Annotated in this window: 54 protein-coding genes (1 of these 54 cut by a window edge); 30 read left to right on the forward strand and 24 right to left on the reverse strand. The window is 60.7% G+C overall.

Features of this window, described 5'->3' with window-relative positions:
• Positions 1–616: 616 nt before the first annotated feature.
• The gene (locus HMPREF3149_RS09730) at positions 617–1,792 is read right to left on the reverse strand and encodes an acyl-CoA dehydrogenase family protein (protein WP_070537791.1); all 1,176 of its coding nucleotides are present in this window, start codon (positions 1,790–1,792) and stop codon (positions 617–619) included.
• Between the two features lie 120 nt (positions 1,793–1,912).
• Here HMPREF3149_RS09730 and HMPREF3149_RS09735 point away from each other — a divergent pair, with 120 nt between their 5' ends.
• Positions 1,913–2,470, forward strand: coding sequence for a TetR/AcrR family transcriptional regulator (locus tag HMPREF3149_RS09735; RefSeq protein WP_042529608.1), 558 nt, complete (start codon positions 1,913–1,915; stop codon positions 2,468–2,470).
• On the opposite strand, the gene HMPREF3149_RS09740 is transcribed toward HMPREF3149_RS09735, so the two are convergent.
• Together HMPREF3149_RS09740 and HMPREF3149_RS09745 are read right to left on the reverse strand one after the other, a co-directional pair.
• On the reverse strand, positions 2,467–3,516 hold the full coding sequence (locus HMPREF3149_RS09740) for a hypothetical protein (protein ID WP_070537792.1): 1,050 nt from the start codon (positions 3,514–3,516) through the stop codon (positions 2,467–2,469). The genes HMPREF3149_RS09735 and HMPREF3149_RS09740 overlap by 4 nt on opposite strands.
• Positions 3,509–4,003, reverse strand: a complete 495-nt coding sequence (locus tag HMPREF3149_RS09745) for an RNA polymerase sigma factor (protein WP_070537793.1) — start codon at positions 4,001–4,003, stop codon at positions 3,509–3,511. Before HMPREF3149_RS09745 ends, HMPREF3149_RS09740 begins: the two co-directional genes overlap by 8 nt.
• A gap of 83 nt (positions 4,004–4,086) precedes the next feature.
• Here HMPREF3149_RS09745 and HMPREF3149_RS09750 point away from each other — a divergent pair, with 83 nt between their 5' ends.
• The 3 genes from HMPREF3149_RS09750 to HMPREF3149_RS09760 are packed head-to-tail and all read left to right on the forward strand — an operon-like array spanning position 4,087 to position 6,188.
• On the forward strand, positions 4,087–4,668 hold the full coding sequence (locus tag HMPREF3149_RS09750; protein WP_070537795.1) for a hypothetical protein: 582 nt from the start codon (positions 4,087–4,089) through the stop codon (positions 4,666–4,668).
• An 18-nt stretch (positions 4,669–4,686) separates the two neighbouring features.
• A complete protein-coding gene (locus HMPREF3149_RS09755) occupies positions 4,687–5,727 on the forward strand; it encodes a ribonuclease HI (RefSeq protein WP_070537797.1) in 1,041 nt (346 codons plus the stop codon).
• A 38-nt stretch (positions 5,728–5,765) separates the two neighbouring features.
• Positions 5,766–6,188: a hypothetical protein gene (locus HMPREF3149_RS09760; protein ID WP_070537799.1), complete on the forward strand. Its 423-nt coding sequence runs from the start codon at positions 5,766–5,768 to the stop codon at positions 6,186–6,188.
• On the opposite strand, the gene HMPREF3149_RS09765 is transcribed toward HMPREF3149_RS09760, so the two are convergent.
• Entirely contained in the window at positions 6,175–6,648 is a 474-nt protein-coding gene (locus tag HMPREF3149_RS09765) for a YdcF family protein (RefSeq protein WP_070537878.1), read from the reverse strand. The two genes, HMPREF3149_RS09760 and HMPREF3149_RS09765, sit on opposite strands and share 14 nt — an antisense overlap.
• Positions 6,649–6,679: 31 nt before the next feature.
• On the opposite strand from HMPREF3149_RS09765, the gene HMPREF3149_RS09770 reads away from it, so the two are divergent.
• Positions 6,680–7,570 (forward strand): ribokinase, encoded by an 891-nt coding sequence (locus tag HMPREF3149_RS09770; protein ID WP_070537801.1) that lies wholly within the window; start codon positions 6,680–6,682, stop codon positions 7,568–7,570.
• Here HMPREF3149_RS09770 and purE read toward each other — a convergent pair whose 3' ends face one another.
• Both purE and HMPREF3149_RS09780 read right to left on the reverse strand, forming a co-directional pair.
• Entirely contained in the window at positions 7,571–8,071 is a 501-nt protein-coding gene (gene purE, locus HMPREF3149_RS09775) for a 5-(carboxyamino)imidazole ribonucleotide mutase (protein ID WP_070537803.1), read from the reverse strand.
• Between the two features lie 12 nt (positions 8,072–8,083).
• On the reverse strand, positions 8,084–9,361 hold the full coding sequence (locus HMPREF3149_RS09780) for a 5-(carboxyamino)imidazole ribonucleotide synthase (protein ID WP_070537805.1): 1,278 nt from the start codon (positions 9,359–9,361) through the stop codon (positions 8,084–8,086).
• Between HMPREF3149_RS09780 and budA the strand changes: the two genes are divergently transcribed.
• Positions 9,347–10,066 carry an acetolactate decarboxylase gene (gene budA, locus HMPREF3149_RS09785; RefSeq protein ID WP_070537808.1) on the forward strand — a complete coding sequence of 240 codons (720 nt, stop codon included), beginning with the start codon at positions 9,347–9,349 and terminating at the stop codon, positions 10,064–10,066. The two genes, HMPREF3149_RS09780 and budA, sit on opposite strands and share 15 nt — an antisense overlap.
• Here budA and HMPREF3149_RS09790 read toward each other — a convergent pair.
• Complete coding sequence (locus HMPREF3149_RS09790; RefSeq protein WP_042533062.1) at positions 10,063–10,506, reverse strand: hypothetical protein; 444 nt, start codon at positions 10,504–10,506, stop codon at positions 10,063–10,065. The two genes, budA and HMPREF3149_RS09790, sit on opposite strands and share 4 nt — an antisense overlap.
• Before the next feature lie 284 nt (positions 10,507–10,790).
• A complete protein-coding gene (locus HMPREF3149_RS09795) occupies positions 10,791–11,681 on the reverse strand; it encodes a biotin--[acetyl-CoA-carboxylase] ligase (protein WP_070537810.1) in 891 nt (296 codons plus the stop codon).
• A 75-nt stretch (positions 11,682–11,756) separates the two neighbouring features.
• On the opposite strand from HMPREF3149_RS09795, the gene HMPREF3149_RS09800 reads away from it, so the two are divergent.
• The 14 genes from HMPREF3149_RS09800 (at position 11,757) to HMPREF3149_RS09865 (ending at position 24,715) form a co-directional block, all read left to right on the forward strand.
• Positions 11,757–12,746 carry an ABC transporter ATP-binding protein gene (locus HMPREF3149_RS09800; protein ID WP_042529586.1) on the forward strand — a complete coding sequence of 330 codons (990 nt, stop codon included), beginning with the start codon at positions 11,757–11,759 and terminating at the stop codon, positions 12,744–12,746.
• A gap of 114 nt (positions 12,747–12,860) precedes the next feature.
• Entirely contained in the window at positions 12,861–14,153 is a 1,293-nt protein-coding gene (locus tag HMPREF3149_RS09805; RefSeq protein WP_042529584.1) for an ABC transporter substrate-binding protein, read from the forward strand.
• A gap of 173 nt (positions 14,154–14,326) precedes the next feature.
• On the forward strand, positions 14,327–15,301 hold the full coding sequence (locus tag HMPREF3149_RS09810) for a carbohydrate ABC transporter permease (protein ID WP_042529582.1): 975 nt from the start codon (positions 14,327–14,329) through the stop codon (positions 15,299–15,301).
• A gap of 4 nt (positions 15,302–15,305) precedes the next feature.
• Positions 15,306–16,127, forward strand: coding sequence for a carbohydrate ABC transporter permease (locus tag HMPREF3149_RS09815; protein ID WP_042529580.1), 822 nt, complete (start codon positions 15,306–15,308; stop codon positions 16,125–16,127).
• On the forward strand, positions 16,127–16,312 hold the full coding sequence (locus HMPREF3149_RS09820; protein ID WP_042529578.1) for a hypothetical protein: 186 nt from the start codon (positions 16,127–16,129) through the stop codon (positions 16,310–16,312). Before HMPREF3149_RS09815 ends, HMPREF3149_RS09820 begins: the two co-directional genes overlap by 1 nt.
• Positions 16,309–17,811, forward strand: coding sequence for a maltose alpha-D-glucosyltransferase (gene treS / locus HMPREF3149_RS09825; protein WP_070537812.1), 1,503 nt, complete (start codon positions 16,309–16,311; stop codon positions 17,809–17,811). The genes HMPREF3149_RS09820 and treS overlap by 4 nt, the downstream gene beginning before the upstream one ends.
• Positions 17,812–18,085: 274 nt before the next feature.
• On the forward strand, positions 18,086–19,375 hold the full coding sequence (locus HMPREF3149_RS09830) for an inorganic phosphate transporter (RefSeq protein ID WP_070537814.1): 1,290 nt from the start codon (positions 18,086–18,088) through the stop codon (positions 19,373–19,375).
• A gap of 11 nt (positions 19,376–19,386) precedes the next feature.
• On the forward strand, positions 19,387–19,689 hold the full coding sequence (locus HMPREF3149_RS09835; protein WP_042529573.1) for a hypothetical protein: 303 nt from the start codon (positions 19,387–19,389) through the stop codon (positions 19,687–19,689).
• 225 nt (positions 19,690–19,914) lie between these two features.
• Positions 19,915–20,166 carry a hypothetical protein gene (locus HMPREF3149_RS09840; RefSeq protein ID WP_070537816.1) on the forward strand — a complete coding sequence of 84 codons (252 nt, stop codon included), beginning with the start codon at positions 19,915–19,917 and terminating at the stop codon, positions 20,164–20,166.
• Positions 20,167–20,412: 246 nt separating this feature from the next.
• Positions 20,413–22,026, forward strand: coding sequence for an acyl-CoA carboxylase subunit beta (locus HMPREF3149_RS09845; protein WP_070537818.1), 1,614 nt, complete (start codon positions 20,413–20,415; stop codon positions 22,024–22,026).
• Between the two features lie 48 nt (positions 22,027–22,074).
• Entirely contained in the window at positions 22,075–23,406 is a 1,332-nt protein-coding gene (locus tag HMPREF3149_RS09850) for a carboxyl transferase domain-containing protein (RefSeq protein WP_070537820.1), read from the forward strand.
• Between the two features lie 8 nt (positions 23,407–23,414).
• Positions 23,415–23,609: an acyl-CoA carboxylase subunit epsilon gene (locus tag HMPREF3149_RS09855; protein ID WP_042529565.1), complete on the forward strand. Its 195-nt coding sequence runs from the start codon at positions 23,415–23,417 to the stop codon at positions 23,607–23,609.
• 5 nt (positions 23,610–23,614) lie between these two features.
• Entirely contained in the window at positions 23,615–24,211 is a 597-nt protein-coding gene (locus HMPREF3149_RS09860; RefSeq protein WP_070537822.1) for a Maf family protein, read from the forward strand.
• A gap of 87 nt (positions 24,212–24,298) precedes the next feature.
• Positions 24,299–24,715: a DUF3151 domain-containing protein gene (locus HMPREF3149_RS09865; protein ID WP_070537824.1), complete on the forward strand. Its 417-nt coding sequence runs from the start codon at positions 24,299–24,301 to the stop codon at positions 24,713–24,715.
• Positions 24,716–24,795: 80 nt separating this feature from the next.
• On the opposite strand, the gene HMPREF3149_RS09870 is transcribed toward HMPREF3149_RS09865, so the two are convergent.
• Together HMPREF3149_RS09870 and HMPREF3149_RS09875 are read right to left on the reverse strand one after the other, a co-directional pair.
• Positions 24,796–25,989 (reverse strand): DUF4282 domain-containing protein, encoded by a 1,194-nt coding sequence (locus HMPREF3149_RS09870; protein WP_083280843.1) that lies wholly within the window; start codon positions 25,987–25,989, stop codon positions 24,796–24,798.
• A gap of 189 nt (positions 25,990–26,178) precedes the next feature.
• Positions 26,179–27,237 (reverse strand): Cj0069 family protein, encoded by a 1,059-nt coding sequence (locus tag HMPREF3149_RS09875; RefSeq protein WP_042529559.1) that lies wholly within the window; start codon positions 27,235–27,237, stop codon positions 26,179–26,181.
• Between the two features lie 279 nt (positions 27,238–27,516).
• On the opposite strand from HMPREF3149_RS09875, the gene HMPREF3149_RS09880 reads away from it, so the two are divergent.
• The 4 genes from HMPREF3149_RS09880 (at position 27,517) to HMPREF3149_RS09895 (ending at position 32,617) form a co-directional block, all read left to right on the forward strand.
• On the forward strand, positions 27,517–28,377 hold the full coding sequence (locus tag HMPREF3149_RS09880; protein WP_042529557.1) for a sulfurtransferase: 861 nt from the start codon (positions 27,517–27,519) through the stop codon (positions 28,375–28,377).
• Positions 28,378–28,518: 141 nt separating this feature from the next.
• Positions 28,519–30,291, forward strand: a complete 1,773-nt coding sequence (locus HMPREF3149_RS09885; RefSeq protein ID WP_070537826.1) for an ATP-binding protein — start codon at positions 28,519–28,521, stop codon at positions 30,289–30,291.
• Between the two features lie 464 nt (positions 30,292–30,755).
• Positions 30,756–31,313: a GNAT family N-acetyltransferase gene (locus HMPREF3149_RS09890; RefSeq protein WP_070537828.1), complete on the forward strand. Its 558-nt coding sequence runs from the start codon at positions 30,756–30,758 to the stop codon at positions 31,311–31,313.
• An 80-nt stretch (positions 31,314–31,393) separates the two neighbouring features.
• Positions 31,394–32,617, forward strand: a complete 1,224-nt coding sequence (locus HMPREF3149_RS09895; protein WP_070537830.1) for an ATP-binding protein — start codon at positions 31,394–31,396, stop codon at positions 32,615–32,617.
• Between the two features lie 62 nt (positions 32,618–32,679).
• Here HMPREF3149_RS09895 and HMPREF3149_RS09900 read toward each other — a convergent pair whose 3' ends face one another.
• From HMPREF3149_RS09900 to HMPREF3149_RS09915, 4 genes are all read right to left on the reverse strand, one after another.
• The gene (locus HMPREF3149_RS09900; protein WP_070537832.1) at positions 32,680–36,111 is read right to left on the reverse strand and encodes a pyruvate carboxylase; all 3,432 of its coding nucleotides are present in this window, start codon (positions 36,109–36,111) and stop codon (positions 32,680–32,682) included.
• Between the two features lie 177 nt (positions 36,112–36,288).
• Complete coding sequence (locus tag HMPREF3149_RS09905; protein ID WP_042529550.1) at positions 36,289–37,437, reverse strand: bifunctional 2-methylcitrate synthase/citrate synthase; 1,149 nt, start codon at positions 37,435–37,437, stop codon at positions 36,289–36,291.
• Positions 37,438–37,486: 49 nt separating this feature from the next.
• Positions 37,487–38,419 (reverse strand): methylisocitrate lyase, encoded by a 933-nt coding sequence (gene prpB, locus HMPREF3149_RS09910; protein WP_070537834.1) that lies wholly within the window; start codon positions 38,417–38,419, stop codon positions 37,487–37,489.
• Positions 38,420–39,931: an MmgE/PrpD family protein gene (locus tag HMPREF3149_RS09915; RefSeq protein ID WP_070537880.1), complete on the reverse strand. Its 1,512-nt coding sequence runs from the start codon at positions 39,929–39,931 to the stop codon at positions 38,420–38,422.
• 169 nt (positions 39,932–40,100) lie between these two features.
• On the opposite strand from HMPREF3149_RS09915, the gene HMPREF3149_RS09920 reads away from it, so the two are divergent.
• Entirely contained in the window at positions 40,101–41,408 is a 1,308-nt protein-coding gene (locus HMPREF3149_RS09920) for a short-chain fatty acyl-CoA regulator family protein (RefSeq protein ID WP_070537836.1), read from the forward strand.
• Positions 41,409–41,455: 47 nt separating this feature from the next.
• Here HMPREF3149_RS09920 and HMPREF3149_RS09925 read toward each other — a convergent pair whose 3' ends face one another.
• The 3 genes from HMPREF3149_RS09925 to upp form a co-directional block, all read right to left on the reverse strand.
• Complete coding sequence (locus HMPREF3149_RS09925; protein ID WP_070537838.1) at positions 41,456–42,880, reverse strand: NAD(P)H-quinone dehydrogenase; 1,425 nt, start codon at positions 42,878–42,880, stop codon at positions 41,456–41,458.
• A 58-nt stretch (positions 42,881–42,938) separates the two neighbouring features.
• Positions 42,939–44,120, reverse strand: coding sequence for an amidohydrolase (locus HMPREF3149_RS09930; RefSeq protein WP_070537882.1), 1,182 nt, complete (start codon positions 44,118–44,120; stop codon positions 42,939–42,941).
• 118 nt (positions 44,121–44,238) lie between these two features.
• Positions 44,239–44,874 (reverse strand): uracil phosphoribosyltransferase, encoded by a 636-nt coding sequence (gene upp, locus HMPREF3149_RS09935; RefSeq protein WP_042529542.1) that lies wholly within the window; start codon positions 44,872–44,874, stop codon positions 44,239–44,241.
• Between the two features lie 61 nt (positions 44,875–44,935).
• Between upp and HMPREF3149_RS09940 the strand changes: the two genes are divergently transcribed.
• Genes HMPREF3149_RS09940 through HMPREF3149_RS09950 form a run of 3 tightly spaced genes read left to right on the forward strand, consistent with a single transcriptional unit; the run spans position 44,936 to position 47,345 of the window.
• Complete coding sequence (locus tag HMPREF3149_RS09940) at positions 44,936–45,220, forward strand: hypothetical protein (RefSeq protein WP_070537840.1); 285 nt, start codon at positions 44,936–44,938, stop codon at positions 45,218–45,220.
• Complete coding sequence (locus tag HMPREF3149_RS09945) at positions 45,220–46,095, forward strand: C40 family peptidase (RefSeq protein ID WP_070537842.1); 876 nt, start codon at positions 45,220–45,222, stop codon at positions 46,093–46,095. The genes HMPREF3149_RS09940 and HMPREF3149_RS09945 overlap by 1 nt, the downstream gene beginning before the upstream one ends.
• 11 nt (positions 46,096–46,106) lie before the next feature.
• The gene (locus HMPREF3149_RS09950) at positions 46,107–47,345 is read left to right on the forward strand and encodes a hypothetical protein (RefSeq protein WP_070537844.1); all 1,239 of its coding nucleotides are present in this window, start codon (positions 46,107–46,109) and stop codon (positions 47,343–47,345) included.
• On the opposite strand, the gene HMPREF3149_RS09955 is transcribed toward HMPREF3149_RS09950, so the two are convergent.
• The gene (locus tag HMPREF3149_RS09955) at positions 47,342–48,184 is read right to left on the reverse strand and encodes an amidohydrolase family protein (RefSeq protein ID WP_210385441.1); all 843 of its coding nucleotides are present in this window, start codon (positions 48,182–48,184) and stop codon (positions 47,342–47,344) included. The genes HMPREF3149_RS09950 and HMPREF3149_RS09955 overlap by 4 nt on opposite strands.
• A 39-nt stretch (positions 48,185–48,223) precedes the next feature.
• Here HMPREF3149_RS09955 and HMPREF3149_RS09960 point away from each other — a divergent pair, with 39 nt between their 5' ends.
• On the forward strand, positions 48,224–49,450 hold the full coding sequence (locus HMPREF3149_RS09960) for a D-alanyl-D-alanine carboxypeptidase family protein (protein WP_070537848.1): 1,227 nt from the start codon (positions 48,224–48,226) through the stop codon (positions 49,448–49,450).
• Here HMPREF3149_RS09960 and HMPREF3149_RS09965 read toward each other — a convergent pair.
• The 6 genes from HMPREF3149_RS09965 to HMPREF3149_RS09990 are packed head-to-tail and all read right to left on the reverse strand — an operon-like array spanning position 49,419 to position 54,793.
• The gene (locus HMPREF3149_RS09965; protein ID WP_070537850.1) at positions 49,419–50,177 is read right to left on the reverse strand and encodes an RDD family protein; all 759 of its coding nucleotides are present in this window, start codon (positions 50,175–50,177) and stop codon (positions 49,419–49,421) included. The two genes, HMPREF3149_RS09960 and HMPREF3149_RS09965, sit on opposite strands and share 32 nt — an antisense overlap.
• 4 nt (positions 50,178–50,181) lie before the next feature.
• Complete coding sequence (locus HMPREF3149_RS09970; RefSeq protein ID WP_070537852.1) at positions 50,182–51,264, reverse strand: YhjD/YihY/BrkB family envelope integrity protein; 1,083 nt, start codon at positions 51,262–51,264, stop codon at positions 50,182–50,184.
• Between the two features lie 53 nt (positions 51,265–51,317).
• Positions 51,318–52,352: a tryptophan--tRNA ligase gene (trpS, locus tag HMPREF3149_RS09975; protein ID WP_042529528.1), complete on the reverse strand. Its 1,035-nt coding sequence runs from the start codon at positions 52,350–52,352 to the stop codon at positions 51,318–51,320.
• A gap of 46 nt (positions 52,353–52,398) precedes the next feature.
• Positions 52,399–52,590: a hypothetical protein gene (locus HMPREF3149_RS09980; protein WP_042529526.1), complete on the reverse strand. Its 192-nt coding sequence runs from the start codon at positions 52,588–52,590 to the stop codon at positions 52,399–52,401.
• Between the two features lie 51 nt (positions 52,591–52,641).
• Complete coding sequence (locus HMPREF3149_RS09985; protein WP_070537854.1) at positions 52,642–53,541, reverse strand: exodeoxyribonuclease III; 900 nt, start codon at positions 53,539–53,541, stop codon at positions 52,642–52,644.
• A gap of 10 nt (positions 53,542–53,551) precedes the next feature.
• Positions 53,552–54,793, reverse strand: coding sequence for an MFS transporter (locus HMPREF3149_RS09990; protein WP_070537856.1), 1,242 nt, complete (start codon positions 54,791–54,793; stop codon positions 53,552–53,554).
• A 182-nt stretch (positions 54,794–54,975) separates the two neighbouring features.
• On the opposite strand from HMPREF3149_RS09990, the gene HMPREF3149_RS09995 reads away from it, so the two are divergent.
• A protein-coding gene (locus HMPREF3149_RS09995; RefSeq protein ID WP_070537858.1) for an NADP-dependent isocitrate dehydrogenase crosses the window boundary here: on the forward strand, positions 54,976–57,034 show its 5' portion. It continues 125 nt past the right edge of the window; only the first 2,059 of its 2,184 coding nucleotides appear in the window; it begins with the start codon at positions 54,976–54,978; the stop codon falls past the right edge of the window.

Here is a 57,034-nt window from a genome sequence, read left to right on the forward strand (position 1 = left end):
GAACGGTTCCCGGACTGCGACGACCGGAGAGCACAGACTTGAAAGGGCGACGTGTCCTCCGGTTTTCGTCGTATGGGTAGTTGATGGGAGCTGTCCTCTGGTTGGGGACTTGTAGACGGTAATCTTTCGATCACTACCTGGCCTTGTACTGACAGAGCCCCACTTGGGGTTGGAGTGATCTAGGAATTCGGTCCAGCTCATTTTAGAGTGTCTGATGGTTTGTGTGTGTGGGTACCTAACCCGCCACATAAGGAGATGGACCAGAATGGCTACTGTGGCAATCTTCTGCCACGTCAGCTCATGCTGGGGAAGAGTTCGAAGGTAAATGAGTTGAGCTAAATCTGCCATATCTCAACTGTTAGACGAGCAGCCTCCGTCCATCCAGAACCTCCTCCAAAACCTGTGGATAACTGGTTGTTCGTATCAACATAACGAATCGCTGTTGGCCTAGCAGGCTATAAGGTCCCTCTTCGGTGGTCTCTTTAGTTTGGTCCCTTAACTCCGAAAAGGGACCATCTACGACCATAGATACTCAGCCAAATGGTCCCTTTACCAAGCAAAGGGACCAAACTAGAGGGGCCACCAAGCGAGCCTTTCCACATCCCCGGCCGGCTGGCTACTTATAGGCCGAGAAGCCCGTAATCTTCTTGCCCATGATGAGGGATTGCACGGTATCGGTGCCTTCGTAGGTATGCATGGCTTCGATGTCCGCGAAGTGGCGGGCGATATCGTTCTCCAGCAGGATGCCGACTCCTCCGAGCATGTCGCGGGCGTCGGCGGCGATGCGTCGCGCGGCACGCGTGTTGTGAAGCTTCGCCGCCGAGGCCTGCTCAGGGGCCAAGGTGCCAGCATCTTCGCGCTGGGAAACCTCGCGGCAGGTGAGCATCATCTGGCTGAGGTCAAGGACCATGTTGGCAAGGCGCTGCTGGATAATCTGGGCCTTGGCCAGCTCGCGGCCGAATTGGACGCGTTCGAGTACGTAGGAGCGGGCAATCTCGTAGCAGGCGACGGCGGAGCCGAGCGCCATCCAGGACACACCGATGCGGGTAGCGGTGAGCACGCGAGAAACATCCTTGAAGCTGCGACAACCTGGAAGCTGGTTGGCGGCGGGGATGCGGCAATCCTTTAGCGTGATGTGTGCCTGGTGGATGGCGCGAAGGGAAAGCTTGCCCTCAATCACGGTGGCGGAGTAGCCGGGAGTCTCCTGTGGAACGATGAAGCCGCTGACGTTGCCGTCTTCCATGCGGGCGTAAATGATGGTGATGCCGCCGGATGCACCGTTGCCAATCCACTTCTTCTCGCCGTTGAGGACCCACTCGTCGCCATCACGAACCGCGGTGGTTTCGAGCGCGATGGAGTCCGAGCCGTGGTCCGGTTCGGTGAGGCCAAAAGCACCGAGCAGCGAGCACGAGGCCATCTGCGGCAAATACTCAGATTTCTGCTCCTCCGAGCCCAGCATCGCAATCGAGCGCATGGCCAACCCTGCCTGAACTGCGATGACCGTTCCCATCGAGGCATCCGCGCGGGTAATTTCCATGAGCGTCAATCCTGCCTCGAGGGTGGACATCTTCTTGTGGCCCGGCACGGCAAGCCCATCCGTCATCACGTCCAGAGAACCCAAGCGTGAGACCAGGTCCAGCGGGTACTCGGAAGCTTGCCAGTGCTTGTTAATCACCGGGTCGGAGTACTCGCGGAACTGAGCAGCCCTCTTCCAGCCTTCAGCGTCGGACGAGGATAGGTTGTCGAAGACGCCGAGGAAGTCAGTGGTGCGCTCGAAGAGGTTGTGGGACATGGTTACTTCTCCAGGTAATACGAATGACTATTAGCCTCAATTGTGACCTGACTCTCGCCACCTGTCAAGCAGCCGCCCTGTACACTAATCACCATTAGCTTTGACAAGGAGGACGCCACCGTGGCCAACCAGAAACGCCGCGACCAGATCGCCGCCGCCGCGCTCGACCTCTTCGACCAACGCGGCTACCACGCCACCGGCATGGAGGACATCGCCAAGGCCGTCGGCATGCGCGCCTCCAGCCTTTATAACCACTTTTCCTCAAAGCAGGAGCTTCTCGCCGAGGTCACCATCACCGCCATGGAGGATCTCCTCCGCGCCAACGCTGCCGGGCTGGCAGGACTGAAAGAACCGCGCGAGAAGCTCGTCGCCACGATGAAAGCGCACGTTGTCTACCACGCCACCCATGCCCGGCGCGTCCGCGTGGTCAACAACGAGCTCACTAACCTCGAAGAGCCCCATAAGTCGGTGGTTCTCCAGCTACGCCGCGACTATGTGGCACGCTGGATGGCCGTGGTCAACGAGGGCGATTTCCATGCCGAAAGCCTCAAAATCGCCTGCTGGGCACTCATCGATATGGGCATCGGCGTAGCCCAATGGTTCTCCCCCGACGGTGATCTCACCGCCGAGGAATTGGGCGAGATGTATGGCCAGTTCGCCCTGCGCCAGCTCACCTAAGGCGCGCAGCCGATGGCCTGCTCCTCTTCGCGCCCATCCTCGTACTGCACTCGGACACGGGAGTAGACCTCAGCGTGGTAGCCGCACGCCTCGCGCTTATCGACGACCACCTTCACCCTCTCCTCCTTAAACGTTCCCTCCGCGCAGTTCGGGTCACAGTCATTCTCGATGGCCACACCATCCGCCTCCGCGGTTTCTGCACCCCAGTTTGACCACTTCAGCTGGTTGACCAAGTAGTTGTTGTCGGCGCACGCTAGCGAGATGCGCTCTGGGCCTTCGAGGCCGGTGACGGAGACGCAATCCAGAATGGCGGTGGCGTCAACGGTGGTTTCCACGTCTGGGCCCACAAGGCCAACAACGCGCACGAGCTGGCCGGTGGCTGGGAGGACAGAGAAGCTGACATGGTCGGAATCACGAATCACGGTGACCAGCTCGTCCTCCCCCTCACCCTCGACGCTGCCGACGTCGTTGCCGTCAGTATCCGCCAGGATCTCGTAGGTGATCTTCTGCTGATCGCTGGTCAGACCGGGTTGGAGCAGGAGCTCCAGCGCACCGAGCGCACGGTTGGGGAAGGTATCAGCCAGCTTTTCCAGCCCCGCGCGGTCAGTCGCGATGACAAGGTCGTCCGGGTTGACCGAGGGCTGCGGGTCAAAGCCGGGGACCTCTCCCTGCCAGGAAACTTCCACGGCCCCTCCGGCATCCACCGAGTATTCGGTCACGGCGGTGGCATCACCGAGCGTATCCACGCGCTTCATGTAGTCCTTCGCCGTGACGCCTTTGTCCAGGGCATCAGGCTGAGCGCCAGCCGCCTCACCGGCCTGGGTCAGGATCTCCGCGGCGGAGGCCACCGGTTGCGAGTTATTAAGCAGCGGAATCGCACCGCCCACCAGCGCTAGGACCGCGACACCGGCCGCAGCATAGGTCCACGTCGGGCGCCCCTTGGTGATGCGGGCGAGAGTGGCTTCGGAGTGCTTGAGGGAATCGTCGGAAAACGTGGCGTCCGGTACGGGGTTCGCCGCACGGAGCCGGTCGAGAGAGTTAGACATCGGATTCTCCTGTGAGTTCGGATAGATGAGTACGAGCGCGGTGTAGACGCACGCGGACGTTGGTGCGGGAAATGCCCAAGATTTCAGCGATTTCCGGGTGGTCGAGCCCCTCCCAGGCGTGGAGGGTCAGTATTTCCTGCTCGGCATAGGACAAGCGCACGAAGGCCTCACTGATATCGAGGCTTAAGTCGACGGCGTCGTAGCCGGCATAGGACTCCAGCTCATGGTCGTCGAGGTTCTCCGTCTCGCGGCGCGTGCGGTAAAACTCCCGCATGACGTTGCGAGCGATGCCGTACAGCCACGGCAACGGCGTGCCCCGGACCGAATCGAAGCCGGACCAGGCACGCTCAAAGACGTCAGCAGCCAGCTCCTCGGCATGGCTTGGTGGAACGCGGCGGCGAAGGTAGGCCAGCACCGCCGGGTAATGCTCGCGGAAGAGCCGAGAAAATTCCCGTTTCCGCGAGCCGGGCAAAGAAAGGACAGACACTAAAACTCCAGATTACTGATGGGCTCACTGGGTATGTGACAGCACAGAGCCTAGCGTTACAGCCGCACAGTAAACTCGCGGACATGTTCTCTCTTCTCAAGGCCTATGGCCTCCTGCCCTGGTGGAGCCAGACGTTTTCTGATCAGCAGCGCAATCGCATCCTTGCCGCGATACCCGAGGGCACGGGAGCACGCTCGGCCTCAGAGTTGCTCGCCGCGCTTCTTACGGGTGCCCTCGATGCGATGGCGTGGAAGGAAGCACTGCTCATCGCCGATAAGTTGGAGTCCAACGCACCGCTTTCCCCTATTTTGCAGCGTGCCCGCGCTGAGGCGGAGCGCCACCTCACCACTGCCCCGCGCGGCGATAATCCTTTTGAGCAGACCCCACACCGCTCCGAAACGGTACCGGCACGGTTCCTGGCGTCCCGCATTGCCGAGCTTAACGACGGTGAGCGGTGCCACATTGCGCTTGACGACGTCCTCGTCGATCCCTCCGACCACGCCTTCCTCCGTGCCCGCGCGGTCGCGGTCTCAGAGGAGACAGGGCTTGAAGTGTCCTATGGCCCAGAGGGCTATACGCTAACGATTACCCGGCCGGTTCTGCTGAAGCGGGTGGCTTCTGTGGGTGAGGAACTGCCCGTGGCTTGGGTCGTGGACCGCTCCTAATGGTTTACTGATAGGGATATGGAACCACTCGAGCTCTCTGCCCTCACGGGCAACCAGTCGCGGACGTACGGCACCCGCAAGATCACCAAAGACATGGTCTCGGCGCCGGTGCACGTGGCGATCGCCCTGTGGGATGAACGCTGGGATTCCGCGGAGGGCGGGACTATCGACGGCTGGGTCATCGCCGTCAACACCAAAGACACCCGTTTCGTGCGCAAGGGGAACATTCGCCAGGGCGACATCGTTGAAGTAGCCGTTCGCGAGTTTGAGAAGGCCACGAAGAACATCAAGGGCCGCACGTGGATCGTCACGGGACGCCGTCAAACCGCTCTGCGTTCCGCGCTCGAGGAGCGCGGCTATAGCGTGACGGGAAGCTTTGCGGAGGAGAATAGGGCGTCGAGAAGCGCGAGCTCCGTGCGACGCAAAGAGGCAGGCATTACCGCGCGCCGAGCCAAGAAGGAAGGCGAGGCTCCCCGCAAGAAGCAAGTCATAAAGGTGGAGACCCCCAAGGCACACTGGTGGCCGAATTTTTCCACGGCCTCCTCGTGGCCGGACGGCGCCACGGTGCGCATCGCGACGGACGCATCCTCCGACACCGTGTTCAAAGGCTCGATGTGCTTCGTGGCAGGCAACGGCGATTACCGCCTGCGCACCCGCGAAACCTCTGCGAGCACCGATGAGCTGGAGCTCGAATCCCTCACCCTAGCGCTGAAATACCTGCTCAAGGTCGGCGCCACCAAGGCCATCATCGAGTCTGACTCCGTTGCCGCCCTCGACGCGGTGAAGCAAATTCGGACAAAGGGCTCAAAAGCAGTGCGTTCGCGGGGCGTGTGGCGAGGGCTATCCTCAGGTTCGCGCTCGCGCTTCCAGCAGGCCTGGAAAGATGTTGAGGGCGTCTGCGATGTCACGATTCGCCGCGTACTAGGCCATGCGGGCGACCCGCTCAACCGGGCCGCCGACCAGATTGCGTACATGGGACTGCGCGCCATCGCGCATCCCCGGAAACAATCGCAGCCCACGCTCAAAGAGGGCATTACGAAAGCACTGGCGAAACTCTAATTCGGGGTTTGCCTCCTCCGTGTCCTAGGGTAAATCCCATGTCGAATCCCTTTGACTCAAACCCCTTCGAGGAGTCGGCCGAGGTATCTCGTGGCCGCGGGGTTAATCCTTTCGCCGAGTCCTATGCGGAGCCTTTCGAAGAGCCGCAGCGCGCCGACACACCTGCTCCTGTATCGGACCACACCCCAGCCACAGCCCCAGCAGCAGACCCAGCCCCGGCCTCAGCGGGCTCAATTCACCAATTTTCTTTCGTCAAAGCCGCCCTGAGTGCTTTCTCGGTTCTCATTGGTCTCAACGCAATTGGTGAAACCGAAGTGCTCTGGGGCATCGGATTTGGCCTACCCGGTGCCTGGTACTTCATCAAGTCCATTCAGCAAAAGACCAACCCCACCCAGCCGCAAAAGCGCCACTGGTTTGTCATCTGGCTCATCGCGATTCTGCTGATCATTATCGGCGCGTAGTCTTTAGGCCCACCACGCGCCGCCAGACAATCCGCAGCAGCGAGTGCGGAGTCGCCACCACTTCACGCAGATAGTTCCACACTCGCGCTTCCTTGGGAGTGCGAACTCCGTGCACACGAACGCGAATCCCCAGGTGCCAGGCCCAGATACGCGTGCGCAGAACGTGGAAGTCATTCGTCACGACGCGAAAATACGCATACTCTGAGCACAGCGCATGAGCGCGTTCGAGATTTTCATTCGTGCTGGTCGCCATCGGTTCCACAAGGATTCGCCCAGCAGCAACTCCGCGCGCGATGAGGTAGTTCCGCATCACGTCTGCTTCCCCGAAGCCGGATACGATGACAGGCTCATCCGGCATCACGCGGGCCGCCACCACCGCGCGGTTGAGGCGGCTGCGTAGCAGCAAGCCTGGCTCGTCACCCACTACACGCGCGCCCAACACCAGAACCGGAAACTGCATGGCTGCTAGCTTAGCGTGCATACTGGTCAGCATGAACATGTGCGTAGTCGGGTCCATCAACGCTGACCTCGTGGTCCACACCTCGCGGCATCCCAAGCCGGGCGAAACACTCCTAGGCCACGGCGGCGAGATTACTGCAGGTGGCAAAGGCGCGAATCAGGCGGTGGCGGCCGCGCTATTGGGCGCTCGTGTGAGCTTTGTGGGCGCGGTGGGCAGCGATGCCTACGCAGCACCTGCCATGCATTACCTTGAGGCCAGCGGCGTGAACCTCGAGCATGTTGCGCGCACAGACGAGGTGACCGGCCTGGCCGTCATTACTGTGGACGAGCAGGGTGAGAACACCATCATTGTGGTGCCGGGAGCCAATGCGCTTGTCGACGCCCCCTTCATCGCCACCCACTCCTCCCCCATCGCCGCAGCGGAGCTGGTTCTCCTGCAGGGCGAAATTCCCGCTGATGGTTTTGCCCAGGCCATCGCGCTGGCCACGGGCAGGGTTGTGGTAAACCTCGCGCCGGTTGTGGAAGTGGACAACGAGGCGCTTCTGCGTGCCGATCCCCTGCTGGCCAATGAACATGAGGCAGGGCTCATCTTGGAGCAGCTCGGTTTCAGTGCTGAGGGCTCGCCCGTGGATCTGGCGCAGCGTTTGCGCGATGCCGGGTTCACGTCAGTCGTGTTAACGCTCGGCGCGCGCGGCGCGCTGGTGGCAGACGATGACCTCACAGAGATTGCTTCCCCGCAGGTCACACCCGTGGATACGACGGGCGCGGGCGATGCCTTCGCCGGCGCGCTGTGCGCCCGGCTGTTGGAGGGTGATTCGCTGGTGGAGGCAGCGCGCTATGCCACCCGGGTCGGGGCCTTCGCCGTGACGGGCTCGGGCGCGCAGGCCTCCTACCCTCATCGTGAATCCGAGCTGCCCAGCTAATTACTCTCCGAGAAGCTGAGAACGCAGGTTCGCGTCCTTCTTCTCCACCTCGGCGGCCATGTTCTCCTGGTAGGCAAGCATCTTGTCCACCAATGCTGGGTCACCAGCAGACAAGATACGCACGGCAAGCAGGCCGGCATTCTTGGCACCGCCAATCGACACGGTAGCTACCGGCACGCCGCCCGGCATCTGCACGATAGAGAGCAGGGAGTCGAGGCCATCAAGGTCCTTGAGCGCACGCGGGATGCCGATGACCGGCAGCGGCGTGGCCGCAGCGACCATGCCCGGCAGGTGCGCGGCACCGCCTGCGCAGGCGATGATGGCCTTCAGCCCGCGCTCGTGCGCGGACTTGGCGTAGGCCAGCATCTTTTCCGGGGTGCGGTGAGCGCTCACCACGCCCACTTCGAAGGGCACGCCGAATTCAGCGAGCACCTCAGCTGCGGGCTTAACTGTGGGCCAGTCGGAATCAGAGCCCATGATCAGGCCAACGAGCGGTTCCATGACTTCTCTCCTTTAAACGTTGGAATCCTCCGCCCACTGCGCGTGGACGAGGAAATGGGCAGCATCAGCGGCAATGCGGCGGGTATCAGCAATATCCTCGCCGACGACGTTGACGTGACCAATCTTGCGGCCAGCCTTGTGGTCCTTGCCGTACAGGTGGACCTTGGCCTCCGGGTAGCGCTCCATGACTGCGCGGACACGCTCGGGCATCGACATGGCTGGGTCTTCGTCGGCTCCCAGCACGTTGGACATGACGGTAATCGGAGCCAGCGGCTCGGTAGAGCCCAGCGGCAAGTCCAAAACCGCGCGCAGGTGCTGCTCAAACTGCGAGGTTACGCAGCCATCCTGGGTCCAGTGGCCAGTATTGTGCGGGCGCATGGCCAGCTCGTTAACGGCGATATCCTCCTCCACCACCATGCCGGGGGCACCGGAGGCAGACGCGATAATGGCGCCCGCATCCTGCTTAGCACCAAAAGCAAAGAGCTCAACGGCCAAAACACCTGTGACACCAAGCTCGGTAGCCACCTGGATACCGACCTGCAGAGCTCGCTCGGTCAGCTCCGGCGAGAGGTTCGGGGCTGGGGCAAAAGCCTCGGCACAAATACCCTCGCGCTGCACAGACTCCGTCACCGGCCACGCCTTCACCTCACCGGAGGGGCGGCGAGCCACAAGTACGGACAGCTCGCGGGTCAGATCAACTTTCTCTTCCGCCATGAGCGGGGTATCCGCAGCAAGAAGCTCTTCTACCAGCGGTTCCAGCTCCTCGGCAGAGGGGAACCACACGCCGTGGCCGTCATAGCCACCGCGGCGGGCCTTGAGGCACACGCGGCCTTCAACCAGCTCGGCGAAAGCGTGCGCATCCTCCACCGACTCGATGGCGGCAAAGCGCGGCACTGGGGCGCCCAATTCGGAGAGCTTCTGGCGCATGAGCAGCTTGTCTTGCGCGTAGAGGAGTGCGGAAGGTTGAGGGTGGACGTTGTAGGAGGCGTCGATAAGCGCGCGCACATGCTCCGTCGGCACGTGCTCGTGTTCAAAGGTCACAGCATCGGCGCCTTCGGCCGCCTTCGTCAACACCTCATAGTCGTGGTAATCACCGAGGACGACGTCCGGGATGACCTGCGCGGCGGACTTATCCGGCGCGGACGCCAAGAGGCGCAAGTGGATGTCGAGCTCAGCGGCAGCCGGCTGCATCATGCGCGCAAGCTGGCCGTCTCCAAAAACAGTAACGGTTGGCTTATGTTGTTCACTCACCCCTTCAATACTAGCCTTGGGGCCATGATTGTCCGGCATACCATCTTCCAGAACTCCCTCATGACCGCCCTGTTGGACGGCATTTACGATGGCGAGATGACCATCGGCGAGCTCTTGGGTAAGGGTAATTTCGGCATCGGTACCTTCGATGCGCTGGATGGTGAGATGATTATCCTCGACGGTGTCTGCTACCAACTGCGCGGGGACGGCACCGCGACGGTCGCTGACCTGGACCAAGGAACCCCCTTCGCCGTTGCGACGAACTTCGTCCCCCGCATTAAGGTGGACGCCCCCAAGGGACTGAAGCGCGAAGAGCTTTCCGCCTTCATCGATGAGCTCGAGCCCTCAGCTAACTACATGTACGCGGTGCGTATCACCGGCCGCTTCAGCAACGTGGTTACCCGCACGGTGGTCAAGCAGTCCAAGCCCTATCCGCCGATGGCGCAGGCAGTGGGCGGCGATAAGGAGCTGCGCTTTAGCGACGTTGAAGGCACCATCGGTGGTTTCCGCACCCCGGTCTTTGAAAAAGGAATTTCAGTACCCGGATGTCACGTGCATTTTATCGACGCTGCACGCACCTCCGGTGGACACGTGCTGGACTACACGGTGGATGAGGCCACCATTGAGCTATGCCCCGGCACGGACCTCGATCTGCGCTTGCCACTGACTCACGAGTTCCGCTCCGCCAACCTGGCCCCTGATGACCTGGACCAGCAGCTGCACACGACGGAGATTAAGGACTAACCCCACACCGGTTGTTCATTGAGGATGTCCTCGACGCGCTTGGCTTTGGGGATGGACGGGAAATACATCGGTTTCTCGTATCCGTGGAGTGCCAGCGAAATCCCACCGCGGCGACGGCGGGCACCACGGATATCCGTGAGAGGGATGGAATCTACGCGCTTGCCGTCGCGGGCGATGACGCGCAGGTTGGTCACGATGAAGCGCTTACGGCGGGCTTTCACCAAGGGGAGGACAAAGCGCCAGGCAGCAAGCAGGGCCCAGATAGCTACTAAACCATTGCGAAGCGCCAAGTCAATGCCGTTATAGTCGCACCAGCCGATGGCAATCCATGCAACGCCGGTGACCACGATGAGCTCGAGAAACGGGAAAAGCAGCGTGCGGAACGGCGCTGTCATATCCGCGCGGACCACCTCGCCGCGTCCCATCTCCATGAGGTTCATGGGGCTCATGATACCCACCTGCTCACGCAAGCCGACTGTGCGGCACTCAGTTCATGGTGGTGCAGAGGGCACCTGCTTAGCGTCTCCCGCGGGGCATCTTCCGCAGGGCATCTTCTACAGGGTATCTTCTAAACGGCATCAGTCAAAGGGCATTTTACCTCTAAAAACGCCTTGTGGGGTCTCCAAAGGGCGTTTTCAGGGATGAAAACGCCCTTTGAGAGATGCCTTTGAGCGAATGCCTCATGGAGAGGACGCGTGCTTGACGACGCCCCGCCCGACCAAAGCTACTGCGCAGCGGGCCGCAGGTGGATGACATCGCCGGCGGAGTAGTAGTCGCCGCCCACGTTGATGCGGCCATCATCGGCCACGCCTTCAACGGTGCCGGTGACGTTACCGGCTGGAGCCTCGAGCCGGACCTCCTGGCCGATGGACGAGCACACCGTGCGATAGTCCGCCATGAGCTGCGGGTCCTGCTTCTCCCACTGGCTGATGCGGCGATGTAGGTTCTTCAGCACGGTGATGGCGAGCTCCGTGCGGTCGGTGTCGCGTCCCTCGAGCGCTAGGGAGGTCGCAGCCTCGATGGGCAGCTCCTCGCGACTCAGGGTGACGTTAATGCCCATGCCCACGACAACGCGCGCGGACGGCGGGGTAGCCGCTTGGGTCTTGGGTGCCACCTCGGCCTTGTTGAGCTCTGCCTTGTTGATTTCAGCCTTGTTGAGCTCCGCCTTGTTCACTTCGGCCCTGGAGACTTCAGCCTTGGAGACCTCAGTCTTCGGGGCAGACTTGAAGGCCTCGCCAACTGGGCCGGCTTCAGCGAGGATGCCGCACAGCTTCTTGCCGTCGATGTGCACGTCATTCGGCCATTTGAGGACGGCACCGTCGACGGAGTCGGTCACAGCGAGGCCCGCTGCCAGCGGCAGGGTGCCCAAGTGGTCGAGCGAATCCGGAAGAATAAGTACAGAGAAAATGAGCTGCGATCCGGCTGGGCTGACCCAGTGACGGCCCAAGCGGCCTTTGCCGGCAAGCTGCTCATTAGCTAGCAGCACCGTGCCATCAGCCACCTTGTCTGCCTGCATGAGGTCGGTATTGGTAGAGCCAGTGGACTCGGTGTACTCGATGACGGCGAAGTCTTCCGCCAAGGCTTCGCGGATACGGTCCATATCTAAAGCTGTCATGCTGCCTGATCCTACTCGCTGCCTCACAGCTCGAACCTGCGTCGTGGTGTCTGTGCCGAGTGTTAGGGTTACTGCATGGCAAAGGTCACTTTTGAGAACGTCGGCATCACCTATCCGCGTGCCGAGAACCCCACGGTGAAGGATCTCAACCTGGAGATCGCCGATGGCGAGTTCCTGGTCCTCGTCGGCCCGTCGGGCTGCGGTAAATCCACCACGCTGCGCGCGTTGGCCGGTTTGGAACCGGTCTCCAGCGGCCGCATCCTCATCGATGACAAGGATGTCACCGGTCTCGAGCCGGGCGAGCGTGACATCGCGATGGTCTTCCAAAACTACGCGCTCTACCCGCACCTCACCGTGGCGGAAAACATGGGCTTCGCCCTCAAGCTGGCCAAGCGCCCTAAGGCAGAGATCAAAGCCAAAGTGGAGGAAGCCGCAAAGACCCTCGGTCTGACCGAATACCTCAAGCGCAAGCCTAAGGATCTCTCTGGCGGCCAGCGTCAGCGAGTGGCCATGGGCCGAGCCATCGTGCGCAACCCCAAAGTCTTCCTCATGGACGAGCCGCTCTCCAACCTGGATGCCAAGCTGCGCGTCCAAACCCGTGCGGAACTGGCCAGCCTCCAGCAGCGTCTCGGCACCACGACTGTCTACGTAACGCACGATCAGGTCGAGGCCATGACCATGGGGGATCGCGTCGCTGTGCTCAAGGACGGCGTGCTCCAGCAGGTAGCCCCGCCGCGTGAACTGTACGATGCTCCCGCTAACGAGTTCGTCGCCGGTTTTATCGGCTCGCCAGCCATGAACATCTTTGACTACAACGGCGGCCGGATCGGCGTGCGCCCGGAGAAGATGTTCATCAACAAGGGCCCACTGGGCTTCCCTGGTGTCGTGGATTTCGTCGAAGAGCTTGGAGCGGAGTCCTTCGTGTATGTCACCGTGGGCGAACAGCGCTTCGTCGCTCGTGCCCGCGGGGAGGTTCCGACACGCGGCGAAGAAGTCGTGCTCAGCTTCAACCCGCGCGAGGCACACCGCTTTGACCCCGAGACTGGGGATCGCATTAACAACTAACAGGGGGTAGCTTTCACCCCCGCGGAAAGTCAAATAAATGTCAAAACCGCTTGCGGAGTGGATCTGATCCCCTATTTTGAAGTCACCAGAAGTTTTCCGAAAGGTGAATACTCTATGAAGAAGCCGTTTCTCCACAGCTCCCTGCGCACTGTCCGTCGCGGTGTCGTCGTCACCACAGCAGCACTTGCACTGACCTTGACGGGCTGCTCGTCGAGCGATGAGGGATCGTCGTCAAGCACTGGCTCCGAGGCCGCCTCCACGGACGGCGGTGACGGCCGCGGCCCGATCACCTTTGCCATGGGCAAGAACGATACTGACAAGATCACGCCCATCATTGAGGCATGGAACGCCGAGCACCCGGATGAGAAGGTTGAACTCAAGGAGCTCGCTGGCGAGGCAGACGCGCAGCGCGAAACCCTCGTGCAGTCCCTGCAGGCAGGAAACTCTGACTACGATGTCATGGCGCTCGACGTCGTGTGGACCGCTGATTTTGCCGCCAACCAGTGGCTCGCCCCGCTGACCGGTGACCTTGAGGTTGACACCTCTGACCTTCTGCAGCCCACCGTGGATTCCGCCACCTACAACGGCACCCTCTACGCTCTGCCGCAGAACACCAACGGCCAGCTGCTTTTCCGCAACACCGACTTGGCTGACAAGGCTCCGGAGAAGTTCGCCGACATCACCTCCGCGTGTGAGGCCTTCAAGGAGAACACCTCCTGCCTGACCACGCAGCTTAAGCAGTATGAGGGCCTGACTGTGAATACCGCTGGCTTCATCGAGGGCTGGGGCGGCTCCATTCTGGATGAGCAGGGCAATGTCACCGTCGATTCGGATGAGGCCAAGGAGGGCCTGCAGGCGCTTGTTGACGCCTACGAGGACGGCACCATCTCCAAGGACTCCACCGCCGCAACGGAAGAGGAGACCAACCTGGCCTTCACCGAGGGCAAGACGGCCTTCGCCATCAACTGGCCGTACATGTACACCAATGCTGAGGAAAAGGGCATCAAGTTCGAGGTCCAGCCGCTGGTGGGCAAAGATGGTGTTGGTGTCTCCACCCTGGGTGGCTACAACAACGGCATCAACATCAACTCCGAGCACAAGGCCACGGCCCTGGACTTCATGAAGTTCATCATCAACGAGGAGAACCAGAAGTCCTTCGCCGAGGCTTCCTTCCCGCCGGTGCTGGCGTCCATCTACGATGACGACTCCTTGGTCGAGGAATTCCCGTACCTCCCAGCCCTGAAGGAGTCCCTGGAGAATGCAGCGCCGCGCCCAGTCTCCCCGTTCTACACCGCTATTTCCAAGGCCGTGCAGGATAACGCCTACGCCGCACTGACCGCCGGCAAATCCGTCGATGACGCTACGAAGGACATGAAGGCCGCCATCGAGGCAGCGTCGCAGGGTTAATCCTCCCCGCGAGTGTGGGGCGCGAGTGAGTCCGCTGAGACTTGCCCGCGCCCCTTTCTGCGATCTGGGTGCACAGCGGCCTTGAACATCATGTCCGAGTCACCCGCTATGATTTTCACAACTGTCCCCTTATGTTCCCGATTAGCTTCACAACGTAGAAAGGCAGGCATCGCATGGCTGGTACACCGCGTACTGCGCAATCACGCAAGCAGTATCTGCAAGCAGCCGGGCTCATTGCACCAGCGCTCATTGCGTTGGCTGTGGTGATCGGCTACCCCATCGTGCGCGCTGTCATGTTGTCCTTCCAGGGCAATAAGCGTCTCAACCCCACCACGGGCGTGTTTGAGGAAGGCTCCTTCGCGGGCCTCGAGAACTACCTTTATTGGATCTCAAACAAATGCATGTCCGCCACCGGCCAGGCTACGACGTGCCCGGATGGTGTTATTGCCACAGACTTCTGGCCGGCACTGAAAATTACGCTTTTCTTCACCGTGGTCACCGTGGCCTTGGAGACCGTCCTCGGCATGTTCATGGCGCTCGTCATGAACGGCGAGTACCGCGGTCGCGGCCTCGTTCGCGCGGCCGTGCTCATCCCATGGGCCATTCCAACCGCTGTGACGGCAAAGCTGTGGCAGTTCATGTTTGCCCCGGATGGCATCGTCAACTCGCTCATTGGTGAGCGCATTGCGTGGACAACGGACCCTTTCTACGCACGCCTCGCAGTCATCATCGCGGATGTGTGGAAGACTGCGCCGTTTATGGCCCTCCTCATCCTGGCGGGCCTGCAAATGATTCCGCGGGATGTCTATGATGCCGCCCGTGTCGACGGCGCTTCCCGTATCCAGACCTTCTTTACCATCACCCTTCCACTGGTGAAGCCGGCACTGATGGTGGCGGTTCTCTTCCGTACCCTCGACGCCCTGCGTATGTACGACCTACCTGTCATCATGATTTCGGCGTCCTCCAATTCCCCCACCGCCACGATTTCTCAGCTCGTTGTGGAGGATATGCGCCAGGGCCACTTCAACTCGGCTTCTGCACTGTCCACGCTCATCTTCCTCTTGATTTTCGCCGTGGCATTCATTCTCGTGCGCTTCCTGGGCGCTGATATCTCAGGAGCTACCCGCGAGAAGAAGGATAAGGAGTAACCCCATGAAAAAGTTTGGCCACTACCTTGGCATCCTCTTCATCATGTTTTGGGGCCTCGCACCGTTTTACTGGATGGTCGTCACCGCCCTGCGCGATAAGGCCCACACCTTCGACACCACGCCGTGGCCCACACATGTCACCCTAGATAACTTCCGTGACGCGCTAGCAACGGATAAAGGCAATGACTTCCTCAACGCGCTGGGCAACTCCCTGCTCATCTCCCTAGCTACCACCGCGGTGGCCGTACTCATTGGCGTGTTTACCGCTTATGCCTTGGCGCGGTATGACTTTCCTGGAAAAGGTGTGGTCACAGGCATTATCCTGGCCGCTTCCATGTTCCCCGCCATTGCTCTGGTTACCCCGCTCTTCCAGTTGTTCGGTGACCTCAACTGGATTGGCACCTACCGCGCGATGATCATCCCGAATATCTCGTTCGCGCTGCCGCTGACGGTCTATACGCTCCTTAGTTTCTTCCGCCAGCTGCCATGGGAATTGGAGGAAGCCGCGCGGGTGGATGGGGCTTCACGAAGCCAGGCCTTCCGCCTCGTGCTCTTACCCCTCGCCGCGCCGGCGCTGTTCACCACCGCCATCATCGCATTCATCACGACGTGGAACGAGTTCATGTTGGCCAAGCAGCTGTCAACGACCGGCACAGAGCCCGTCACCGTGGCCATCGCACGTTTCTCTGGCCCCTCGGCCTTCGAGTACCCCTATGCCGCCACGATGGCGGCCGGCGCGTTGGTGACGATTCCGCTCATCATCATGGTGCTCATTTTCCAGCACCGCATCGTCGCTGGCCTGACCGCCGGAGGTGTCAAGGCCTAATGCGCCGTGCACTGCTCTGGGACACCGCGCTAGGATTCATCGGTTTCTTCGCCTTCCTCGCGCTTGTGCAGGCAGTTCTCAATCTTTTCCAGCCCTCCCCCGCCCTCTGGCCGGGGTTCCTTGCCGGCGCACTCGTGCTGGCGGAGTACCTCCTATGGCGGGCTAAACAAAAGGATCTCCGATGAGCTGGCACCATAACGCCATCTTCTACCAAGCCCTTGTGGGCTCCTACAAAGATACCCGCGGCGAAGGCGTCGGCACCCTGCGCGGCGTCATTGAGAAGCTTGATTACCTCAAGTGGTTGGGCGTCGATTGCCTGTGGCTCTCGCCGTTCTACGCCTCGCCGCTGCGGGACGACGGCTATGACATTGCTGATTACTACTCCATCCACCCGGATTATGGAACGATGGATGACTTCGACGAGCTCGTCGACCAGCTCCACGCGCGTGGCATGCGTCTCATGACGGACTTGGCCTTCAACCACACATCGAGCGATCACCCGTGGTTCCAGGCCTCCCGCACAGATCCGGATGGCCCCTACGGCGACTATTACGTGTGGGGCGATGATCCGCTGCGGTACCCGGAAATTCGCATCATTTTCACTGATACGGAGACCTCCAACTGGGCGTGGGATCCGGAGCGCAAGCAGTATTATTTCCACCGCTTCTACTCGCACCAGCCGGATCTCAACTATGACAACCCGAAGGTGCACGAGGAAATCTTCAAAATCCTCTCCTTCTGGTTGGACAAGGGGGTGGATGGCTTCCGCCTCGATGCCATCGCCTACCTCTATGAACGCGATGGGTTGGGCGGCGAGTCCCTCCCTGAAACAGTCGAGTTTGTCGAAAAGGTCCGCGCCTTCCTCGATGAGAACTATCCCGAGGCCATCATGATCGCGGAAGCCAACCAGCCGCCGGAAGAAACCATGGAGTTTTATGGGTCGGGCAATCGCTTCCACATGGTGTTCAACTTCCCGGTGATGCCGCGGTTGTACCAGGCGCTAGCGCTTGGCGACGCCACCCCGGTGTACGACATCATGGATGAACTCCCCGAGCTGCCACAGGGCTGTCAATGGGGCACCTTCCTGCGCAACCATGACGAGCTGACACTGGAGATGGTCAGTGAAGATCAGCGCGCCATCATGTATGAGCACTACCTGCCGGATGATCAGATGCGCGCCCACGTGGGCATCGCTCGGCGCCTAGCTCCTTTGCTAGGCAACGATTACCACAAGATTGAGCTGTTCTACTCACTGCTCATGACGCTGCCGGGCGCACCGTTCCTCTACTACGGCGATGAGATCGGCATGAACGATGCCCCCGAACTGCCCGACCGAGATGCAGTACGCACACCCATGCAGTGGGAGCCGGGCGAGGGCGCTGGTTTCAGTACAGCCGCGCACACTCGCCGTCCCATCGTCGGTGGCGTGGGGATTTCGGCGGAAGAGCAGCTTGCCGACGACGCCTCTCTCCTCCACCGCCTGCGCGGTCTCATTCAGCAGCGCAAGGCACATCCAGAACTCGGCACCGCGCCTTTCGAGGCGGTGGAAACGGGCCATGCTGGTGTGTTGGGTTTCCAGCGCGGCGAGTTACTGTGTCTGCATAACTTCACCGAGCACACTGTGGATCTGGGACCCGTGGATCTGGGACCTTTTGGTTATGCGTGGCTTCCTGTGGAGGTCTAACCCGCTCACCCACGTTCGGTAAATGAACAGTAAACTCTACATGTACGGATGCGTAAACTTTCAAAATTTTATATAGCTTTATGACCAATTAATCAAACATAATTTGTGTTTTCGCAGGTAGGGGCCTATAACCATCATAGTTGGCCCACCACCTCGTTAGGACTAGTGTTTTCCCCGGTTAGCATGCATTTCGAGGCACCACCTTCTGCAACGAGTGCACCACACGCTGGCCTTTTTGTAGATTGGTCCCCTAGTCCTGAAAGGGCTCCCGCACGTGTCAGCGACACTCATCATTCTCGCCATCGTGGTGATTACCGCCTTGGCCTTTGACTTCACCAATGGTTTTCATGACACCGCCAACGCCATGGCCACATCCATCGCCACCGGTGCCCTTAAGCCATTTACAGCAGTAGCCATTTCCGCAGTCCTTAACCTCGTCGGCGCGTTCCTGTCCGTGAACGTTGCTGCGACGGTGGCCAAGGGAATTGTGAATCTCGATTCCTACGATATGTCTGTCCCTGCCGATGGCGACGCCCTCCTCATGGTTGTCTTCACCGGCCTCATTGGCGGCATTTCCTGGAACCTCTTCACCTGGCTGCTGGGAATGCCTTCTTCGTCCTCCCACGCTCTGTTCGGCGGACTCATCGGCGCCGCCTTCGCAGCCCTCGGCACGGGCGGTGTGGCATGGTCTTCCATTGTCGGCAAGATCATTATCCCAGCTGTTGCCTCCCCCTTCATTGCCGCCATGGTTTCGGCCTGCGGCACCGCACTGGTCTACTGGGTAACGAATACCATCCCCGAAAAAGTTAAGAACGAACACTTCCGCCACGGCCAGATCGTCACCGCCTGCTTGGTTTCCCTGGCGCACGGTACCGGCGATGCCCAGAAAACCATGGGCGTTATCTTCCTCGCCCTCGTCGCTGCCGGTGAGGCCAACTCTGATGCACGCATTCCGACGTGGGTTATCATCGCCTGTGCCGTAGCCATTGCAGCCGGCACGATGTCTGGCGGTTGGCGCGTCATCCGCACCCTGGGCAAGGGCCTCGTTGAGATCGAATCCCCGCAGGGCATGGCCGCCGAGGCAACGTCTGCTGCCATCATTTTGACCTCCGCCACCGGCGGCATGGCACTGTCGACAACCCACGTGTCCACAGGCTCTATTCTGGGTACCGGCTTGGGACGCAAGGGCGCACAGGTTCGCTGGGGTGTGGCCATGCGCATGGCTGCCGCATGGCTCATCACTCTGCCGTGTGCAGCGTTCGTTGGATTCGCCACCTGGTGGATTGCTGAAGGCGTCTCCACCGTTTCCACCACAATGGTCGGTGCCATTGTTGACCTCGTCCTCCTCCTCGGCATGGTCGCCCTTATCCTCATGCGCGCACGCCGCAACCCGGTCGACGCCAAGAACGTCAACGATGATTGGGATGCCGAGGCCGAGTCCGTCGATTCCTCGATGTCCCCGCGCGAAAAGGTCGCCGCTGGCGCCGCGGTTGGAAACTCTCCTGGCGACGCCAACGCCGTCAACGATGTCGTCGATGACAGTTCCACCCTCAAGGACAGCTAAGGATCCCGATCATGACCGCACTAGAAATTCTCACCGCCATCATTCGCGTTGCCGCTCTGGCTCTGGCATTTGGCGCAGGTATCCCGCTCCTGTTTGCGTTGGGCATGCGCTGCATGACCGGCGATCCGATTCGTAACACCGAAGGTGTCGTCATCGATGACACCGAAGCATCTCCTCAGATGAAGCTTCTAGGCTGGACCGTCTACGCGGTCCTTGCCCTCTTCATCCTCGTGGCCATTACATGGATTGCCAAGGACTCCATCCACCACTACTTTGGCCTTGAACTCTTCCCGGGCCTCAAGGGTGGACACTAACCCCCCCTACCGACGCTCACCGCCAAGGGCGGCCGCTCCTCCCCACTCTGCAGGAGGCGCGGTCGCCCTTTCGTTATGCATGTCACACCCAAGTAAGATGAACTAAAAGTTAACTACACGTGAACCAAATGTAGCATTCTAGCCCCTTCAGCGATATAGTGGGTGCATCCCCATGATGTGGAGAGGCGCATCATTACAACGCAAATAAGAGAGAGGTGAGTACACATGAATGCCTTAACTGGATTTATTTCAGCCATCACCAACACATTCAAGGGTGCCACCGGCACCGGCCTTGACACCATTGCCGCCACCCCCCTCCCGGCAATGATTGCCGAGGATCTACTCAAGCACGACCTAATCCCTGCAACCCGCACCGATATCGAAGAAACCTACGCAGCGCTCGCGGGAGACTTCCCCCGCGAGGGTGACCTCGCCGAGGCAGAACTCTTCCTTCATAGCTTCGGCTGGCTTGCGTAGCCCCACGAGAAATACACAACCAGAAGCCTCGGCCTACCTCCTAGGTCGAGGCTTTCCCCTTTCCACCAACACCCGTCACCCTCCCCCAAACCACACTCATTACACTGACACAATGAACGCAACACGCCATTCGCGAGGAAAACCTCATCTTTCGCACCGCCATAACCTGCATAAACGAGAATTGTGAGGCAAATCACCCGCGCGCCACTATACGTTCCTACCCAAAACTTTTCTACACTGCCGAACATGACTATTTCCTCACATTTGTCAGAGCTGGATTCCCTCAGCGCCGACACCACCGCAGGCAAGATCGCTGAATTCAAGAGGCGTCGTGAAGCAGCGGCCCAACCCATGGGCGAAAAAGCTCACGAGAAGGTCCACGCACAAGGCCGCCTCACTGCCCGGGAGCGCTTGGACTACCTCCTCGATGAAGGTTCTTTCGTGGAGACCGACATGCTCGCCGTTCACCGCACTATGGACTTCGGCATGGGAAAGAAGCGCCCGCTGACCGATGGCATCGTCACCGGCTGGGGAACTATCGACGGCCGCGAAGTCTGCATCTTCTCCCAGGATGGAACCGTCTTCGGCGGTGCTCTCGGCGAAGTCTACGGCGAGAAAATGATCAAAATCATGGAGCTCTCCATCACCACCGGCCGCCCCCTCATCGGCCTGTACGAGGGGGCTGGTGCTCGCATTCAAGATGGCGCCGTGTCCCTGGACTGGATTGCCAAGACCTTTTACCAGAACGTCAAGGCCTCCGGCGTCGTCCCCCAAATCTCCGTCATCATGGGCGCCTGTGCCGGTGGCAATGCCTACTCCCCTGCTCTTACTGACTTCGTAGTGATGGTGGACAAAAAGTCTAAGATGTTCGTCACTGGCCCGGACGTCATTAAGACCGTCACCGGCGAAGAAGTCAGCCAGGAAGAACTCGGCGGCGCCGGCGTCCACATGCACAAATCCGGCACCTCGCACTACACCGCGGCCACCGATGAAGAAGCCTTGGACTGGGTCCATGATCTGCTGACCTATCTGCCCTCCAACAACCGGCAGCTAACCCCAGCGGAGCCCTATGATGAGCTCGGCGAAGAAACCGTCGATGACCTCAGGCTGGATGACATCATCCCAGATTCCCCGAACCAGCCCTATGACGTCAAGGAGGTCATCGAGGCGCTCACGGATGACGGCGACTACTTGGAAATTCAAGCCGAGCGTGCCGATAACGTGGTCACTGCTTTTGGCCGCATCGAGGGCCACACTGTAGGTTTCGTGGCCAATCAGCCGCAGGTCTTCGCCGGTTGTCTGGATATCGATTCTTCAGAGAAGGCTGCCCGTTTCGTGCGCACTTGTGATGCTTTTAATATCCCCATCGTCATGTTGGTTGACGTCCCTGGTTTCCTTCCCGGTGCTGATCAGGAACACGATGGCATCCTGCGTCGCGGCGCTAAGCTGCTCTACGCCTATGCCGAGGCCACTGTCCCTAAAATCACCGTCACCCTGCGCAAAGCTTATGGCGGCGCCTACTGCGTGATGGGTTCCAAGGGATTGGGAGCAGACGTCAACCTGGCCTGGCCCACCGCCCAGATCGCGGTCATGGGCGCGGCAGGTGCCGTCGGCTTTATCTACCGCAAGGAGATCAAGGCCGCCCACGAGAAAGGCCTCGACGTGGCTGAGCTCACCAAGTCCTTCGAGCGCGAGTACGAGGATCACATGCTCAACCCCTATAAGGCTGCAGAGCGTGGGCTTCTCGACGCCGTCATTCTCCCCTCCGAAACCCGCAGCACCATCGCCAAGAATCTGCGCTTCTTCGCGGATAAGACTGTGCCACGCCCGTCTCGCAAGCATGGCAACATTCCACTGTAAACGGCACGCCTTAAAGCGCACGGCTGCGCTGTATTACACTAGTGTCCCATGACTGACTTGAAGACGACCGCTGGCAAGATCGAGGACTTGGACGCGAAGCTTACCGAGTCCCGCGCGCCGCAGGGAGAGGTTCCCGCTGCCCGCAGCGCCATCGAGGCACTCTTTGATGCCGGCTCCTTCGTGGAGACTGACGCGCTGGCACGCCACCGCTCCACCGACTTCGGCCGTGAGCACATCCGCCCTTACACCGATGGTGTCGTCACTGGTTTCGGCACCGTCGATGGGCGCAAGGTCTGCGCCTACGCCCAGGACGCCTCGCTTTTCGACGGCACCATGGGCGAGGTTTACGGCGAAAAGGTCACCAAGCTCTATGACCTGGCAATTAAAACCGGCGTGCCTATCGTCGCGCTCGTCGCTAGCGATAAGCCGCGCGCTCAGGAAGGCATTGTGTCCTCAGCCATGCAGGCGCGAATTCTTGCTCGTGCCACCACGGCATCCGGCCTCATCCCGCAGGTCACTGCGGTCTACGCGGACACGAAGGATGCCTCACTCATCGCAGCGCTCTCCGATATCGTCATTGCTCCCGACGGCGATCTCCAGGCTGAAGGTGAGCACGAGGTGAACGTCGTCAAGCGCGTGCTCTCCTACCTGCCTTCGAATAACCGCGCAGCTGCTCCCCGTACTGAGGCCACCATCGTCTCCGGTTCGGTCGAGGCCAACATTAACGAGGCCGACCGCGCACTCGATACCCTTGTGGCCGACGATGGCACCATTGACCTAGCTGATGTTGTCACTGCCACCTGTGAGGATGTCTATGAACTCACCTCCCAGGTGCGTGGCATCTTCACTGGTTTCGGCCGCATTGAGGGACGTACGGTGGGCATCATTGCTAACCGTGACACGGTCGATGCTGCTGCCGCCGCCAAGGCCGCGCGTTTTATCCGCCTGTGCGATGCTTTCAACACCCCCATCATCGAGTTCGTCGATTCCCCGGCCCTCGAGGTGGAGAAGGCCGCCCTGGCCAAGCTCGTCCATGCGTACTCAGCTGCCGACGTGGGCAAGATCAGCGTCATCGTGCGCCGCGCTCACGGCACGGGTTACATCGCTTTCGGTTCCAAGGACCTTGGCGCAGACCTTTCGTATGCGTGGCCAACAGCAGAGATTGCCGTGGCCGACGGCCCTGCGCTGGCCGCTGAGCTGGAGCTCAGCGAGGAAGATGCAGCCGACTACCTGACCCCCTACCAGGCAGCTGAGCGCGGCCTCGTCGACTCCGTTATTACTCCAGCAGCCACGCGTGGTTCCCTCATCGAAGGACTTCGCCTGCTGGACCGCAAAATTGTCCCAACCCTGCCGAAGAAGCACGGCAACATCGTTTTGTAAAGGTATCCATGTCCGATTCCCTTTTTACCGTCCTGCGCGGCAACCCTACTGACGCCGAGGTCGCGGCACTGTCCACGGTGCTCAGCCAGCTCGACTCCGAGGCACGCGCCAAGGCTGCGGATATCCACTCTGAGCGTAACCTGTGGGGCCAGCCGGGAAATGTGTTCAACCCGACGGCCTTCCGCAACGTCCGCTACTACTAGCCGCCATGCGCATCGTCCTAGCATCCCAATCGCCTTCCCGGGCGTCCATCCTTCGCGGCGCTGGCGTCGAACCCATCATTGCCCCGGCCCACGTGGATGAACGCACCATTGAAGAGCGCCTCGCTGGAGAAGGCCCCGAGGACATCGTGTGTGCCCTTGCCACGGCTAAGGCCGAGGCCATCGCCCCCGGCTATCCCGAGGACGTCGTGGTGGGTGGGGATTCCATGCTGCTTCTCGACGGCTCCCTCCAGGGCAAACCTCATACCCCTGAGGCCACCGTTGAGCGCTGGCATGCGCAGGCCGGCCGCACCGCTGAGCTCATCACCGGCCACTGCGTGCTCTACGGCGACAAACGCTTCGTCGAGGCCTCGCGCACGACGGTACATTTTGCTCAAGCCTCCGACGCCGATATCGAAGCCTATGCCCAGTCTGGCGAGCCGCTCGAATGCGCCGGGGCTTTTACGTTGGAGGCCCTCGGCGGCTGGTTCATCGACCGCATTGAGGGCGATCCTTCCAGCGTCATCGGGCTTTCGCTCCCGGTGCTGCGCCGAGCGCTGTACTCCTTTGGGCTCAACGTCGCCGATTTCTGGACCAAGCCCTAGTTTCGGGCGAACCCTCTAGTTTTGGGCGAACCCTTCCAGCTTCGCCCCTCTGGTGACCGTGGCGCCACATGGCTAAAGTGGGGCGGCATGGAAATGAAAGACATGCTCGCACCCAAGCCCATCAAGCTGCCCGCCGATCCGGGCGCTGAGAGTACCTCTGATCTCACCGCAGGAATCGTCGCTCACCCCGATTCGCCGCTGCTGTGGGCACTGCTCGCTGAGCAGGAACTGGTTCAGCACGACGGCGCTGAACCCACCGCCTTCATCACCGCCTACGCATATGCCCGCACCGGCTACCACCGCAGCCTCGACCGCCTGCGCGGCAACGGCTGGAAAGGCTGGGGCCCGGTCCCCTACTCCCATGAACCCAATCAGGGCGTGCTGCGCGCCATCGCCGCTTTGGGCCACGCTGCGAAGGCCATCGGCGAGAACGAAGAGTATGACCGCATCCGCCAAATGCTGTCCGACGCCGACCCTGAATCCGTAGCCACGCTCCTGGACTAACCTGCTGCATAGATCAGAACAATCCCGCAACCTCGTCAAGGAGGTTGCGGGATTCTTACGTGCTGACGGGCTGAGGAACCTTAGTCGTTATTCATCGCGTCCCTGTTGGCATCGGCCTGCTCGACCAGCGTGCCGGTGTTCTGTGCAGTGCGGATATTAGCCACGAAGAACTCCAGAATCAGTCGGAACTGGATGATGTAGAACAGGAAGGCAATTCCTCCGATGAGCACTGCGCCTAGGAGGGACATGAGTCCTATAAAGAAACTATCGGCAAAGGAAACCAGGGAGAGCAAAATCGCGCCGACCCAGGCGACACCAGACACACCGACCAGTAGCATGTAAATGAAGGACGAAAACTTCAACGTGACGAATTCGCTGAAAGAGAAGTCAAATAGCGCCTTGAAGAATCCAGAGCCCTTGGAGGCAGTGCCCTGGCCTTGGTTGTTCTGCTGCGGGTACTGCTGCATCGCAGGAGCACCGAAGGGCGAGTTCTGATCGCCGAAGCCCTGGTTTTGTGGGGCAAATCCCTGCTCCTGCTGACCGAAGCCCTGCTCCTGCTGACCGAAGCCTTGGTCCTGTTGGCCGAAGCCCGCGTTCTGAGCACCAAATCCCTGGTTCTGCTGGGAGTAGCCGCCGAAGCCAGAGTTCTGATAATTCTGCTCAGGCTGGGAGTACTCTGCGGACTGAGAATTCTGGGAAGCCTGCGCACCGAAGCTTTCCGACTGCTGCTGGCCAAAACCATTGCCCTGATCAGCGGAGCTGCTAAAGCTGGTGTTGTCAGCGCCAAAGCCTGAGGCGGAGTCCTGGGAGGAGCCATGGGATGAGGAGCCATAGGATTCAGAGGCCGGTACAGCAGAGCCAGCCTCAGACGAAGCAGAATCCTGGGTGGACGCAGAGTACGAAGACGAAGACTCAGTGGAGGCAGTTGATTCAGCAGATTGCGCCGGTTCAGTGTGCGGCTCGGAGTAATCGCCGTAGCCCGCCTGGCCACCCCAATCAAAGCCCGAGTTGGACGGCGCGCCCGGGTTACCCCAACCGGTGGAAGCGTTATCGCTGCCGTAACCTCCACCAAATCCCTCGCCGAAGCCTTGCTGGGAAGCACCGCTGTTCGTGCCGTTCTCTGGTGTGGAGGAGTCCTCGCCCGCGTTATTCGGGGTCGAGTTGTTCGGGGTGTAATCAGCGCCAAAGCCGCTGCCGAAGCCGCCACCAAAACCCTGGTTAGAGGAATCGTTGTTGTTGTTGCCGTTCTCGCCGAACTGGTTGGGGTTGGTCATCGCTCGGTAGTCCTTTCACAGTGAAGTTCGCAGAGCAGTACACATTCGTGTAATTTTTACTTCTTCGAACGTACCTGAGATCCGGCTCACTGTCAGCGGTTAGTGGGGCTCTTTGGGGATTGCGCCCCACACAACGAGGCCTCAAACGACAAAATCCCCCGCAAAAGCGAGGGATTCATGGAATAACGCTTAGGCGTGCTTGGCCTCCACGCGCTTGATAGCTTCAGCAGCCACCTTCTCCTGGATGCCCATGTCCAGCTCAGAGGTGAAGCCAACGCACGAGCAGTTGATCTCACCGAGGACGTAGGTATCTTCGCCATTCTCGCCATCAGCAAGCATGAAGTCTGCGGTCCAAATCAGCGGGATGTTGTCGCCGCCGAGCTTCTCGGCGATGACCGGACGGACCTCCGCGAACATGTCAACAAGCTCCTGCCATTCCTCCGGCTTCTGGTAGGTGTACTTCGCACCGGAGAACAGGGTGGCAGAGAAGGCGTCGCCGCCCTCAGCCGGCTTCTTGTGAACAACGAAGACCGGGTCCGGGCCAACGAGGAGGATACGGATCTCGCCCTCAACGATGCGCGGCATGAAGCGCATGTCCACGAGCATGCCGTTGTCACCAACGATGTACTGGTCACAGAAGTCCATGAACTCGCCGAGCTCGCGCTCCTCGGTGTGGTTGTCCACAGCTTCGGTGCACTTGAGCTTGGTATCGAGCGGCAGTGCGCTGCCCGGCTCTACAGACTCGGCCAGCTTCTCATCGGCCAAGCGCACACGCCAAATACCGGAGCCGGTGGATCCACGGTTCTGCTTGAGAACGCGCTCACCGTAGGACAGGGAGGTCGGGAAGGTGTTGTGGAAAGACTCAACGTCGTAGTACGCAGCGGTATCGGACGGCACCAGGTCGGTGTCATTGAGCTTCACCAAGGCATCCTTGGCGCCGTAGGCCATCATCTCGTGCGGGGTGGACATGCCAACCAGACCGGCCTCAGCGAGCTTGGTGAGCAGGTCGAAGTAGCCCTTCTCGCCACCCGGGATGTTGCCCGGATTCACACGAGAGATGTAGGCATCAAAGTTCTCGGAGACGTACTCGAAGAGCTTCTCAGACCACTCGGGGCGGTAGAAAACCACTTCTGCGTGCCAGCCAGCATCCTTAATGCTGTCGACGATGGGCATAGTGTCCTTGCGGTGGCCGTTGAACTGCTTGTCAGATCCGCCCTCGACCTCGAAGACGACGATTGCCTTGTGCACAGCGTTTCCCTTTCGTTGGGTATTTGTGGGTCACCCCCTAAAATAACCCAGCTTTGCCAACCGTGCTGAGCAAGCGCCCCCACCCCAAAAAGGCGTGCTCACCCGCTACGGAGCTACCCTGACCTGCACTCTTGTTATAACCAGTGGCTGTGTTTCAAAAAATACCGCCAGATAAATGTATCCAACACCACAAAAGTTTCTCTTGAGTGACCACGTATCAGCGAAGCGCGCTAAAGTTGAGGCGACCGTCCCCCTCTCAACGAGAAAGGCAGGTGGACCGTGGCCGAATTCGACCCGAATCCCCCTTTCCAAGAGTACGCGCACCCCGAGCGTCTCGTTTCCGCCCCGTGGCTGTCCGCGCGTCTGGGCGTCAATGGCCTACGCGTCGTCGAAGTAGATGAGGATTCCCTCCTCTACGACATTGGCCACATCCCGACTGCTATCCGCATTAATTTCCAGAAGGAGCTGCTCGATAGCACCACACGAGACCTCATTGATGAGGAAGCCTTCGCCGAGCTCCTTCGCTCCAAGGGCATTGAACGCGATGACACCGTGATTCTGTACGGCGACAAGTCCAATTGGTGGGCTGCGTTCGCCCTGTGGGTCTTCGAGCTGTATGGCCACCCAGATGTACGCCTTCTCGACGGCGGCCGCGATGCCTGGATGTCCGAGGAACGCGATACCTCCTTCATGGTCCCCGACCCGACCACCTCCTCCTACCCGGAGGTTAGCCGCGATGAATCAGCCCGCGTTTTCGTCGATGAGCTGCGCTCGTCCACCGCCTCGTTGGTGGATACCCGCAGCCCAGAGGAATTCTGCGGTGAGGCCACTCGCGAATCCGGCAACGGCGAGTCTCCCTACGGCACCACGATGACCTACGGTCACATCCCTAGCGCTGTCAATCTTGAGTGGGACCGCGCAGTCTACCCCAACGGCTGCTTCCGCACGCTCAGCGAGCTCAAAGTCAACTACGGTGAACTCGAGCCAGCGACCGAGACCATCCTTTATTCCCACGTTGGTGCCCAGGCAGCCCACACATGGTTCGTCCTCAAGTACCTGCTTGGCTTCAACAACCCGCGCGTCTACGACGGTTCGTGGGCCGAGTGGGGCAACATGGTGCGCATGCCGGTTGAGCGCTAGCAACACGCCGAAATGAGCCCGCATCCTTGCTGGTGCGGGTTTATTTTTTGACACGAAACCAAGATGTGAGGGTATCCTCATGTTTTTCTGTGCAAGAATAGTATGCAGTCCTATCAGAAATCATGGAGGAGGGTTCCTGCCGTGGCAGTTGAAACCAAGAACATCACCAAGGTCCTCGTGGCCAACCGCGGTGAGATTGCGGTCCGCGTCATCCGGGCGGCCCGCGACGCGGGCATTGCATCTGTAGCGGTCTACGCCGAGCCCGATGCCGACGCCCCATTCGTCACACTGGCCGATGAAGCCTTTGCGCTCGGCGGCCAGACCTCCGCGGAGTCTTACCTCGGCTTCACCAAGCTTCTCGACGCCGCCTCCAAGTCCGGTGCCGACGCTATCCACCCCGGCTACGGCTTCCTCTCCGAGAACGCCGAGTTCGCTCAAGCGGTCATCGATGCCGGACTCATCTGGATCGGCCCGTCCCCGCAATCCATTGCGGACCTCGGCGATAAGGTCACCGCGCGCCACATTGCCGAGCGTGCCGACGCCCCCATGGCGCCTGGCACTCCGGATCCAGTCAAGGATGCCGCCGAAGTCGAAGCCTTTGCCGACGAGCACGGCCTACCCATTGCCATCAAGGCCGCTTTTGGCGGCGGCGGCCGCGGCATGAAGGTGGCCCACACCCGCGAGGAAATTGCGGACCTGTACGAGTCCGCCACCCGCGAAGCCACCGCGGCTTTCGGCCGCGGCGAGTGCTTCGTCGAGCGCTACCTCGATAAGGCCCGCCACGTCGAGGCGCAGGTTTTGGCCGACCAGCACGGCAACGTCGTTGTCATGGGCACGCGAGATTGCTCCCTGCAGCGCCGTTTCCAGAAGCTCGTCGAGGAAGCCCCCGCTCCTTTCCTCACCGACGAGCAACGCGCCTCCATCCACGAATCTGCCAAGCGCATCTGCCGCGAGGCCGGTTACTACGGAGCCGGTACGGTGGAGTACCTCGTGGGCGCGGACGGACTCATCTCCTTCCTTGAGGTCAACACTCGCCTCCAGGTGGAGCATCCCGTCACCGAAGAGACCACCGGCTATGACTTGGTCCGTGAGCAGTTCCGCATCGCCGAGGGCCGCGAGCTCTCCATTTCCGAGGATCCAACCCCACGCGGCCATGCTTTCGAGTTCCGTATTAACGGCGAGGATGCAGCCGCGGGCTTCATCCCGGCTCCGGGCACTATCGTGAGCTACTCCGAGCCATCCGGTCCGGGCGTGCGCATGGATTCCGGCGTGCGTGAAGGCACCGTCGTGGGCGGCCAGTTCGATTCCATGCTGGCCAAGCTCATCGTCTGGGGCCCAGACCGCGCCACCGCCATCCAGCGCGCCCGGCGCGCGCTGTCGGAGTACCGTATCGAAGGCCTGCCCACGGTTATCCCCTTCCACCAAGCCATTCTCACTGATCCCGCTTTCGTTGCCGAGGACGGCAACTTCAAGGTCTACACCAAGTGGATCGAGGAAGAGTGGGTCAACGAGCTTCCCGAATACATCGACACCGCCGAAACCCCCGAGGACGAAGAACAAGAGGCAGCTCAGAAGTTCGTCGTCGAGGTGGGCGGCCGCCGCATCGAGGTGGCTCTGCCGGGCAACTTGCTGTTGGGCGGTGGCAACAAGCGCAAAAAGTCGAAGAAGCGTCGCGGAAAGGGGGCGTCGGCAAGCGTGTCCGGCGACACCGTAACCGCGCCGATGCAAGGCAGCGTCATCAAGGTCGCCGTCGAGGAAGGCCAAGAGGTCGAGGAAGGCGAGGTTGTTGTGGTCCTCGAAGCCATGAAGATGGAAAACCCCGTCAAGGCCCACAAGTCCGGCACCATCACCGACCTCAAGGTGTCCACCGGCGCGCAGATCAACAAGGGCGAGCCAATCCTGGATATCAAGTAGTTCGCTAATACTTCCCTGCCGGCAGAGGTCGGAACGAAACTGTGACAAACCTTGCCTCGATTAGCACTGTTAAGTACTCTGTGACGTGATACCCTGGTGGAGCTCTGCTCCGGGTTACTGACCCGCTGAGTACTACTTGCCGGGGTGCTGACTTGTCACTTTGGGGGATGCAGCAGTGGCGCATCAGGATAGCCAGTGGATTACGCAATGGCTCTCAACACCGCGTTGGGAGCCATTTCTTCGTGCTGCCAATCAAGACGACGAAGCTGCATTAGCTCACGACCTCGCAGGGAGGCCCTTCATGCTTTCCGCTCGATCTTGAAGGTCGAGGCGCTACTGAACCCGCCGCTTACACGCCATACCACCGCCACGAGTACCCTTCTCCGGACCATAGAGAATCCGCCAACTCCCCTCGAACCACTCAGCGAGTGACTAACTTCAGAGATCAAGTAGCCTCGTAAGGCATGAGCGTTAACGATTCTGAGTTCGGCGTGCGGTTGGCCAAGGAGCACGACCGCACTTACCTCTCCCGTCTCCTTTTCCTCGCCGATGTCCTCGGTGACGAGGACGCCCATATTGGGGATTTCCACACGCCTGATGTGGGGCTGTACATCGATGACTGGTCCCCGCACGTCGACGGCGGCGTCATCGCCGTCTCCAGCCACCGCGTCCCCGTCGGTGGTGCGTGGCTGCGCTATTACACCACTACAGACAAAGGGGCTGCCTACACCGGAAACCCCGAGGCAGATCCTTTCGATGAGTCCCAATGGGCCACCGACCTGGATCCGGAGGAGATCCCCGAGCTTTTCCTTGCGGTGGAATCACGGTACAGGGGCTTGGGCGCTGGGCGACGCCTCCTGCGCAATGCCTGCGACCTCGCCGAGGCGCAGGAAGCTCCAGCCGTATCGCTATGGATTGAGCCAGAAAACACCGGTGCCCGCACGCTGTATGAATCTGAAGGTTTCGTCGACATCTACGTCCCAGGCCGCCCCGATGCCCACGTGATGCTCAAGCGTTTCTAGAAGCACAAGTCCGCAAAGGGTGTCGACTATACTCGACACTTTCTCAAATTTTCCTAGAAGTGTCGACTATACTCGACACCATGGCTGACCTCATTCCCCGTCCAGACTATCTTGCGAAACTGCAGGCGATCGAGGATCGCGACCTAGTGCGTATAGTCACGGGTGTGCGTCGTTGCGGAAAGTCCGCATTGCTTTCCCTATATCGACAGGATCTCCTCAACTCGGGAGTGCCTGCTAAAGACATTCTCGTCATCAATTTTGAGGACGCACGTAATGATCGGCTTCGGGAGCCGCATGCCTTTCATGCTTTCGTCGAGGATGCCCTAGACCAAGGGCTTCGCTATCTCCATGTCGACGAAGTCCAAGAGCTCGAAGACTGGGCACGACTCATTAACTCGCTAAGGCTCAATGATGATCTCGAAATCACTCTCACTGGTTCGAATGCCTCTATGTTTGCTGGCGAATCCCTTACATATCTTGCCGGCCGCTACATAGAGCTTCGAATGCTCCCCTTGTCATTAAGCGAGTTCACTTCCTTCACCCATCGTGAAAAGTCATCGCCAACGATACCGACGGCCGAAGACTTTTCGGCGTGGATGCGAATCGGCGGGTTCCCTGCAAGTGTGCTGGCAAACGATGTCGGAGTTGCCTCAGATTTCAATCGTGCGCTTTTCGATTCAATTTTTACCCGAGACATCGCTCTTCGTGGCCAAATCCGTGATACATCAACGTTCCTGCGGCTTGCTCAATTCATCTTCGACAATCCTGGTTCAGAACTATCCACCCGCCGAATCCGCGGAGTTCTTCAAGCAGATGGATACGCTAGCTCCTCTGAAACCATCGATCGCTACCTCGAGTTGATGGAGGACGCCCACCTGCTATACCGCTGCCGCAGCCGTGATACTAAGGGAAAACAATGGCTGAGGAGCAACGGTAAGTACTACTTCGTAGATCCTGGATTACGTAATGCCGTACTTGGTTCCCGTGATTTCAACCTGGGCCACGACCTTGAGAATATGGTGTTTCTCGAGCTTCTTCGCCGAGGCTATGAGGTGTCCACTGGCTCAGTCCCAGATGGGGAAATAGATTTCATCGCAACTCGTGGTGATGACACTTTTTACGTGCAGGTAGCTTACGCTACCTCAGAACCTTCTACGCTGGAACGAGAATTAGCCCCTTTCGCGCATACCCCGGCTGGCTCACGCTGCATACTCATCACGCTAGACCGATTTCCACCGCCGACAGGCCACGTCCATTGGGTCGATGGACTTGCGTTCCTGGCTGGGCAAGACCTGGCCCCTTAAATACAGACAGCAAACCCTCCTGCTTGGATGTTCTATCTCAGCAGGAGGGTTCAGCGGTTTTTCTAGTTGATGACGGCGATGAGGTCGCCGCCCTCAACCTTGGTGGCGGCGCCAATGGCGACGCGCTCGATGGTGCCGTCCTTGGTGGCGGAGATGGAGGCTTCCATCTTCATGGCCTCGATGACGGCGATCTGGTCGCCGGCCTTGACCTCGTCGCCCGGCTTGGCAGTCGGGTTCACCACTCCGGCGAACGGTGCTGCCACGTGTCCCTCGTTGGATGGGTCGGCCTTCTCCACGGTGGCAACAGTGGACTCAACGTTGTTGTCACGCACCTTGAGCGGGCGGATCTGGCCGTTGACGTTGAGCACCACGTTGCGGATGCCCTTCTCGTCTGGCTCACCCAGTGCATCGAGACGCACTGTGATTGGAGTGAGATCCGCGCGGTCGTTGGAGCCCTCTGGGAAGTAGTGGACAATGTAGTCCTTACCCTCTTCCAGCCCGTAGAAGAAGATAGTATCCGTAAGCGCCTCGGTGTTGCCGTACGTGCGGCGGAACTCGTTAAACTCCTCAAACTGCTTCGGGAAGAGCAGGCGATTCAGGCTGGCACGGCGCTCAGTAGAATCATCCGAAATCAGGTGTGCCTTCTCTTCTTCCGGAACCGGCTTGACGGTGACATCACCCGGCGAGCGGCCTTCAAGGACCTTGTCACGCAGAGGCGGCCAACCACCTGGAGGCGTACCGAGCTCACCGCGCAGGAAGGCGATCACGGAATCTGGGATGTCGTACTTGGTGGGGTTGGCCTCAAAGTCCGCTGGGTCAACGCCAGCGCCCACGAGGTGCAGGGCGAGGTCACCGACCACCTTGGAGGACGGGGTCACCTTGGTCGGGCGGCCGAGCATCTCATTCACTGCAGCGTAGGTGTCCTCGATGATTTCGAAGCGATCCTCCAAGCCCAGCGCGGTAGCCTGCGCACGCAGGTTGGACAGCTGGCCGCCCGGAATCTCGTGGCGGTAGACACGGCCGGTCGGTCCAGGAATGCCCTTCTCGAACGGGTGGTAGAGCTGACGCACGGCCTCCCAGTAAGGCTCAAGGTCAGAGACGGCCTTGAGGGAAATACCGGTATCACGCGTGGAGTTAGAGAACGCCGCGATGATGGCAGACAGGGACGGCTGCGAGGTCGTACCTGCCAGCGGTGCGGAGGCACCATCGACGATGTCCGCGCCGGACAGAGCCGCGGCGTAGTAGGTCGCCAGCTGGCCACCCGCGGTGTCGTGCGTGTGCACGTGAACCGGCAGGTCAAATTCCTTGCGCAGAGCCATGACCAGCTTGGATGCGGACTCTGGGCGCAGCAGACCCGCCATGTCCTTGATGGCCAAGACGTGGGCGCCGGTGTTGACGATCTCTTCCGCCAGCTTGAGGTAGTAATCCAGCGTGTAGAGCTTCTCATCTGGGGAGCACATGTCGCCAGAGTAGGCCATGGCAACCTCGGCCACGGTGGTGTTGGTCTCCAGGACAGCGTCGATAGCCGGGCGCATCTGGGTGACGTCGTTCAGCGCGTCAAAGATACGGAAGACATCGACTCCGGACTTGGCTGCTTCCTGGACGAAGCCAGTGCAGACATCGTTGGAGTATGGCGAGTAGCCCACGGTGTTGCGGCCGCGCAGCAGCATCTGGATGTTCTGGTTCGGCATGGCCTCACGCAGCAAGTCGAGGCGCACCCACGGATCCTCCTTGAGGAAGCGCATGGCGACGTCGTACGTTGCTCCGCCCCACGCCTCCACCGAGTACAGTTCCGGGGTCATGCGGGCTACGGCCTCAGCGGCCGTAACCAGCGCGGTACCGCGCACACGGGTAGCCAGCAGGGACTGGTGGGCATCACGGAAGGTGGTATCGGTAACCGCCAGGGCGTCCTGCTTGCGGATCTTTTCAGCCCACTTCTTCGGGCCGAGCTCCAGCAACTCATCGCGGGAACCGCGCGGCAGCTCAGAGTTAAAGTCCAGATCCGGCAGCTTATCGAAGGGGCGCAAGGTGGTCGGGCGCTCACCATTTGGCTTGTTCACGGTCACGTCCGCGATGTAGTCAATGACGCGGCCGGATTCATCAACAGCCGGCGGGGCCTTCAACAGGTCCTCGTGTTCCGCGATGAAGCTCGTGTCAACGCGAGTGTTGACAAAGTCTGGCTCGCGTAGCAGAGCACGCAGGAAGCCAATGTTGGTAGCCACGCCCGCCACAGTGAACTCGTTGAGCGCGCGCTGGGCACGAGCCACCGACTGCTCGAAGGTGGCACCACGGCAGGTCATCTTGACCAACAGGGAGTCGAAGTTCGGCGAAATCTCGGCACCTACTGCGGTTGCACCGTCAAGGCGCACGCCCGCGCCACCCGGCGAACGGTACTGGGTCAGCGTGCCGGTATCCGGGCGGAAACCGTTGGAAGGATCCTCAGTCGTGATACGGCATTGCAGCGCCGCACCATTGATGTGAATCTCCTCCTGCTTGAGGCCCAACTCCTCTAAGGAGAATCCCGCCGCAATCTGCATCTGGGACTTCACGATGTCCACGCCCGTGATCTCCTCGGTCACGGTGTGCTCCACCTGCACGCGCGGGTTCATTTCGATGAAGACGTGGTTGCCCTTCTCATCCACGAGGAACTCAACAGTACCGGCGCCTTCGTAGTTGATGTGCTCACAGAACTTCACGGCGTCCGCACAGATGCGGTCACGCAGCTCCGGATCCAACGTCGGCGCCGGAGCTATCTCCACAACCTTTTGGTGGCGACGCTGTACGGAGCAGTCACGCTCATAGAGGTGCATGACGTTGCCCTGCGAGTCACCCAGAATCTGCACCTCGATGTGCTGCGGACGGATGACTGCGGTCTCAAGGTAAACGTGACCGTCACCGAAGGCAGCCTCCGCTTCACGGGAAGCCTCCGCACACTTAGTCTTGAGCTCTGCCTCATTCTCAATGAAGCGCATACCGCGGCCGCCGCCACCAGCAACTGCCTTTACGAAGATGGGGTAGTTAAAGTCCTTCGCGTACTCTGCTAGCTCCTCAACATCCGTTGACGGCTTCGAGTCCTTCAATGTGGGCAGCCCAGCTTCCTCGGCGGCGGTCACTGCTGCGGACTTATCACCGGTCAGGTCGAGGGTTTCCGGGGTTGGGCCGATGAACTTGATGCCATTATCGCGGCAGGCGCGGGCCAAGTCAGCACGCTCCGACAGGAAGCCATAGCCTGGGTAAATTGCATCCGCACCGGACTTCTTAGCGGCACGAATAACCTCATCAATGTCGAGGTATGCCTTGACCGGCTGCCCCTCGGTACCGATGCGCACTGCCTCATTGGCGAACGCACGGTGGAAGGAGTTGCGATCCTCTTTGGGATAAATGGCGACCGTCTTGGCACCAACCTCAAAAGCGGCACGGAAGGCACGCACGGCAATTTCACCGCGATTGGCCACCAAGACCTTAGAAAAGGATTTGTGGGCGGTATCAGACACTGGGAGTAATCCTTTCAGATAAGCACGATACAGATCTCAGGGTAGTGCCCTTCGGTCTCACGCGGGTGAAAATCGACAGATAGGTCAACAGAAATTCAGATCCTGTGAATATCCTGGTCAGTGAAATGCGAAAAGACCAGCGCACAGGATTAGCACGCTGGCCTTATTCTCACTTCGCTAGATTTCCTTCGGCGGAACGGAGCGCTGCTCCTTGCCGTTGTAGGCAGACAGCGGGCGAATGAGGGAGTTGTTCTCGTTCTGCTCCACGATGTGTGCGGTCCAGCCGGTGATGCGGGCCATCACGAAGATCGGGGTGAAGAACTCGATGTCAAAGCCCAGGATGTGGTAGGCGGGGCCAGCCGGGAAATCCAGGTTCGGCTGGATCTTGATGGAGGTGTTCTCGTACATGGTCTTGGCCATGACCTCGTACATCTCCACCCACTGCTCTTGGCCGTGGTCCTTGGCCAGCTCGCGGAAGGCAGCCTCCATGGTCGGAACACGGGAGTCACCGTTCTTGTACACGCGGTGACCAAAGCCCATGACGAGCTCCTTGTTCTTGAGCTTGTTCAGCGTCCACTCCTCAACCTTGGCCGGGTCACCGACCTCGAGGAAGTTCTTCATCACGGCCTCATTCGCACCACCGTGCAGCGGGCCCTTAAGCGCACCGATAGCAGCGGTGACAGCCGAGTAGGTGTCCGACATTGTCGAGGTCACCACGCGGCCAGCGAAGGTGGACGCGTTGAAGGAGTGCTCAGCGTAGAGGATGAGGGACTTGTCAAAGGCCTCGATGTCGGAGCGGGACGTAGCCGGGGAGCCTTCTTCATCACCGAAGACCATCCACAGGAAGTTCTCCGCAAAGCCCTTCTTACGGGAGGGCTCAATGTAGCCCTCGCCGCGACGACGGCGGATATCAAGCGCCACGATGGTCGGCAGCTTCGCCATGAGCTCCAGCGCGGTGCGGCGGATGTGCTCGGAGTCCTTGGTGTACTCCTCCGGATCCTGGGAGCCGATGAAGGAGACTGCGGTGCGCAGAACGTCCATCGGGTGGCAGGACTTCGGCATGGAGGTAATGAGGTCGATGAGGTGGCGGTCCAAGTGGCGTAGTGCCTTCTCACGGGCGGAGAAGCGCACGAGCTCACCCTGGCTCGGCAGCTCACCGTTCCACAGCAGGTAGGCAACCTCCTCGAAGGAGCAGTAGCGGGCCAGCTCCTGGACCGGGTAGCCGCGGTAGGTCAGGGAGTTGGTCTCCGGGACGACCTTGGAAATGGCGGTCTCATCAACGACAACGCCGTACAGGCCCTTGCGAATCTCTGGGGTCTCAGACATGGTATTTCTCCTTATGTGGGGGCCTAGCGTGTCGGCTAGGCCGGGGGTATTAGTCAAAAGTGGGCTTGTAGCTGTCCTTGGAGTACGTGAACACGCTCTGGTCGAAGGCGTTGTACTCGTCGTAGCGCACCAGCTCGTAGAGGCGGGAGCGGTGCTGCATGCGCTCGAGCCACTCCTCGGATTGCAGGCCGGTTTCCTGCATGTCGCGCAGGAATTCTTCGGTAGCACCCATAGCCACGCGCAGGGTGGACACCGGCCAGATGACGGCGTTGTAGCCCAAGTCTTCAATGCGCTTAGCCGACAGCAGCTCGGTCTTGCCGAACTCCGTCATGTTGGCCAGCAGTGGGGTATCCACAGCAGCGCGGAACTTTTCGAAGTCCTCGGGCGAGTACAGGGCCTCGGTGAAGATGAGGTCTGCGCCGGCATCGGCGTAGGCCTTGGCGCGCTCGATAGCGTCATCAATGCCGTGAATGCCCGCGGCATCAGTGCGGGCACAGATGATGAAGTTCTCATCGCGGCGCTCGTTGACGGCGGCGGTGATGCGGCGAACCATGAGATCCGTCGGCACCACTTCCTTGCCATCAAGGTGGCCACAGCGCTTCGGGTTGACTTGGTCTTCGAGGTGGCAGCCGGCCAGGCCGGCGTCCTCCAGCGCGGCGACGGTACGGGCGGCGGACATGGGTTCGCCGAAGCCGGTGTCGGCGTCGACAAGCACCGGCAAATCCGTGGCCCGGGCAATGTGCCCAGAGCGCTGCGCTACCTCGGTCAACGTGGTCAGCCCAATGTCCGGCAGGCCCAAGTCATTGGCCAGCACCGCGCCAGAGACGTAGACGCCGCCGAAGCCACCGAGATCCTGGATAAGACGCGCGGTGAGCGGATTAAACGCGCCCGGCAGCGTGGTGATTTCTGGTGCGTTCAGCGATTCGTGGAAGTTCTTGCGCTTGTCCGCATTGCTGATAGTGGAACCAAACAGGCCAGCCATTTAGAACAGTCCCTTCGGGGTCTCCGGCGCTGCAGAGAGCGCCTCATCGGTGAGGCGAACATTGAGCTCGCTAAGGTCGGTGAGGTTCTCCAAGTCCTGCACAGCCTTGAGGAAACGCTCCTGCTCCTCTTCCGACACCTTGCCGGCAGCAAGCTTCTTGAACTTGTTGATGTACTCCTCGCGGCCGAAGGGACGAGCACCCAGCGGGTGGGCGTCAGCAACTGCGCGCTCATCCTCCACCACGGTGCCATCCTTAAAGGTGATGACGGCCTTGCCGCCGAAAGCCTTCTCCTCCAGGTTGTTGGAGTGGTAGCGGCGGGTCCACTCCGGATCCTCGACGGTGGAAATCTTGTGCCACAGGTCGATGGTGTCCTGGCGGTGCTTGCGCTCGTCGGAGTAAGAGGTCTCGTAATCCCACTCACCGTCCTGGAGGGCCACGGCAAAGATGTACATGATGGAGTGGTCCAGCGTCTCACGGGAGGCGTTCGGATCCATCTTCTGCGGGTCGTTAGCACCGGTGCCGATGACGTAGTGGGTGTGGTGCGAGGTGTGCAGGACGATGGATTCGATGTCCTCAGTCTTGAGTCCCTTCTCCTCCAGAGTCTTCTTGAGTGCGAAGGCCATATCAATCGGGGCCTGCGCCTGGTACTCGGCGGAGTGCTCCTTGGTGTAGGTATCCAAAATGGCGCGCTTTTCCTCACCCTCCGCCGGAAGCGGAACGGTGTAGGTGCGTTCTGGGGAGTGCAGCATCCAGGCGATGAAGCCGTCCTCACCTTCCCAGATCGGGGCCGGTGCACCCTCGCCGCGCATGGAGCGGTCCACTGCTTCGATGGCCATCTTGCCGGCAAACGCTGGGGCGTAGGCCTTCCAGGAGGAAATGAGGCCCTTGCGGGACTGGCGCGTGGCGGTCGTGGTGTGCAGCGCCTGGCCGATGGCCTGGTAGATGGTGTCCACGTCAAGGTTCAGCATGGTGCCGATACCCGCTGCGACGGACGGGCCAAGGTGTGCCACGTGGTCAATCTTCCACTCGTGAAGACAGATGCCCTTGACCAGGTTGACCTGGATTTCGTAGCCGGTGGCGATGCCGCGGATAAGGTCCTTGCCGGTCAGGCCCTTCTGCTGAGCCACGGCGAGAATCGGCGGGATGTTATCACCCGGGTGTGAGTAGTCGGCAGCAAGGAAGGTGTCGTGGTAGTCCAGCTCACGCACCGCGGTGCCGTTGGCCAGCGCAGCCCACTCCGCGGAGTAGGTACCGTCAACACCGAAGATGGTGGCGCCGCTTTCCGACGCCTCATGGGCCTGCGCAATCACTCGCGCCGAGGTCACGGGACGGCGCGTAGCTGAGGCCACAGCAACACTGGCGTTGTCAATGATGCGGTTAATGATCATCTCGGTGGTCTCGGCCGGAACCTCGACCGAGTCGGTGGCTACCTTGGCAATCTTGTGGGCGAGGTGTTCTTCGATGGGGAAATTCTCAGCGGACTTGTGGGTCCGTACTTCGTGGTTAATCAACGTGTTCTCCTCCTGGGCGACTACTTCGAGTGCGATAGTCATCACATTAATTCGCCTTACGTGCGGCCCGCCACATGTGTAAACTGCGTATATCTGTTGCAGGTATTTGCATTACTTGCAAAACTTGCGGAAAGGCGAGTTCAGAGCGGGTTTCGGAAGGACTAGGAGCATGACGAAGCACTACGCGGGGGCGAGAATCCACGCGCTACGCAAGGAACGCGGGCTCACTCAAGCGGCCATGGCCAAGCAACTTGGCCTGTCCACGAGCTATCTCAACCAGCTGGAGAACGACCAGCGCCCACTCACCGTCACTGTCCTCATGCAGCTCACCCAGCGCTTCGACGTGGACCCGACCTATTTCGCCGGCGACCGTGACCTCCGCGCCCTTGCCGAGCTGCGCCAGCTTTTCCCCGAGGCCTCCGAAGCCACCCTCACCGATCTCAGCGGCCGCTTCCCTGAACTTCTGCCCCGGCTGGTTGCCGCTGCCGCCCACACCCCCGCCGAAACCGGCCCCTTCGAGTCCGTGCGCGATTTCTTCTACGATGCCCACAACTACGTCCACAGCCTCGACGTTGCCGCTGAAGAACTCTCGGAGCGCCTTGGTGACCGCGTCCTGCGCCGGGGGCGCCTCGCCTCACTCCTCCAAGAGGACTTCGGGGTCACCACGCGTTTTTCCTCGCCCTCCCCGCGACGTCGCACCTTCCACAACCGCGAGCTCCACCTTCGGGCCGGCCTTTCCGAGGCCCAACTCGTCTTTGAGATGGCGCTCCAGTACTGTCTGCTGGCATACCCAGAGCACTGCGCCGAACTCGTCGCTGAGCTCCCCACTTCCGAAGCACGCACCATCGGCACTCTCGGCCTTGCCCAGTACTTCGCTGCCGCCGTCACCATGCCCTATACGCAGTTCCTTGCCACCGCGGAGGAGACACGCTATGACATTGACGTCATCGCCAACGCCTTTGGCACGGGTTTCGAAACCACGGCGCAGCGCTTATCGACGTTACAGCGCCCCGGCCACCGCGGTGTTCCCTTCTCTTTCATCCGGACCGACCGTGCCGGCAACATTTCTAAGCGCCAGTCCTCCACCGCCTTCCACTTTGCGCGCAGTGGCGGTTCCTGCCCCCTGTGGGTCGTGCACCGAGCCTTCGAAACCCCCAACCGCATCACGCGCCAAGTGGCTTCGATGCCAGACGACCACACCTACCTGTGGATCGCGCGTTTCGTCCAAGGCCAGGCTCAGGCATGGGGCACTCCGCGCAAGGAATTCGTCGTGGGCATTGGCTGCGATATCTCTCAGGCCGACCGCGTCGTCTACGCCGACGCCCTGAACCACTCCCCGTCTGAAGCCACCCCCATCGGCCCCGGCTGCGCTGCCTGCCCACGTCCTGCGTGCCCTCAGCGCGCCTTCCCGCAGGCCGGCAGACCCGTCAGCCTCGACCTCAATACCTCGCCAGAGTCGGCCTACGCCACCGGCTAGAGAGAAGCACCACGGGACACTCGAAGACCTAGTGAAGGTGTGGCGCGCTACTCCAAGTCGTCGTGGGCAACGAGGCGGCGGGCCGCTTCCGTGATGGTGCCGGACAGGGACGGGTAGACCGCGAAGGAGTCCGCCAATTGGTTCACCGTGAGCTGGTTGGTGACTGCTACGGCGATGGGCAGGATGAGCTCAGAAGCGGTGGGGGCGACGACAACGCCACCAATGACGCGGCCGGACGTAGCGCGGCAGAAAAGCTTGACAAAGCCGTGCTGCAGGGAGCGCATCTTGGCGCGCGGGTTGGTGCTCAGCGGCATCATGATGGTGCGGGCAGCAACCTCGCCAGCCTCGATCTCTGCCTGGGTAAAGCCCACGGCAGCAATCTCCGGGCGGGTAAACACGGCGGTGGCAACGGTCTTCAGACGCAGCGGAGACACGCCTTCACCCAGCGAGTGGTACATAGCGATACGGCCTTGCATCGCGGCAACGGAGGCCAGCGGGAACAAGTCGGAGCAGTCACCGGCGGCATAGATGCCGGCGACGTTGGTGCGGGATACGCGGTCAACCTCGATGTGGCCGGACTTGGTGGTGGCCACGCCGACGTGCTCAAGCCCCAGGTCCTTGGTGTTCGGGATGGAACCGATGGACATGATGACGTGAGAGCCGTGAATCTCACGGCCATCCTGGGTCTTGACCACCACATTGCCGTCCTCAGTTCGGGAGACGGTCTCCACACGGCAGTTCTTCTCCAGTTCAACGCCGCGCTCAGCCAGGACGGTCTCGAGAACGTCCGCAGCATCGGCGTCATCATGCGGCAGGATGCGGTCACGGGAGGCCACCATGGTCACGCGCACGCCCATCTCGGCGAAAGCAGAGACGAACTCGGCACCCGTGACACCAGAACCGACCACGATGAGGTGCTCCGGTTCCTCCTGCAGGTCGTAGACCTGCTGCCACGTGAGGATGCGCTCACCATCAGGCTGCGCACCCGGAAGGATACGCGGAGTGGCACCGGTAGCGACAAGAACGAGATCCGCATCGAGGGTCTCAGTGGTTCCATCGTTGTGTTTCACATCGATGCGGTGAGCAGCACCTTTAACGCCATGCTGGTCCTCAGAGAAAGCTGCACGGCCGTCGATCACCTTGACGCCGATCTTCTCTAGGCCCACGCGAACGTCCTGCGACTGGTTGCCAGCCAGTGCCTGCACACGGCCGTTAAGCGCCTGCAGGTTAAGCTGAAGCGAGCTGAGCTGGTTGTTCAGGCCCATGTCATCGGCACGGCGGAAGTCAGTGCGGAGATTAGCGCCGGCAATAAAGGACTTCGAAGGAACGCAGTCCAAAAGAACGGAGGAGCCACCGGGGCCCTGCTCCTCAACCAACGTAATGTGCGCGCCATACTTAGCGCCGGCGGTCGCAGCCTCGTAGCCTGCGGGGCCACCGCCGATGATTACGATGCGGGGGGCTTCCTGTGACACTGTCGCTCCTTCTATAAAATTTCTGGGAAATCCGTGTCACAGTGTAATGGTTGGGGGCCTAATCCTCCACGTTGGCAAACTGCTCAGCCACGGAACCGAAGAGTTTCACACCGACACCAATAGCGCGCTCATCCGGAGCCAAATCTCCCATGTGGAGATCATGCTGCTCACCTTCACCTGACCAACAACCAAGACGGGCCATGGAACCCGGAACCTTTTCCAGGTACCACGAGAAATCCTCGCCGCCCGACGACTGCGGGGCTTGGACGACAGCCTGGGGATCAATGGCCTGGGCGGCGCTAGCAAGGAGGGCGGTGGAGACGTCGTCGTTAAGCACAGGCGGAACCCCGCGATGATAGACCAACTCATGCTCAACCCCTAGCGGCGCAAGGACTTGCTCCACAAGCTCCGCGAAGAGGGTCTGCATTTCACGCCAAATTCCAATATCCGCCGTGCGCATGGTGCCGGATACCGAGCCCGTCTCCGGGATCGCGTTCGGGGCATAGCCGGAATTGACCTGGCCGAACACAAGGACTGTGCCAGTACGAGGGTCAACACGGCGCGAGAGCAGCCCCGGCAGATCCGTGAGAAGCTTACCCAGCGCATAAACCACATCCGCCGACAAGTGTGGGCGCGACGTGTGCCCACCCGGACCAGTGACATTGATTTCTACAACGTCAGTCGCGGACGTAATGGCACCTGCACGCACGCCAATACGGCCGACGCGCAGTTTCGGCTCCACGTGGACGGCAAAGATGGAGTTCACGCCCTCGAGGGCTCCCCACTCAATGACATCGGTGGCACCGCCCACCCATACTTCCTCGGCAGGTTGGAAAATCACGCGAATTCCACAATCGAGGTCGTGCTCACGGTGGAAATCAGCCAACGCACACGCGGTGGCCAACGCGATGGTCGTGTGGATATCGTGCCCGCACGCATGCATGACACCAGGTACCTCAGAGGTGTATTCGAGACCAGTAACTTCAGTGACGGGAAGCGCATCAATGTCAGCACGGAATGCGAGGCGACCAAGCTCCGTGTCAGGCCCGATGTCCACCATGAGGCCCGTTTCGGGAAAAAGTTGCGGCTCAAGGCCGTATTCGCGGAGGGTACGGGCAAGGAAACGAGTAGTTTCCACCTCGTTGTTGGAAGTCTCCGGGTGGCGGTGAATATGACGGCGCCACGCGATGACCTCCGCGCGGTGGTTTGTGAACCACTCACTCACGTATTCCGAGATCACTGCGTCCTCCTCCATGTTTTTCTATGGGGAAGAGTCTACAACTAGACCATGCGGTTCAGTTAGTCGGGCAGGTCAGCTGCCAGATATACTGAGCGGTCTGGAGTTGCCCGGCTCGCTCCTAGAGGTCGATATTGCGCGGGCCATACAGGCGGTCACCGGCATCACCCAACCCCGGAACGATGTACGCGTCATCGTTGAGCGAGGGGTCAATAGCCGCAGTGACAAGGCGTACCGGCAAACCGGAGTTGGCCAGTGCATCAACGCCTGGCTGCGCGGAAACCATGCAGATCGCCGTGATGTCTGTGGCACCGCGGTCCGCCAGCAACTTGAGAGAGTGCAGGAGCGAGCCACCAGTGGCCAGCATGGGGTCCACTACGAAGACGCTTCGGCCGCTGAGATCCTGCGGCAGAGCCTCTAGGTACGGGACCGGCTGGTGCGTGGTTTCATCACGGGCCATACCAATGAAGCCCACTTGGGCATCCGGAATCATAGACAGGGCCGGGTCAACCATGCCCAGGCCAGCGCGGATAATGGGCACAATGATGGGTGGATCCTGCAGGCGGGTGCCGTCTGCAGTGGAGACAGGAGTAGCACAGTCGAAGTGCTCGACGGGCAGGTCTCGGGCCGCCTCGTAGACGAGCATGGCGCCGAGGTCGCGCAGGGCGGCGCGGAATGCTGCGTTGTCGCTGCGGGCATCACGCATGAGCGTGAGGCGGGACGTGGCGAGAGGGTGGTCTACAACGTGGATATCCATGCCCACCACTGTATAAGAGTTGGGAGGGAACCGATCGGCGGGTTCGGCAGTCTAATAGGACATGACTGACTTCACGACCTTTTCCATTGACACAGAACATGCGCGCCGCTTGGCGCACGAGCTTGTCGACGCCTCCCAGGCCTCCCCCACTCCCCCTCCGGAACTGCCGAACGACCCTGCCTTGGAGGGCTTTACCAGTGCTCTAGCGGCCGCCGTGGAGAACCTCTCCGCACGGCTTACCCAGGTCAGGGCCGATGCAGTGGCGGTCGCGGAGTCTAGCTTCCTTATGGCCCGTGAAGCCGAGGACGCCGACCAGGCCCTCGCGAGCGCGTGCGGGGGTCTGTGATGTTGGAGTCAGCGATCGCGCAGATTGCGCGCCTGCAGCCCGCGCAGCTTCCCGACGTGAGCTTGCCTACTGTGCCAGATCTCACTGCAGCGGGCCCACTGGCTGAGATTGCACACGGCGATCCTAGTGCGCTTTTCGCTGTCGCCCGCCAGGCCAGTGAGGACATTTCCACCGTGCACTCAACGCTAGGTTCAGCGCGGAACTTGATTTCAGCAACCATCCGGGATCTCGTGGGGTTGGGTTTCGAGTTAGTGCAGCGAGGCATTCCACTCGCTCTCGGGTTGCTCATTCCGAATCCGGCAGCACAAGCCGCAGCACGTTCTGCCTTGCATGCCCTAGCGATGGAGTACGTGAGCAAAGCCATGCTGCGTGTGAAGCGTCTCGCTGGCGAGTTGCTTCGAGCTGCTGCACCACTCGTGCCTATTGGTCAACGTGCGGTTCGCCCTTCAGTGCGCGGGCGGCATGATCATGATGCCGGTGAGGTGAGCGTGGCCCGTCACGCGCTGCGCGCACCTGCTGCTGAGGGTGGTTCTGAGCAGGGGCAGGCCGCAGCACAGGCAGCATTATCCCAGGTGGGAACGCCCTATGGTTGGGGAGGAACCGGTAACGGCAGCTTTGACTGCTCTGGCCTTACACAGTGGGCGTGGCGTCAGGCTGGGGTAGAGCTTCCCCGCACTGCCGAGAGCCAAGCGGTGGGCAGGCAGGTGAGTGCTGAGGACCTTCAGCCCGGCGATCTTGTGGTGTGGGATGGGCATGTGGCCATGTATTCCGGCGATGGCCAGATCGTGGAAGCAGGCAGTCCTGTTCAAACCGGCCCACTGCGCACGAACAATATGGGGATGGCTTTCAAAGGCTTCTGGAGGCCCACAGGGTAGACTGTTTCCCCATGAACACCCGCGCTATTGTCCCCGTCCAGCTCTCCCTGTCTGAGGGCGATTTTTACACCCTGTGGGCGCCGAAGTGGCGTCAGAACGGTTCCGAGTGGCAAGCCTTTCTTGGCGATGATGACTCCGTCCTCCTCTTCCACACCGAAGCCGAAATGCTCTGCTTCCTCGAGTCCGGCAAGAAGCATGACTTGCTCGACCACCCGAAGTGGGATGTGTTTAACTCCCAGCCGGCAGACCGCGTCGTGCCGGAGAAGAAGCACGTGTACGACCTCGTAGCAGTGCCGAAGTACCTGGCTGGCCGCCCGAGCCACGAGAACGTGTCCTCGGTAGCACGCAACCTGGAAATTGCTCGCGCACTGGCGGAGGTTTCCGCCGCAGAGCACACCGTGATCTTCTTCGCTTCCCACTCCATCCTGCGCAATCCGGCCCGCGGCGCAGACCATTACGCCGGCGAACAGGGCATGAGCGAGTGGTCCGGTGTCGGCAGCGTTATTCACGCAAACTGGCGTGGCGTTATTGAGGACCTTGACAAGGTGGTCAAGGTCGTTCCGTCAGCAGACTTTAGCCAGGATGCAACGACGGATGCCGCCACCCGCATTTCCGCGGCGACGGAGGCGGCGGCCGAGGCCCGCAAGAAGGCCGAAGAAGAACGCAAGGCTGCTGCAGCTGCTGCCGATCCGTACGACAGCTCCCCGTGGGCTGCCGCTGGTATTGACCCGGTCAAGATCACCGCTAATCAAAAGTCGGTCTACACGCTGCGTACCTACCTCGATGGCAAGCCTGTGTTCTTGGGCAAGTGGGGCGAGATCTTTACCTTCCCCACCTCCAAGGTGCTCGTTCGCTGGATCATGGAAAACGATGACCACGACCTAGCCAAGGTTTCCACGTGGGAAGAGGTGGTTGCCGCCGCCAACGCTGGCGAGTTGGAGGTCACCGTTCACCCGGATAACCAGTACACCTTCAACGGCATCATCCGTGACATCGAGAAGGGCCCGGAGGCCGTAGACACCGACCAGATGAGCCGCTGCTACGAAATCTGCGCCGATGCCGCCGACTGGTCCGGCGATGATTCCATCAACTCCTACATGCTGCAGAACCCGCGCTTCCAGGATTACCTGGGCTACATGCTGGGTTCCACCGAGCACGCAGGTTACGTTCCCTCCAAGCCGTACACCGAGCACGCAGAGTCCTGGAAAGGCTTGGAGGAGATGCTCACAAAGCGCTTCTCGCGCTTCTAGTCAGTCTCCTCGTCACTCTCCGCGTCTTCAGCAAACTCCGGATCCGCGAGCTTCTCATAGGCCGGCAGGATTTCCTGCTCGATGAGGCGCTGGCGGTCCTCCTCGCTGGCGAAGGAGTTTTCAACGGCCTTGATCGTCAGGTCAAAGAACTCTTCGAGGCCGTAGCCGAAGGTTTCGCTGAGCGCGAGGAATACGTCGCTGAGCTTGTCGCCCGCCACAGTGCAGGTAAAACCAAGCTGCTGAAGCAGCGGCAAGGGGTGGTCCGGAAGCTCCTCGGCAGGGAGCTCCTCAAGCGGGGCAAACGTCAGAGCGATGTGGCGATCACGTACCCACGCCGAAGCCTTACCTGGGCGCACACCGTCGAGGTCGGCGCTGAAATCGTCCACAAGGTCCGTCGCATGGACGAGGCGGGTAGCGCCCGCTTTCACAGCGTCCACGGCATCCTCGTACGAAGTCGCGTCGAATTCCCAAGGGATGAACTCTTCCCGAAGGGCAGCAGCCTTCGTGAGATCGGTGAGAACAACACCGGCAGCCTTATCGGAGGCATCGCCGTCAACAACAAGACGCGCATCGATTCCCGGCACTGCGAGGCCATCCGAAGCAGCAGCAATCGCACCGGCAGCCGTGAAGGGGAAGGCCTCGGTGATGAGGCGGAGCTCGGCGTAGACCACGTGGTCGTCGGCAAGCGCCTGCACAACAGAGCGGGTCGCCTCGCGCAGCTCCTCCGGGGATGAGGCATCCGTTGGCAGCGGTGCGAGCAGCGTGACCTTGGGCAGGCTGGCGAAAATCTCAGCGCCGGAGTCTTTGTTTTCGGGGCTAATTAAAGGTGCGTCATGCATGGGACTCATCCTAGGGCGGGGTCTAGGATTAAGCACATCATGAAACATGTCCCCGCGCTCCTCGCAGTCCTCGCACTCACCGCTGCCCCACCAGCACTCGCGGAGGAGTCTGAAACGGACGCGTCCTCATCAATCACACGCACCACCGCGCCAGACACCGATTCCTGCCCGCACTCCCTCAAACCCGGTGAGCCGAACACGACCTCTGAGATGCTCGCCCCCGGCCAAGCCACCCCCACTCCCCTGCCTGCGGTGGAAGGGGCCGCATGTGGTGTCACCGCACCGCGCGGTTTCAGGGTCAACAAGGACGTCGTTGCCTCGGCGTGGATGGTCAGTGATCTTGACACCGGCGAAGTCATCGCGATGAAAGATCCCAACGGCCGATACCGCCCTGCATCCATTATCAAGGCGCTGCTCGCACTTGTAGTCATTGATGAATTACCGCTTGACCAGCGCATCACGGCCACGGTGGAAGACGCATCCGTTGAAGGCTCTGCCGTGGGCATTGGACCGGATGGTGAATACACCGTGGAGCAGTTGCTGGAGGGCTTGCTCATGGCGTCCGGCAACGATGCCGCGCATGCCTTAGCGCAGGCCGTCGGCGGGGACGCTGCAGCTCTGGACAAAGTGAACGAGAAAGCCCGGGAGATTGGAACGCGCTCAACTGTCGCAGCGAGCTATTCCGGGCTGGATGCCGCGGGAATGTCGACCTCCGCGGCGGACATCTCACTCATCTACCGCGCAGCCTTTGCCAATGACACATTTGCGCGCATCGTCGACACTGAACACGTGGACTTCCCCGGTTGGGGTGACATGCCTGGATACGAGCTCTGGAATGACAACGGGCTTTTTCTCAATGATCCGGATGGCATCGGTGGCAAGACGGGCTACACCGAGGACGCGCACCACACGTTCGTCGGTGCGGTCAATCGCGGCGGGCGGCGCCTGCAAGCGGTCATTCTGGATACCACCGTCGAACATGGCTTCCGGGCGTGGGAGCAGGCGCAGATGCTTCTCGACGAATCCTCCGACGTCGCCCCCGGCGAAGGCGTAGGACAGCTCGAGGAATTTTCAGCTCAAGCGGCAGAGGAGACAACAGAAGTTCCTACCCCTGCTCCTCCGACCCCCGCAGAGGCCCCGGAAACGGCGCAGCCCCGCTCATCCTTCGAGGACTCGCAGGGCTGGATCGGTTGGGTGGTGGCAGGGCTCGTTGCCCTACTGGTCATCGCGGTGGCTACTTTTTCACTACTTCGGCGTGAGCCATGATGTCGTGCTGACCACGCAGCGCATTCTTCGGGCCAATCGTGGTCACCACGTACAGGGCTCCAAAGAACGCAATCAGCGGGCCAAGGAGCGGCACGAGGGAGGCAACGCGCCACCAGTTGCGTTTGATGCTCTGCGACCACGTGAGCTTCTCGTGGGTCGTGATATCACGGACGGTGTAGCCGCCGATGAGCTTTGCCGGCGTCGCACCGGCGTACACCTCGAAGAAAAGATAGTAGGCCACAGTGAAGAGGCTAGAAATGCTGACGATCCACATGCTGTGCGAGTCAGGATCGATAAAGCTGACGCTCACGATAAAGGACACCATCAGAGCAGCGAAGAAGTAATCGATGATCGCCATGAGGACGCGGTTGCCGGGGGTAGCTCGCTGGGCGCTATCGCTGCCTCTCGCGGTTGTACCCATGGGACGAGCAGAGTCGGCTTCCGGCTCCGTGGTCCAGCGCCCGGTCTCCGCAAATTCCTCCAGTTGGGCCCATGTGGGTTGGTTTCCACGTTCGAGGCCTTGATCGTAGGTCGCGCGGGAGGAAGGTTCCGTCAGAATTCGCGCGGCGACGGCGAGTTCCTGTCGTTCGGGGTCCTCGGGGACGAAGCCGGTGCCTTCGAGGTGGGCGTCGGCAGCCGCGAGTTGCACGCTAAGCTCGCGCGACGTCGCACGCGGGTCCAGGGTGAAGTGAGTGTAGAGGTTCGGAGCGGGCGTTGTGGGAAGCACGGGCCTACTTTCGACGCAGCAGGGCCACGGCACCGGCGGCAGCTGCACCGAGGGCAGCACCAGCACCCAAGGTCACGCCCGTGTTCGGGCCCTTCTTGATTTCGTTGCGGACGTGGATAACCGCCTGATCCGGCACCGGCGGCTCGAGCAGCTCTAGGGATTCCTCAGTGGTAGCCGTCCACGCAGACACGTAGAGGACCACGCGCCAGACCAGGTACATGACCACCATGAGGACGATCACCGGGCCGAAGACGGCACCTGCCGGATTGCCGGCTGCCGAGGACATGACCACGGTAGAGAGCTGCTTGAGAACCTCAAAGATTACAGCGCCGATGAGCGCACCTTTCAGGCCCGACTTGGTGGGAACCTTGGTGCGCGGCAGGAAAGCCACCATCCACCAGAAGACAAGGAAGTTGGCGATAAGGCCGATGACAATACCGGCCAGAACAATCACCGCATCCATCCCGGGGAAGGACTCAATGCCTACCCACTCGAAGACCTTCTGGGTCAGGCCGGAGGAACCGGCCGCCGTCACGCCGAAGGCGATAACTAGGGCGATGAGCAGGCCAATGAGCCCGAATAGATCGCTGAGCTTCTTCGTCACGAAGTTACCCGGAGCATCATTTGGGTCCTGGTTCCACATCGCGGAAATACCGATGCGCAGGTTGTTCATCCAGCCCAGGCCGGACCACAGCGTGGTCAAACCACCAATGCCGTACATTGCACCGCGCTGATCAATGGCCGTCTTTAGCAGCTCCGTGATGGAATCTCCGAGGTCACCCGACACGGAATTCGCAATCTGCTCCTCAAGCTGCTGCATAAGGTCCGGGCGGTTAGCCAGCACCGTGGCTGCGCCAGCGACCACGAGCATGAAAATCGGGAAGATGGCCAGAACCGAAAAGTAGGTAATACCCGCGGCAAACTGGTTGCCGCCCTGGCTGCCGTAGCGGTCCAGCATCTTCATGATGTGGTCAATAAAGCCAGACTTCTCGCGGACTTTATCTACCGCACCTGGATCATCAGCGTGCGCGCGCTCGATGCCGTATTCATCGGTCTTCTTCTCATCAGTGCGTGTCGTTGGTGCCACAGGCACACCCCTTTTTATGTTGTTAGTTAAACGTCCCTCATATGCTAACCAACTCAGCCGCGGCGCGCGGGGAGGAACCCAACCGCCTCGTAGACCTTGTCCACGAGCGGGGTCGCAATCTCCGTGGCTCGCTCCGCACCCTGAGCAAGGATGCGCTCCAGCTCGCCGCGATCTTCCATGAGTTCGTCATAGCGTGCCTTGAGCGGGGTGGTGAAGGCCTCCAGCGCTTCGGCAGTATCCACCTTGAGGTGACCGTAGCCCTGGCCGGCGTACTTCTCCACGAGAGCATCGATAGCCTCGCCAGTCAGTGCGGACTGGATGGCCAGCAGGTTGGACACTCCCGGCTGCTTCTCGCGGTCGAAGGCCACCACGCCGAGGTCATCGGTCACCGCGGACTTGATGCGCTTCGCGGAGGTCTTGGGAGCGTCGAGAAGATTCACCAGGCCCTTCGGGTTCGTGCCCGACTTCGACATCTTGGAGGTCGGCTCCTGCAGGTCATAAATCTTGGCCGAGCCTTCCGGAATGAACGGTTCCGGCACGCGGAAGACCTCGCCGTACTTGTTGTTAAAACGCTCCGCCAGGTTACGGGTGAGCTCGAGATGCTGGCGCTGATCTTCGCCCACCGGCACATAGTGCGGGGAGTAAAGAAGGATATCCGCGGCCATAAGCATAGGATAAGTAAACAGCCCCACCGTGGTGCGGTCCTGGCCCTGCTTGGCGGACTTGTCCTTGAACTGGGTCATGCGGGAGGCCTCACCGAAACCAGTCAGGCACTGCAGCACCCAGGTTAGCTCCGCATGCGCAGGCACGTGGGATTGGACAAAAAGGGTGGATTTCGCCGGGTCAATGCCTAGGGCGATGAGCTGTGCGGCACCCGCAATGGTGCGGTGGCGCAGCTCTTCCGGGTTCTGCTCCACCGTGATGGCGTGCAGGTCCGGGATAAAATAAAAAGCCTCGTAGCTCTCCTGCAGGTCAATCCACTGCTTGAGAGCTCCGAGGTAATTGCCCAGGTGGTAGGAATCCGCCGTGGGCTGGATTCCCGAAAGGACTCGGGATGCGGAGGACGATGCAGAAGTGGAGTCAGTCATGGTTGACCACTCTACTCTGCCGCCGCCTCCGCGCGGCGTTGCGGCCTTAAATCTTGCGGGAGGTCGGGCTCACAATGTCCATCACGGTAGCAAAGCCAGCCACGATGAACGCACCACCGATGCCCTGAACGATGATCGGGCCGAGGAACGCGAAGGACGGGCCAACGATGGTCCACCACCAGATACCCAGGGCAAGCAGAATAGCGCCGAGGACGAAGTAGATGAGTGCGCGGGTCATGAGCATCTCCTGCGAAATAGAAAGCTGTCTTAATTCGGAATTATCGTACCACTACTTGTACTCGACCAGGAGCGGGGAATGGTCAGACCAGCGCTGCTCCACCGTCGGAGCCTTCTCCACCCAGGTGCGCTGAGCGCGCTCAAGCATGGCCTTCGTGGCCGCCTGGTAATCAATGCGCCAGCCTGCATCGTTATTAAAAGCCTGGCCACGGTACGTCCACCAGGTGTAGGGCCCCTCTGCTTCTGGGTGCAGGCGCCTGGCGACGTCAAACCACTGCGGGTCCGCCGCCGCCTCCCAGGAGGTCTTCGCCTCATAGTCCACCACGCCGAGCCAGTCCCCCAGCCCCTTCTTTTCCTGTGGCTCATCATCTGGGAAGGAGCCGAAGACGCGGTCCATGAAAGCACGTTCCTCCGGAAGGTGCCCGGACTTCTTCTCGTTGGGCTTGTTGTTCTTCAAATCTTGGGCGCGGTGGCAGATATTCCAGTCACCACCAATGACGGCCTCCGGATAGGCAGCGGCGAGATCATCAAGGACCTCAGAGAACTCATCCAGAAAGAGGTATTTTTCGTCCTGCTTCGGGGAATCGGTGTCGCCGGAGGGCAAGTACAGCGACGCCACGCGCACGCCTTCCACAGTCGCGGCGATGAAGCGGCCGGATTCGGCGAAGGAGCCGAAGCCCACGGAGACGTCGCCAAGCGCATGCTTCGATAGGATGCCCACGCCCGCACGGCCCTTGGCGGCAGATTCGGCCTGGACCAGGTTCCATCCTGCCTCCAGCGCCGGGGCGAGGGCCTTCTGCGTCTGCTCGGGGGTGGCGCGCACCTCCTGCATGAGGACGACGTCTGCGGGCGTGGTCTCAAGCCACGCATTCATACCGAGATTGTCCTCGTTGCGCTGTTTGCAGGCCGCGCGGATGCCGTTGACGTTGACGGAGGCGATGGTGAAACTCATACCGGTCAGTCTAACTGTGTTCAATAATCTTCACGGAAGGGGCCAGGCGGCGTTTGTCCCACTGGGTAACGATCCAGGTCAGACAACCCGCCACGGCCAGGCCCGCGCCCGCCAGCGCGGTGGAGTTGTAGGAATACCCCGCGCCGACGACAACGCCACCAATCGCCGCTCCGGCCGCATTCGCAATGTTGAGGGCGGACTGGTTGAGCGCTGCGGCCAAGGTTTGGGCATCGCCTGCCACGTTGACCAAGCGCAGCTGCAGCGACGGCACGAGAATGGAGCCGAAGAAGGCGAGGATGCCGAAGACAATCGTCCCGGCCCACGCACTGTGCGCCGCGAAGTAGAAGGTCACGGAGACGCCGACCATGCAGATGAGGGCGAAGATGATACCGAATTCTAGGTTGCGGTCCGCCAACCAGCCGCCGGCGACGTTTCCGGTGGTCATGCCGATGCCATAGGCCATAAGCACTATCCACGTGAGGTTCGGATCCATGCCGGCGACCTCCGTCATGGTCCACGTGATGTAGGTGTAGACAGCAAACATGCCACCAAAGCCCACGGTGCCGAGGAAGACGGTCAGCAGGACCTGACTGTTCTTCAGCGCGCCCAGCTCCGTAAACATGTCCGTCTGCGGCATGCGCGTCATGTGCGGGAAGAGGAAGAACAGCAGCACCATCGTCAGCGCCGCGATGGCCACGACAAGGAAGTAGGCCGCATGCCAGCCCATCCCCTGGCCTAGTGCTTGGGCTGCGGGCACACCGATCACGGTGGCCACGGAAAGCCCCATGCCCACCATCGACATGGCAAAACCTTGGCGTCCGGGCGGCGCCATCGACACCGCCGCCAGATTTGCTACGGAAAAGTACGCTCCATGCGGCAAACCAGCAATGAAACGGGCCGCGAGAAGTACGCCGTAATTCGGGGCAACCGCGGTGAGCAGGTTTCCCACGAGAAGGAAGCCGATGAGCAGGATAATCAGGCGACGGCGCGGAAGTTTGCCCGTCAACGCTGCGATGACCGGTGCGCCTACGACGACGCCGAGGGCGTAGACGGAGATGACTACCGACGCCCTATCTTCCGTAATCCCGAAGTCATCCGCAATGAGCGGCAGCAGGCCCATCGACGTGAATTCCGTTGTGCCGATGGCGAAGGCACCCAAAGCCATAGCAATCATGACGATGGTGCGGCGCGAGGACGAGATCTCTGTTTGTCGGGGCACGGGGCGGCGCTGTATACGCGTGGCGGGCTTCATCGGTTTCACGTGGGCAGACCTTAGTCCTTTCCCCGCTGGGGCGGTAAGCCCAGACGGGGTGGCCGTGCAAAGCACACAGCTCTCCCCCACGGGTGGCACGAGTCACAGGGGGGCCGCCACGCGGGGATAACAAGACAGGTATCCTGTGAGGTTGAACAGTTTTCAACGTATAGAGGAGAACCATGGCTAAGATCATTTGGACCCGCACCGACGAGGCGCCACTGCTGGCGACCTACTCTTTCAAGCCGGTCGTGGAGGCCTTCGCCTCCACCGCGGGCATTGAGGTGGAAACCCGCGACATCTCCCTGGCTGGCCGCATCTTGGCCCAGTTCCCGGAGCGCTTGGGCGACAAGAAGGTGTCTGATGCCCTGGCTGAGCTGGGTGACCTGGCCAAGACCCCGGAAGCGAACATCATTAAGCTGCCGAACATCTCCGCTTCCCTGGTGCAGCTGAAGAAGGCCATTGCTGAGCTGCAGGCCGCTGGCTTCGACCTCCCGGAGTACGAAGAGGCGCAGGAGAAATACGACGCCGTGAAGGGCTCCGCCGTGAACCCGGTTCTGCGTGAGGGTAACTCCGATCGCCGCGCCCCGATTGCGGTCAAGAACTTTGCCAAGAAGAACCCGCACAAGATGGGCGCATGGTCCGCTGAGTCCAAGACCAACGTAGCGACCATGGAGGCAGATGACTTCCGCCACAACGAGAAGTCCGTCATTATGCCGGAGGAGGACACCCTCTCTATCGTTCTGAAGACCGCTGAGGGCGAGCAGACCCTGCTGGAGAAGCTGCCGGTCCTTGCCGGCGAGGTCATCGACGGCACCTTCATGTCTGCCAAGGCTCTTGATGAGTTCCTCAAGGCGCAGGTTGCCCGCGCTAAGGAAGAGGGCGTTCTTTTCTCCGCTCACCTCAAGGCCACCATGATGAAGGTCTCCGACCCGATTATCTTCGGCCACGTTGTTCGCGCCTTCTTCGCTGACGTCTTTGAGAAGTACGGCGAGGAGCTCGAGGCTGCTGGCCTCAACGGTGAGAACGGCCTCGGCGCTATTTATGAGGGCCTGGAGAAGCTCGACAACGGTGCTGAGATCAAGGCTGCGTTCGACGCTGCGCTTGCCGACGGCCCCGACCTCGCCATGGTCAACTCCCACAAGGGAATCACCAACCTGCACGTGCCGTCCGACGTCATCATTGACGCCTCCATGCCGGCTATGATCCGCACCTCCGGCCACATGTGGAACAAGAACGATGAGGAGCAGGACACCCTCGCCGTTATCCCGGATTCCTCCTACGCCGGCGTGTACCAGGCTGTTATTGAGGATTGCAAGGCCAACGGCGCTTTTGACCCGACCACCATGGGTACCGTGCCGAACGTCGGCCTCATGGCCCAGAAGGCTGAGGAGTACGGCTCCCACAACAAGACCTTCAAGGTCCCGGCCGCGGGCACCGTTGAGGTCCGCAACTCCAAGGGCGAGGCCCTTATCTCCCACGACGTGGAGGAGGGCGACATCTGGCGCGCCTGCCAGACCAAGGACGCCCCGATCCAGGACTGGGTCAAGCTGGCCGTCAACCGCGCCCGCCTGTCCGGCATGAAGACCATCTTCTGGCTCGACCCGGAGCGCGGCCACGACGCCAACCTCATCGAGCTGGTCAAGAAGTACCTGCAGGACCACGACACCGAGGGCTTGGACATCTCCATCGAGGACCCGGTCACCGCTACCAAGACCTCTATCGAGCGCATCCGCAAGGGCGAGGACACCATCTCCGTCACCGGTAACGTTCTGCGTGACTACAACACGGACCTCTTCCCCATCCTCGAGCTGGGTACCTCTGCCAAGATGCTGTCCGTGGTTCCGCTCATGGCGGGCGGCGGCCTGTTCGAGACCGGTGCCGGCGGCTCCGCCCCGAAGCACGTCCAGCAGGTTCAGGAGGAGAACCACCTGCGCTGGGATTCCCTCGGTGAGTTCCTGGCCCTGGCTGAGTCCTTCCGCCACGAGCACAACACCAACGGCAACGCCAAGGCCGGCGTCCTGGCAGCTGCCCTGGACAAGGCCACCGAGACCCTTCTGGATGAGGGCAAGTCCCCGTCCCGCAAGGTGGGCGAGAACGACAACCGCGGCTCCCACTTCTTCCTGACCCTCAACTGGGCCAAGGAGCTGGCCGCACAGACTGACGACGCCGAGCTGGCCGAGGCCTTCAAGCCGGTCGCTGAGGCCCTGGAGGCCAAGGCCGGCGAGATTGAGCAGGCGC

The sequence above is a fragment of the Corynebacterium sp. HMSC05E07 genome, from assembly GCF_001807225.1.
Taxonomy (GTDB): domain Bacteria; phylum Actinomycetota; class Actinomycetes; order Mycobacteriales; family Mycobacteriaceae; genus Corynebacterium; species Corynebacterium singulare.

Coding starts and splice junctions, on each gene's coding strand:
- HMPREF3149_RS09850 (WP_070537820.1), top strand. CDS start 22,075: ATGACTGACTTGAAGACGACCGCTGGCAAGATCGAGGACTTGGACGCG.
- HMPREF3149_RS09945 (WP_070537842.1), top strand. CDS start 45,220: ATGTTGGAGTCAGCGATCGCGCAGATTGCGCGCCTGCAGCCCGCGCAG.
- HMPREF3149_RS09740 (WP_070537792.1), bottom strand. CDS start 3,516: ATGTCTAACTCTCTCGACCGGCTCCGTGCGGCGAACCCCGTACCGGAC.
- HMPREF3149_RS09770 (WP_070537801.1), top strand. CDS start 6,680: ATGAACATGTGCGTAGTCGGGTCCATCAACGCTGACCTCGTGGTCCAC.
- HMPREF3149_RS09890 (WP_070537828.1), top strand. CDS start 30,756: ATGAGCGTTAACGATTCTGAGTTCGGCGTGCGGTTGGCCAAGGAGCAC.
- HMPREF3149_RS09905 (WP_042529550.1), bottom strand. CDS start 37,437: ATGTCTGAGACCCCAGAGATTCGCAAGGGCCTGTACGGCGTTGTCGTT.
- HMPREF3149_RS09980 (WP_042529526.1), bottom strand. CDS start 52,590: ATGACCCGCGCACTCATCTACTTCGTCCTCGGCGCTATTCTGCTTGCC.
- HMPREF3149_RS09845 (WP_070537818.1), top strand. CDS start 20,413: ATGACTATTTCCTCACATTTGTCAGAGCTGGATTCCCTCAGCGCCGAC.
- HMPREF3149_RS09855 (WP_042529565.1), top strand. CDS start 23,415: ATGTCCGATTCCCTTTTTACCGTCCTGCGCGGCAACCCTACTGACGCC.
- HMPREF3149_RS09955 (WP_210385441.1), bottom strand. CDS start 48,184: ATGCATGACGCACCTTTAATTAGCCCCGAAAACAAAGACTCCGGCGCT.
- HMPREF3149_RS09835 (WP_042529573.1), top strand. CDS start 19,387: ATGACCGCACTAGAAATTCTCACCGCCATCATTCGCGTTGCCGCTCTG.
- prpB (WP_070537834.1), bottom strand. CDS start 38,419: ATGGCTGGCCTGTTTGGTTCCACTATCAGCAATGCGGACAAGCGCAAG.
- HMPREF3149_RS09840 (WP_070537816.1), top strand. CDS start 19,915: ATGAATGCCTTAACTGGATTTATTTCAGCCATCACCAACACATTCAAG.
- HMPREF3149_RS09985 (WP_070537854.1), bottom strand. CDS start 53,541: ATGAGTTTCACCATCGCCTCCGTCAACGTCAACGGCATCCGCGCGGCC.
- HMPREF3149_RS09750 (WP_070537795.1), top strand. CDS start 4,087: ATGTTCTCTCTTCTCAAGGCCTATGGCCTCCTGCCCTGGTGGAGCCAG.
- HMPREF3149_RS09865 (WP_070537824.1), top strand. CDS start 24,299: ATGGAAATGAAAGACATGCTCGCACCCAAGCCCATCAAGCTGCCCGCC.
- HMPREF3149_RS09730 (WP_070537791.1), bottom strand. CDS start 1,792: ATGTCCCACAACCTCTTCGAGCGCACCACTGACTTCCTCGGCGTCTTC.
- upp (WP_042529542.1), bottom strand. CDS start 44,874: ATGGATATCCACGTTGTAGACCACCCTCTCGCCACGTCCCGCCTCACG.
- HMPREF3149_RS09810 (WP_042529582.1), top strand. CDS start 14,327: ATGGCTGGTACACCGCGTACTGCGCAATCACGCAAGCAGTATCTGCAA.
- HMPREF3149_RS09820 (WP_042529578.1), top strand. CDS start 16,127: ATGCGCCGTGCACTGCTCTGGGACACCGCGCTAGGATTCATCGGTTTC.
- HMPREF3149_RS09760 (WP_070537799.1), top strand. CDS start 5,766: ATGTCGAATCCCTTTGACTCAAACCCCTTCGAGGAGTCGGCCGAGGTA.
- treS (WP_070537812.1), top strand. CDS start 16,309: ATGAGCTGGCACCATAACGCCATCTTCTACCAAGCCCTTGTGGGCTCC.
- HMPREF3149_RS09765 (WP_070537878.1), bottom strand. CDS start 6,648: ATGCAGTTTCCGGTTCTGGTGTTGGGCGCGCGTGTAGTGGGTGACGAG.
- trpS (WP_042529528.1), bottom strand. CDS start 52,352: ATGACTGACTCCACTTCTGCATCGTCCTCCGCATCCCGAGTCCTTTCG.
- HMPREF3149_RS09800 (WP_042529586.1), top strand. CDS start 11,757: ATGGCAAAGGTCACTTTTGAGAACGTCGGCATCACCTATCCGCGTGCC.
- HMPREF3149_RS09895 (WP_070537830.1), top strand. CDS start 31,394: ATGGCTGACCTCATTCCCCGTCCAGACTATCTTGCGAAACTGCAGGCG.
- HMPREF3149_RS09920 (WP_070537836.1), top strand. CDS start 40,101: ATGACGAAGCACTACGCGGGGGCGAGAATCCACGCGCTACGCAAGGAA.
- HMPREF3149_RS09940 (WP_070537840.1), top strand. CDS start 44,936: ATGACTGACTTCACGACCTTTTCCATTGACACAGAACATGCGCGCCGC.
- HMPREF3149_RS09790 (WP_042533062.1), bottom strand. CDS start 10,506: ATGAACCTCATGGAGATGGGACGCGGCGAGGTGGTCCGCGCGGATATG.
- HMPREF3149_RS09755 (WP_070537797.1), top strand. CDS start 4,687: ATGGAACCACTCGAGCTCTCTGCCCTCACGGGCAACCAGTCGCGGACG.
- purE (WP_070537803.1), bottom strand. CDS start 8,071: ATGGAACCGCTCGTTGGCCTGATCATGGGCTCTGATTCCGACTGGCCC.
- HMPREF3149_RS09960 (WP_070537848.1), top strand. CDS start 48,224: ATGAAACATGTCCCCGCGCTCCTCGCAGTCCTCGCACTCACCGCTGCC.
- budA (WP_070537808.1), top strand. CDS start 9,347: ATGATTGTCCGGCATACCATCTTCCAGAACTCCCTCATGACCGCCCTG.
- HMPREF3149_RS09795 (WP_070537810.1), bottom strand. CDS start 11,681: ATGACAGCTTTAGATATGGACCGTATCCGCGAAGCCTTGGCGGAAGAC.
- HMPREF3149_RS09860 (WP_070537822.1), top strand. CDS start 23,615: ATGCGCATCGTCCTAGCATCCCAATCGCCTTCCCGGGCGTCCATCCTT.
- HMPREF3149_RS09990 (WP_070537856.1), bottom strand. CDS start 54,793: ATGAAGCCCGCCACGCGTATACAGCGCCGCCCCGTGCCCCGACAAACA.
- HMPREF3149_RS09815 (WP_042529580.1), top strand. CDS start 15,306: ATGAAAAAGTTTGGCCACTACCTTGGCATCCTCTTCATCATGTTTTGG.
- HMPREF3149_RS09950 (WP_070537844.1), top strand. CDS start 46,107: ATGAACACCCGCGCTATTGTCCCCGTCCAGCTCTCCCTGTCTGAGGGC.
- HMPREF3149_RS09805 (WP_042529584.1), top strand. CDS start 12,861: ATGAAGAAGCCGTTTCTCCACAGCTCCCTGCGCACTGTCCGTCGCGGT.
- HMPREF3149_RS09780 (WP_070537805.1), bottom strand. CDS start 9,361: ATGCCGGACAATCATGGCCCCAAGGCTAGTATTGAAGGGGTGAGTGAA.
- HMPREF3149_RS09870 (WP_083280843.1), bottom strand. CDS start 25,989: ATGACCAACCCCAACCAGTTCGGCGAGAACGGCAACAACAACAACGAT.